Annotated in this window: 54 protein-coding genes, 1 tRNA gene and 1 other RNA gene (1 of these 56 running past the window's edge); 14 read left to right on the top strand and 42 right to left on the bottom strand. The window is 43.1% G+C overall.

Annotated elements, in window-relative coordinates; translation table 11 throughout:
• The 3 genes from essA to P5Y91_RS06860 form a co-directional block, all read right to left on the bottom strand.
• Positions 1-248, bottom strand: partial view of a type VII secretion protein EssA gene (essA, locus tag P5Y91_RS06870; RefSeq protein WP_024054630.1) — the 5' portion only. The gene continues 208 nt to the left of window position 1, outside the view; only the first 248 of its 456 coding nucleotides appear in the window; its start codon is at positions 246-248; its stop codon lies off the left edge, out of view.
• Entirely contained in the window at positions 245-3,268 is a 3,024-nt protein-coding gene (gene esaA, locus P5Y91_RS06865) for a type VII secretion protein EsaA (RefSeq protein WP_277839184.1), read from the bottom strand. Before esaA ends, essA begins: the two co-directional genes overlap by 4 nt.
• Before the next feature lie 131 nt (positions 3,269-3,399).
• Positions 3,400-3,687 (bottom strand): WXG100 family type VII secretion target, encoded by a 288-nt coding sequence (locus P5Y91_RS06860; protein WP_031576577.1) that lies wholly within the window; start codon positions 3,685-3,687, stop codon positions 3,400-3,402.
• Between the two features lie 477 nt (positions 3,688-4,164).
• On the opposite strand from P5Y91_RS06860, the gene P5Y91_RS06855 reads away from it, so the two are divergent.
• Entirely contained in the window at positions 4,165-4,716 is a 552-nt protein-coding gene (locus P5Y91_RS06855) for a hypothetical protein (RefSeq protein ID WP_277839183.1), read from the top strand.
• Between the two features lie 54 nt (positions 4,717-4,770).
• On the opposite strand, the gene P5Y91_RS06850 is transcribed toward P5Y91_RS06855, so the two are convergent.
• The 19 genes from P5Y91_RS06850 to P5Y91_RS06760 form a co-directional block, all read right to left on the bottom strand.
• On the bottom strand, positions 4,771-6,621 hold the full coding sequence (locus tag P5Y91_RS06850) for a proline--tRNA ligase (RefSeq protein ID WP_003009975.1): 1,851 nt from the start codon (positions 6,619-6,621) through the stop codon (positions 4,771-4,773).
• Positions 6,622-6,636: 15 nt separating this feature from the next.
• Complete coding sequence (gene rseP, locus P5Y91_RS06845; RefSeq protein WP_070590414.1) at positions 6,637-7,896, bottom strand: RIP metalloprotease RseP; 1,260 nt, start codon at positions 7,894-7,896, stop codon at positions 6,637-6,639.
• Between the two features lie 36 nt (positions 7,897-7,932).
• A complete protein-coding gene (locus P5Y91_RS06840; RefSeq protein ID WP_214259367.1) occupies positions 7,933-8,736 on the bottom strand; it encodes a phosphatidate cytidylyltransferase in 804 nt (267 codons plus the stop codon).
• 9 nt (positions 8,737-8,745) lie between these two features.
• Positions 8,746-9,495 carry an undecaprenyl pyrophosphate synthase gene (uppS, locus tag P5Y91_RS06835; protein ID WP_003009971.1) on the bottom strand — a complete coding sequence of 250 codons (750 nt, stop codon included), beginning with the start codon at positions 9,493-9,495 and terminating at the stop codon, positions 8,746-8,748.
• A 154-nt stretch (positions 9,496-9,649) separates the two neighbouring features.
• On the bottom strand, positions 9,650-9,976 hold the full coding sequence (gene yajC, locus P5Y91_RS06830; protein WP_277839182.1) for a preprotein translocase subunit YajC: 327 nt from the start codon (positions 9,974-9,976) through the stop codon (positions 9,650-9,652).
• A 156-nt stretch (positions 9,977-10,132) separates the two neighbouring features.
• Entirely contained in the window at positions 10,133-10,378 is a 246-nt protein-coding gene (locus P5Y91_RS06825) for a hypothetical protein (RefSeq protein WP_003009969.1), read from the bottom strand.
• A gap of 225 nt (positions 10,379-10,603) precedes the next feature.
• Positions 10,604-12,733 (bottom strand): AAA family ATPase, encoded by a 2,130-nt coding sequence (locus tag P5Y91_RS06820; RefSeq protein ID WP_277839181.1) that lies wholly within the window; start codon positions 12,731-12,733, stop codon positions 10,604-10,606.
• A gap of 358 nt (positions 12,734-13,091) precedes the next feature.
• A complete protein-coding gene (locus tag P5Y91_RS06815; protein ID WP_254733036.1) occupies positions 13,092-13,391 on the bottom strand; it encodes a hypothetical protein in 300 nt (99 codons plus the stop codon).
• A gap of 18 nt (positions 13,392-13,409) precedes the next feature.
• On the bottom strand, positions 13,410-13,790 hold the full coding sequence (locus P5Y91_RS06810) for a type III secretion protein (RefSeq protein WP_118397299.1): 381 nt from the start codon (positions 13,788-13,790) through the stop codon (positions 13,410-13,412).
• Positions 13,769-15,376 carry a lipase family protein gene (locus P5Y91_RS06805; protein WP_118397296.1) on the bottom strand — a complete coding sequence of 536 codons (1,608 nt, stop codon included), beginning with the start codon at positions 15,374-15,376 and terminating at the stop codon, positions 13,769-13,771. Before P5Y91_RS06805 ends, P5Y91_RS06810 begins: the two co-directional genes overlap by 22 nt.
• Positions 15,376-15,759 (bottom strand): DUF1310 family protein, encoded by a 384-nt coding sequence (locus P5Y91_RS06800; RefSeq protein WP_118095936.1) that lies wholly within the window; start codon positions 15,757-15,759, stop codon positions 15,376-15,378. Before P5Y91_RS06800 ends, P5Y91_RS06805 begins: the two co-directional genes overlap by 1 nt.
• Before the next feature lie 186 nt (positions 15,760-15,945).
• Complete coding sequence (locus P5Y91_RS06795) at positions 15,946-16,344, bottom strand: DUF1310 family protein (RefSeq protein ID WP_049491020.1); 399 nt, start codon at positions 16,342-16,344, stop codon at positions 15,946-15,948.
• 107 nt (positions 16,345-16,451) lie between these two features.
• Complete coding sequence (locus P5Y91_RS06790; protein WP_003016067.1) at positions 16,452-17,216, bottom strand: amino acid ABC transporter ATP-binding protein; 765 nt, start codon at positions 17,214-17,216, stop codon at positions 16,452-16,454.
• A gap of 19 nt (positions 17,217-17,235) precedes the next feature.
• Complete coding sequence (locus P5Y91_RS06785; protein ID WP_049491021.1) at positions 17,236-17,922, bottom strand: amino acid ABC transporter permease; 687 nt, start codon at positions 17,920-17,922, stop codon at positions 17,236-17,238.
• Positions 17,923-17,925: 3 nt separating this feature from the next.
• Complete coding sequence (locus tag P5Y91_RS06780) at positions 17,926-18,618, bottom strand: amino acid ABC transporter permease (protein WP_049491022.1); 693 nt, start codon at positions 18,616-18,618, stop codon at positions 17,926-17,928.
• A gap of 66 nt (positions 18,619-18,684) precedes the next feature.
• Positions 18,685-19,563, bottom strand: a complete 879-nt coding sequence (locus P5Y91_RS06775) for a transporter substrate-binding domain-containing protein (protein ID WP_118397293.1) — start codon at positions 19,561-19,563, stop codon at positions 18,685-18,687.
• A 27-nt stretch (positions 19,564-19,590) separates the two neighbouring features.
• Positions 19,591-20,592, bottom strand: coding sequence for a uroporphyrinogen decarboxylase family protein (locus tag P5Y91_RS06770; RefSeq protein WP_003016091.1), 1,002 nt, complete (start codon positions 20,590-20,592; stop codon positions 19,591-19,593).
• Between the two features lie 98 nt (positions 20,593-20,690).
• Entirely contained in the window at positions 20,691-20,891 is a 201-nt protein-coding gene (locus P5Y91_RS06765) for a hypothetical protein (RefSeq protein WP_021154358.1), read from the bottom strand.
• 17 nt (positions 20,892-20,908) lie between these two features.
• Positions 20,909-21,919, bottom strand: a complete 1,011-nt coding sequence (locus P5Y91_RS06760) for a uroporphyrinogen decarboxylase family protein (RefSeq protein WP_374955848.1) — start codon at positions 21,917-21,919, stop codon at positions 20,909-20,911.
• Positions 21,920-22,346: 427 nt separating this feature from the next.
• Here P5Y91_RS06760 and P5Y91_RS06755 point away from each other — a divergent pair, with 427 nt between their 5' ends.
• Positions 22,347-23,204 (top strand): 5'-nucleotidase, lipoprotein e(P4) family, encoded by an 858-nt coding sequence (locus P5Y91_RS06755; protein WP_070448942.1) that lies wholly within the window; start codon positions 22,347-22,349, stop codon positions 23,202-23,204.
• Positions 23,205-23,262: 58 nt separating this feature from the next.
• On the opposite strand, the gene glmS is transcribed toward P5Y91_RS06755, so the two are convergent.
• The 9 genes from glmS to P5Y91_RS06710 form a co-directional block, all read right to left on the bottom strand.
• Complete coding sequence (gene glmS, locus P5Y91_RS06750; RefSeq protein ID WP_277839180.1) at positions 23,263-25,071, bottom strand: glutamine--fructose-6-phosphate transaminase (isomerizing); 1,809 nt, start codon at positions 25,069-25,071, stop codon at positions 23,263-23,265.
• A 232-nt stretch (positions 25,072-25,303) separates the two neighbouring features.
• Positions 25,304-26,689 carry a glycoside hydrolase family 1 protein gene (locus tag P5Y91_RS06745; protein WP_003009948.1) on the bottom strand — a complete coding sequence of 462 codons (1,386 nt, stop codon included), beginning with the start codon at positions 26,687-26,689 and terminating at the stop codon, positions 25,304-25,306.
• Positions 26,690-26,823: 134 nt separating this feature from the next.
• The gene (locus P5Y91_RS06740) at positions 26,824-27,519 is read right to left on the bottom strand and encodes a gamma-glutamyl-gamma-aminobutyrate hydrolase family protein (protein ID WP_021154354.1); all 696 of its coding nucleotides are present in this window, start codon (positions 27,517-27,519) and stop codon (positions 26,824-26,826) included.
• Between the two features lie 178 nt (positions 27,520-27,697).
• On the bottom strand, positions 27,698-29,218 hold the full coding sequence (locus P5Y91_RS06735) for an ABC transporter permease/substrate-binding protein (RefSeq protein WP_118397284.1): 1,521 nt from the start codon (positions 29,216-29,218) through the stop codon (positions 27,698-27,700).
• Positions 29,211-29,939 (bottom strand): ABC transporter ATP-binding protein, encoded by a 729-nt coding sequence (locus P5Y91_RS06730; protein ID WP_118397282.1) that lies wholly within the window; start codon positions 29,937-29,939, stop codon positions 29,211-29,213. The genes P5Y91_RS06735 and P5Y91_RS06730 overlap by 8 nt, the downstream gene beginning before the upstream one ends.
• Positions 29,932-30,786, bottom strand: a complete 855-nt coding sequence (locus P5Y91_RS06725; RefSeq protein ID WP_118397279.1) for an SDR family oxidoreductase — start codon at positions 30,784-30,786, stop codon at positions 29,932-29,934. Before P5Y91_RS06725 ends, P5Y91_RS06730 begins: the two co-directional genes overlap by 8 nt.
• A gap of 18 nt (positions 30,787-30,804) precedes the next feature.
• Positions 30,805-31,254: a MarR family winged helix-turn-helix transcriptional regulator gene (locus tag P5Y91_RS06720; protein WP_118397276.1), complete on the bottom strand. Its 450-nt coding sequence runs from the start codon at positions 31,252-31,254 to the stop codon at positions 30,805-30,807.
• 311 nt (positions 31,255-31,565) lie between these two features.
• Positions 31,566-34,067, bottom strand: coding sequence for a leucine--tRNA ligase (gene leuS / locus P5Y91_RS06715; RefSeq protein WP_118397273.1), 2,502 nt, complete (start codon positions 34,065-34,067; stop codon positions 31,566-31,568).
• A gap of 123 nt (positions 34,068-34,190) precedes the next feature.
• Entirely contained in the window at positions 34,191-36,167 is a 1,977-nt protein-coding gene (locus P5Y91_RS06710; RefSeq protein WP_118397270.1) for a peptide ABC transporter substrate-binding protein, read from the bottom strand.
• 164 nt (positions 36,168-36,331) lie between these two features.
• Here P5Y91_RS06710 and P5Y91_RS06705 point away from each other — a divergent pair, with 164 nt between their 5' ends.
• Positions 36,332-37,654 carry a DUF1958 domain-containing protein gene (locus tag P5Y91_RS06705; protein ID WP_277839179.1) on the top strand — a complete coding sequence of 441 codons (1,323 nt, stop codon included), beginning with the start codon at positions 36,332-36,334 and terminating at the stop codon, positions 37,652-37,654.
• Between the two features lie 58 nt (positions 37,655-37,712).
• Here the strand turns inward: P5Y91_RS06705 and P5Y91_RS06700 are convergent, their stop codons facing one another.
• Both P5Y91_RS06700 and P5Y91_RS06695 read right to left on the bottom strand, forming a co-directional pair.
• Complete coding sequence (locus P5Y91_RS06700; protein WP_277839178.1) at positions 37,713-38,804, bottom strand: glycerol dehydrogenase; 1,092 nt, start codon at positions 38,802-38,804, stop codon at positions 37,713-37,715.
• Between the two features lie 399 nt (positions 38,805-39,203).
• Positions 39,204-41,099, bottom strand: coding sequence for a M13 family metallopeptidase (locus P5Y91_RS06695; protein ID WP_277839177.1), 1,896 nt, complete (start codon positions 41,097-41,099; stop codon positions 39,204-39,206).
• 148 nt (positions 41,100-41,247) lie between these two features.
• Here P5Y91_RS06695 and P5Y91_RS06690 point away from each other — a divergent pair, with 148 nt between their 5' ends.
• From P5Y91_RS06690 to tpx, 4 genes are all read left to right on the top strand, one after another.
• The gene (locus P5Y91_RS06690) at positions 41,248-41,970 is read left to right on the top strand and encodes a metal ABC transporter ATP-binding protein (protein WP_277839176.1); all 723 of its coding nucleotides are present in this window, start codon (positions 41,248-41,250) and stop codon (positions 41,968-41,970) included.
• Positions 41,967-42,809, top strand: a complete 843-nt coding sequence (locus P5Y91_RS06685; RefSeq protein WP_003009914.1) for a metal ABC transporter permease — start codon at positions 41,967-41,969, stop codon at positions 42,807-42,809. Before P5Y91_RS06690 ends, P5Y91_RS06685 begins: the two co-directional genes overlap by 4 nt.
• Positions 42,810-42,820: 11 nt before the next feature.
• Entirely contained in the window at positions 42,821-43,750 is a 930-nt protein-coding gene (gene fimA / locus P5Y91_RS06680) for a metal ABC transporter substrate-binding lipoprotein/fibrin-binding adhesin FimA (RefSeq protein WP_195487387.1), read from the top strand.
• 87 nt (positions 43,751-43,837) lie between these two features.
• Positions 43,838-44,332, top strand: a complete 495-nt coding sequence (gene tpx, locus P5Y91_RS06675; protein WP_040802778.1) for a thiol peroxidase — start codon at positions 43,838-43,840, stop codon at positions 44,330-44,332.
• 281 nt (positions 44,333-44,613) lie between these two features.
• Here tpx and P5Y91_RS06670 read toward each other — a convergent pair whose 3' ends face one another.
• Positions 44,614-45,639, bottom strand: a complete 1,026-nt coding sequence (locus tag P5Y91_RS06670; RefSeq protein ID WP_277839175.1) for a DUF3114 domain-containing protein — start codon at positions 45,637-45,639, stop codon at positions 44,614-44,616.
• Positions 45,640-45,763: 124 nt separating this feature from the next.
• On the opposite strand from P5Y91_RS06670, the gene P5Y91_RS06665 reads away from it, so the two are divergent.
• Positions 45,764-46,417, top strand: coding sequence for a metal-dependent transcriptional regulator (locus P5Y91_RS06665; RefSeq protein ID WP_277839174.1), 654 nt, complete (start codon positions 45,764-45,766; stop codon positions 46,415-46,417).
• Positions 46,418-46,438: 21 nt separating this feature from the next.
• Here P5Y91_RS06665 and dtd read toward each other — a convergent pair whose 3' ends face one another.
• From dtd to P5Y91_RS06625, 8 genes are all read right to left on the bottom strand, one after another.
• The gene (dtd, locus tag P5Y91_RS06660; protein ID WP_150905184.1) at positions 46,439-46,882 is read right to left on the bottom strand and encodes a D-aminoacyl-tRNA deacylase; all 444 of its coding nucleotides are present in this window, start codon (positions 46,880-46,882) and stop codon (positions 46,439-46,441) included.
• A 145-nt stretch (positions 46,883-47,027) separates the two neighbouring features.
• Positions 47,028-49,247, bottom strand: coding sequence for a RelA/SpoT family protein (locus P5Y91_RS06655; protein WP_277839173.1), 2,220 nt, complete (start codon positions 49,245-49,247; stop codon positions 47,028-47,030).
• Positions 49,248-49,409: 162 nt separating this feature from the next.
• Positions 49,410-50,153 carry a 16S rRNA (uracil(1498)-N(3))-methyltransferase gene (locus P5Y91_RS06650; RefSeq protein ID WP_277839172.1) on the bottom strand — a complete coding sequence of 248 codons (744 nt, stop codon included), beginning with the start codon at positions 50,151-50,153 and terminating at the stop codon, positions 49,410-49,412.
• Position 50,154: 1 nt separating this feature from the next.
• Positions 50,155-51,105 (bottom strand): 50S ribosomal protein L11 methyltransferase, encoded by a 951-nt coding sequence (gene prmA / locus P5Y91_RS06645; RefSeq protein ID WP_277839202.1) that lies wholly within the window; start codon positions 51,103-51,105, stop codon positions 50,155-50,157.
• A gap of 137 nt (positions 51,106-51,242) precedes the next feature.
• Positions 51,243-51,716, bottom strand: a complete 474-nt coding sequence (locus tag P5Y91_RS06640) for a GNAT family N-acetyltransferase (RefSeq protein ID WP_277839171.1) — start codon at positions 51,714-51,716, stop codon at positions 51,243-51,245.
• The gene (locus tag P5Y91_RS06635; protein WP_031574864.1) at positions 51,713-52,147 is read right to left on the bottom strand and encodes an NUDIX hydrolase; all 435 of its coding nucleotides are present in this window, start codon (positions 52,145-52,147) and stop codon (positions 51,713-51,715) included. The genes P5Y91_RS06640 and P5Y91_RS06635 overlap by 4 nt, the downstream gene beginning before the upstream one ends.
• Positions 52,148-52,196: 49 nt before the next feature.
• A complete protein-coding gene (locus P5Y91_RS06630; protein ID WP_031574862.1) occupies positions 52,197-52,739 on the bottom strand; it encodes a hypothetical protein in 543 nt (180 codons plus the stop codon).
• Positions 52,740-52,792: 53 nt separating this feature from the next.
• Entirely contained in the window at positions 52,793-53,263 is a 471-nt protein-coding gene (locus P5Y91_RS06625) for a DUF3013 family protein (protein WP_003009881.1), read from the bottom strand.
• Between the two features lie 114 nt (positions 53,264-53,377).
• Here P5Y91_RS06625 and P5Y91_RS06620 point away from each other — a divergent pair, with 114 nt between their 5' ends.
• The 6 genes from P5Y91_RS06620 to P5Y91_RS06595 form a co-directional block, all read left to right on the top strand.
• A complete protein-coding gene (locus P5Y91_RS06620; protein WP_037608262.1) occupies positions 53,378-54,649 on the top strand; it encodes a replication-associated recombination protein A in 1,272 nt (423 codons plus the stop codon).
• Positions 54,650-54,715: 66 nt separating this feature from the next.
• Positions 54,716-54,908, top strand: a non-coding RNA gene (gene ssrS / locus P5Y91_RS06615) — 6S RNA.
• A gap of 5 nt (positions 54,909-54,913) precedes the next feature.
• Positions 54,914-54,986: transfer RNA gene (locus P5Y91_RS06610), tRNA-Lys, on the top strand.
• A gap of 96 nt (positions 54,987-55,082) precedes the next feature.
• Positions 55,083-55,496, top strand: coding sequence for a helix-turn-helix domain-containing protein (locus P5Y91_RS06605; protein ID WP_081103087.1), 414 nt, complete (start codon positions 55,083-55,085; stop codon positions 55,494-55,496).
• Between the two features lie 322 nt (positions 55,497-55,818).
• Positions 55,819-56,829, top strand: a complete 1,011-nt coding sequence (locus tag P5Y91_RS06600) for a YeiH family protein (protein ID WP_031576934.1) — start codon at positions 55,819-55,821, stop codon at positions 56,827-56,829.
• Positions 56,830-57,347: 518 nt separating this feature from the next.
• Positions 57,348-57,671, top strand: a 324-nt coding sequence (locus tag P5Y91_RS06595) for a helix-turn-helix domain-containing protein (protein WP_277839201.1), incomplete at its 3' end; no start/stop codon positions are given.

The raw sequence follows: 57,671 nt of genomic DNA, 5'->3' as shown, positions 1-57,671 counted from the left end.
GAAAACAACTGGCCGTCTGAATCGGTCAATTGTTTCTCTTGCTTGCGTTTTTCATCTGCTAATTTTTTCTGATCCTTCTCATTGAAAAGAGACTCAGTCGCATCCAATTGGCCCCCAAGTGTCTTTTCCTGCTCTGTCTCAAGACGTGAGTTGTTGACCTGCAGACGATTATCAATAAAATCATCTGCAGAAACAACAACCGCTGGCAAGAGACTTAAGACAAAGAGAAGATACATCATTTTTTTCATAAGCTTGATTCAATTTCCTTTGTTTGAGTAAACTTCTTAGGAATGAAGATATTGGCAACCGCCAAAAGTCCGAAGAAGACCAACAATCCGAAGAAGACGCCGATACCGGCTGTTTGTCCATCAAAGTAACCCGCAAACTGTCCTTCTAAAATAGAAAGGAGGTTGACATTTTTCACCAGTGCTGGAAGGCCTGACAAGGTCGCGGTCGTTCCGATCGCGCTTGATAGGTAGACATAGCTGATCAACATGAAGAAGGCCAGTCCCATTCCAATCACACGGAAGTGTTTCAAGAGAAGGTATTGTAGTTGTACCAAGACAAAGCTTGCTAGAACCGCTAAGAATACCCATGAAGGTACATATTCACGACCAACAGAGAGTTGAATACTTGAAATCATTCCGATCACCAGTCCAAGGATGAGAGAAAGTCCCATAAGGACACCGACAGACAAGAGATCTGATTCTTGCAAACGATCCAATTTGAAACGATCCTTAACCTTGCGAATGATTGGTTGCGTCGCAAAGAGATAAGCTGTAAAGAGACTCAAGACTTCCAACATAAAGATCCAGATAAATGGACGGTAGACGTTGATAGTCGCTTTCACAGAAGAAGATTTCTCTGCAACTGGATTTGACAAGAAGTCGAGCAAGACTTCATTCGGCACTCCGTTTTCATAGGCATTGTTGAAGACCTTACGGAAGGCTTCGACAAAGTTCCCATTTTCAGACAATTCCTTGTCGAATTCACCCATCAAGCTCTCTGCATTGCTAGACAATTTCTCTGTATTGCCTTGGGCTTTTTCCAATTCTTTGTTCAATTGGCTAAAGATTTCATTGGTAGAGTTAGCAGCTTCTACATTGCTACGAGATGAGCTCTTAACGCCTTCTGTCGAGCTCAATAATGACGTGTATTCAGAACCAAGAGCTGACAAATCTGCATCGGTCTTGGTTTGAGCCTGTGTCACTGTTTCTTGTGCAGATGAGATAGCTTCTAGGCGTTTTTGAAGGTCTGCATACTGCTTCAATTGATCGTTGATATTTTGGGTTAGATCCTTGTTGGTGTTTTCGATTGCTTGAAGATTTGCCTGCAATTGTGGTCCCAAGTCTTGCAACTGTTTAAGTGTACCATCTAACTGGGCTTTCACACTCTTCGTTGCATCCCCAGATTCATCCGTTTCAATACTCTTACGGTAATCCTTCATGTTACTTGAAACGGCAGCCTTCACGACATCGACCAAAGCATCTGTCAAATCCATATCTTCGATCGGATCATAGAGCGAATGACGATCTCCCTTGTCATCTTTTGGATAGTAGGCATCGATCAATGCTCCCGCACGTTGATAATCCAGGGCGATTTCACTAGCTTTCGATGCATAGTTAGCAACCGCTGTTTTCAAATCTTCTGCAGATACGGTCACACTGGTTGAAGAAACCCCATTCACAAGAACTTCAACATCAATCGCGCTTGGCATAGTTCCCCCATCTTCAGCGAGGTGAATTTGGATTTGTTTGCCATCTTTCAGTTCGACTTCCTGCTCGCCGCTACCTGCATAAGTCTGTCCATCATAGGTCCAAGTATCAACCTTGACCCCTGCAGGGACATGAATACTAACTTTCTGTTTCCCAGATTTAGCATTGAGAACATTCGCAACTGCCGTTAATTTAGCATCCACTTCAGCAGCCAATCGTTTCAAGTCATCGGCATTCCCTTTTGCCTGCCCCTTCGTACCAGCAAAAGCACTATCAAAATCAATCGCTACGTTGAGATTTCCATACTTATTCAGATTAAGACTAGCAGGATCTAAAGACGGAAGTTTTTCAATTGCTTGACGAATGTCATCATCTGCTTTATTACGAGCCTTACTGATGGTTTCGATATTTTTCTTTCCAAGCAAGGTACGAAGTGTGACTTTGTCTCCTTCTTTTAGACCATAGTAGTCAAATATCTTCACTTTTACAGAAGACTCGATGTTCTTTTCATGCTCATCCAGTTTATCGCGTTCTGCCTTGATCCCTTTTTCAAGGTCTGCCACACGATCATTCACATCTTTTGTCAAGCCTGCATAGGTCTTGGTACCTGAAGCATCTCCTTCGGTTTCAGCTGGTTGACTCAATTGTTTAGTAATCGCTTCTTGGTTTTGTTGTAGATTCTTATACAACTCTTGGGTCTTTTCACTGACAACAGACTGGTTCATAGACATCAGCTGGTTCATGAACTCTTCATGGCTGATCTTATCCTCAGAGCGTTGCTTGATCAATGTGTCGAAGTTTTGACCGTACTGATCCTGAGATTGGGTCAATTGATCAAAAGCCTGTGTATAAGACTCAAGGACTGTCTTCAAGGCATTATTCGACTCGACAGAAGACGTAGACAAGCTATAGAGACTTGGAAAGATATTCTTGGAATCCAAGGCCGAATCCAGCAAGTTGCTTCGGTATGAACCAATGTTGGTCGATTGGATTTTGTTACTTGTTTCCACGTTCTTCTGAGCTGTATAAAGGTTGCTCAAAATGCTAACCATATACATATCAACCAACTGGCTATTCAAGTCTGAAACAATATCTTTAGCGACTTTATTGGCCTCGTTTTCAACCTGAGAATTTCCAGCCGCATTGACCTTATACGTCACCGTTGTCTTCTCTGCATTAACCGCGTTCACTTCCAAGACCTTCTCTGAGAAGTCACTTGGAATGACAATCATCAATTGGTACTTGCCATCTGCAAGCCCTGACTCAGCGGCTCCACGAGGGAGTACAGACCAGTTTTGTGAATTATCCCGTTCGATATTCTTTACATAGCTAGCCCCAAGGTTGTATTCTTTATCATTCAGTTTGACCGCCTTGTCTTCATTGACAACCGCAATGTTGAGCTTGGTGTTTTCTGTCGTTTGCACGGTCTTGGCTTCGTTTTGCTTTTGGTCCTTTTGAACCGTCGTATAAAGACCCACTACAGATCCCATCAAAAGGAGCACAACCGCACTCTGACCGATGTATTTTAACCATTTTTTATTTTTAACTTCCATACCTTTTCCTTTTTCTAATTCATAGATACAAAATAGGGGTTAGGAATTAAGAATCTAACCCCTATTTTCTATATATCAAAAGACAAAAGGGTGATCTACCTACAAGAAGTAAGATCACCTCCAAGACTATCTTAGTGGATTTGTGCAGCGATATCTTGGTCAGTTTGTTCAACGATATCAGCAACTTTGATCAATTGAGCGTTGATGTCTTCCAACAATTGAGCGAATTGTTTGATTTTTGGAGATAATTCGTTGAATTGTGCTTCAAAGCTATCAAATGCAGATCCATCCCAGTTTGCATCGATGACTTGTTGTTCATGAGTCAAAGTGTTAAGGATTTGATCGATTTCTTGAGAACCTTGTGCATAGCGTTGTGCTGATTGACGTAGTTCTTCTGGAGTTAATTTAATTTGAGCCATATGTTTCTCCTTTTGGGCTGATACCCTTATATTTTTTTCATAAACAATACATTTTAGTACGAATTAGTAAAATGCCAGATAACTGTATATTTTACCTTTTGCTCCCTTCTTGTATTATTTACTTAAAAATATCTTAATGAAATATTGCCAGAATGTCAAGTTTAGAGGGCTAACTGATAAAACATTGTAACTTTGTTACAATCGTGTAATACTTTGTCATAAACCTGTAATATATTTTCTGAATTCCTTGCCCCAGTAGTCTCCAACTAGTATTATTTCCGGAAAGAAAAGAAGACACTCTGTCCTTTTATATTAACTCAACACATAGATAAAAATTGTTGATTTTAGGTGTTTTTAAAAGCAAATTTCGAAGATTTTTGTATATTTTTTCATTTTTAAAACTTTTATGGTATAATGAAACCTGTTCAAAACTTGTTTCATACAAGATCGAACACCATTAACCTATAAGGAGTATATATGAAAAAATTTCTACTTGCCTCTGTCTGTCTACTAGCTCTTACCGCTTGTAGCCAAGGCCAACAAGGCAAAGGAACTACTGCCGCTTCTTCCAAACAAGAGGCCACTCAAAACAAAAAGGAGCAAGTCCAAACCAAGACCTTTGTTAGTGACCTCGGTGATCATCATCAAAACAAAATTCAAATCGGCTACAAAAAAGATGAAATTGTCTCTTTTACTTTTCTTAGTTTTGAACCCATTTCCTCAGATTTGCAAGACATGGATCTTTCCGAGTTAAAGGAAATCTACCAAGAAGAATTAGAACATAGCGATATCTATAAAAGCTTAAATGGCAAGCCTGGTCTTAACTTCCGCATTCAAATTTCGAAAGATAAACAATCCTATGCCAAGGTCTTACAAGCTGACTTCTCAAAAATCAAGAAAAATGAGTTTGCTTCCATCTACGGGGATCAAGGGGAGGAAGAAACAGCTGAGTTCAAGAAATACCTCAATGGCAAACCTCAAGATCTCTTTACCTATTTCAAAGATCAAGGCCTCAAAGAAGAAAAATAAAAAGAGCTTCCTGAGTTTCATCACCACACTGGTGAGAGCTCAGAAAGCTTTTTCTTATTTGTTCAAGATTGAAAGGGTTTCAAGGAGATTGTCTGCATGAACTTCGATGGTATCTCCTGTCGCTTTGATTTTCACTTCAACGATGCCTTCAGCTGCTTTCTTACCAACTGTTACGCGGATTGGAAGCCCAATCAAATCACTATCGCTGAATTTGACACCAGCGCGTTCATTTCGGTCATCCACTAAGACTTCGTAGCCTTTATTCACCAAGGCTTCTTCGATCCGATCGGTCAAAGCAAGACTCGCTTCATCCTTGACATTGACTGGAATCAAATGCACATCAAATGGCGCCAATTCTTTAGGGAAGTTAATTCCCCAAGCGTAACGGTATTCCCCTTTTGGAGTCTTATTGACAAAGAGGCGTGCATGTTGCTCCATAACGGCTGAAAGAAGACGGCTGACACCGATTCCGTAGCAACCCATGATGATTGGAACCGCACGACCGTTTTCGTCCAAGACATCTGCTCCCATGCTAGCGGAGTAGCGTGTGCCGAGTTTGAAAATGTGACCGATTTCGATCCCACGTGCAAAGTTCAAGACCCCTTTCCCATCTGGTGAGATCTCGCCTTCACGAACTTCACGGATATCGACGTATTCTGCAGTAAAGTCACGTCCTGGGTTGACACCAGTCAAGTGGTAGCCTGTTTCATTGGCACCGACTACTGCATTGCGGCTGTCTTGGACCTTGCGGTCTGCGATAATCTTAACATTTTCAGGAAGATCTACTGGACCGAGAGAGCCAAAATCAGCTCCCAATAATTCTTTCACTTCCACTTCGGTTGCAGGTTCAAAGAAATCTGCGCCGAGATGGTTTTTCAACTTCACTTCATTGAGCTGATCATTACCTACAAGAAGGGCAACAACAGGCTCACCATCTGCAATGTAAACCAAAGTCTTGATAGTAGCTTCTTCTGGAACATTCAAGAATGCAGCTACTTCATCAATCGATTTGACACCTGGTGTTTCCACGCGCTTCACTTCTTCTTCCGCTACGACACGGTTACTTGGCTTGTATTCGTTAGTAGCCATTTCCAAATTCGCAGCATAGGTGGATTCACTTGAATAGGCAATGGTATCTTCACCAGAGACCATCCATTTGAGCAATTCTGCTTTGATTTCTTCTTGGACTTCTGCTGGAATTTCATCAAAGGAAGCAACCGATTTATCTAAAACAACCCAACGATCCAAGTCTGTACGAGCAGGTGTAACAGCCATAAACTCTTGGCTATCTTTTCCGCCCATGGCACCACCATCACCGATGATGGCTTTGTAGTCGATGCCACTGCGGGTGAAGATCCGCTCATAAGCTGCCTTGTATTCATCATAAGTGACATCCAAGCTATCGTAGTTAGCATGGAAGCTATAACCGTCTTTCATGATGAACTCACGGGTCCGCAGAAGACCGTTCCGTGGGCGTTTTTCATCGCGGTATTTTGGTTGAATTTGGTAGAGATTCAACGGCAATTGTTTGTAAGATTTTACTGAGTCGCGCACAATAGCGGTAAAGGTTTCTTCGTGAGTTGGACCTAAGATAAAGTCAGAGCCTTCACGGTTTTTCAACTTATAGAGGTCTTCCCCGTAAGTTTCGTAACGACCAGATTCACGCCAGAGATCCGCACTCAAAAGGGCTGGAGCAAGCATTTCAACTGCTCCAATTTTTTCGAATTCTTGGCGCATGATGCCTTTTGCTTTTTCAATTACTCGATTTGCTAAGGGCAGATAAGAATAGACACCAGCTGATACTTGGCGAACATAACCTGCACGCAACATCAAAGCATGGCTAATGACTTGGGCATCGCTTGGCATTTCGCGAAGCGTTGGAATCAACATTTTACTTTGTTTCATGGACAATATCCTTTTCTATTTCAAAAATAATTTCATAATATCATTCCAGGTGACAGCAATCATCAAAATAACCATTACAGCTACACCTGCAAGCGTCATATAGGTTTCTACTTCTTGTTTCAGTGGCTTTCTCCGGACGACCTCGATCAAATTGATCAAGATTTTCCCACCATCCAAAGCGGGAATCGGGATTAGATTGAAGATCCCAATATTAATAGAGAGCATGGCCATAAGAGACAAGACTGCTGGAATTCCTAATTGAGCAGCTTGTGAGCTGGCATTGTAGATGGCAACCGGACCACCCAGTTTATTGAGACTAAAGTGGAAAATGATATCTTTCAAAGCTCCCAAAATCCGTGTCGCTGTATTCCAGGTATCTGTAAAACCAGACAAGAGTTTATCTACAAATCCTGTCTTGAGGCCATTTGTCACACCCAAATAGTAACGATTCCCTGACTTGGTTGGCTTCACTTTGACTTCTTTTTCTTGGCCGTCTGTTTTGACTTTCAGGGTCAATTCAGGAGCCGTCTTGCTGTCTTTGGTTGCCTTCTCGACAGCATCTGTCAGCTCATCCCAGTTGCTAACGGTATCGTTGTTGACTTGAAGGATCTGAACAGTGCTTTTGACACCGACCTTAGCCAGCGCCCCATCGGGTGCCACCTGAACATTGTTGCTGTAGTAGTCAATCGCACCACCACGCATAAAGGCTAGAAGTGAGTAGACGACAATACTGAGGATAAAGTTGTTCATAGGACCCGCAAAGTTGGTGATCAACCGTCCCCAAATGCTGGCATTCTGATACTGAACATCTCTCGGCGCAATCCGCACTTCTGTCCCATCTTCCTCAACAATGGTCGCATCATGATCGACATCATAAGTCTTGGTCTCATCGAGAACCAAGCCCGTGATTTCTAATTTATCTTCAAAGTCAAACTGGGTAACATTCATGGGAAGGGCTGTCTGATCCAGATTCTTTCCTGAAAGATTGATCCGGACGACCTTACCAGCCTCATTTAGCGTCAAGCTGACAGGCGTTCCAGTTTTAATCTCAGTTGTGTCCTCACCCCAGCCAGCCATACGAACATAACCACCTAAAGGTAAAATGCGAATGGTATAAGCTGTTCCATCTTGACCAATATGGGCAAAGATCTTTGGCCCCATCCCGATCGAGAATTCTCGCACTAGGATGCCCGATTTTTTTGCAAAATAGAAATGACCAAACTCGTGAACGAGAACGATCACTCCAAAAATAACAATAAAGGCAATAAATTGCATCGTTCTATACGTGGTTTCCTTTCTATCTCTTCTGTCTTAGAACAAGCCCAAGAAATGCATCAAGGGAAAGACAAAAATCAAACTATCAAAGCGGTCTAGAACACCACCATGTCCCGGAATAAATTTCCCAGAATCTTTCACACCGAAATGGCGTTTAATCGCGCTCTCTACCAGATCTCCAAACTGACCTGCAATACTAAAGAGGATGGTAAAGAAGATCATCGCAAGAAAACCATGTCCACCTGCCACAGAGCGATCCACGATCATATAGATCACAGTTACCGCAACTGCAGACAAGATTCCCCCAAGACTGCCTTCAATCGTTTTATTAGGAGAAATCGCAGGCATGAGCTTGCGTTTCCCAAACCGACTTCCTACCAGATAAGCACCTGAATCCGTAGCCCAGACAATAAAGAGGGCCAATAAGACCTTATCAATACCAGCGATTCGCGCATCTACTAAGGAATGGAAACCAAGTCCAACATAAAAGCTGGAGGCAATGGGATAGACCACATCTTCATAATTGTAATTCTGAGCAAGAACAGTTGTCCCCATGAGAATCAAGACAACCAGACCATAGGCAATCATATTGGCATCTGCTGGAAGGTAAGGGAGATAGTCCTCGATCGGCAAAGTCAGGACAAAGGCCGCTAACATGGCTAGTGCTCCTTCAAAGGTCGCTGTCTCAAGCCCCTTCATCTTGAGCAATTCATGAACCCCAAGCATGGCGATCAAGCCAATCACAATCTGGAAGAACACCCCTCCAACCATTACTGTTGGAATGAAAAAGAGCAGGGCAATTCCTCCAAAAATCACACGTTTTTGTAAATCTTTCGTCATCATCTTCTCCTAAACACCACCAAATCTCCGATGGCGATGGCTATATTCTACTATGGCACTTCGTAGTGCTTCCTCTCCAAAATCTGGCCACATCACATCTGTGAAATACAACTCACTATAAGCAGCCTGCCAAGGAAGGAAATTACTCAAACGGATCTCTCCGCTGGTACGAATAATCAAATCCGGATCCCTTAGGACGCGTGGCAAACTCTCGGTATAGAGAGAATCTGCGATCATCTCTTCTGTGATATCTTCTGGACTGAACTTCGCATCCAAGACTTCTTGGGCGATCTGCTTCACGGCCTGGGTGATCTCAGCACGTCCACCATAATTGAGCGCGAAATTCAGGATCAAGCCTGTATTGAGATGGGTCATCGCTTCTGCTCTTTCCAAAGCCTCCAGCGTTTCTTTTGGTAATTTCTTGGTATCACCGATCATTTGAATCTTGACATTGTTGCGATGCAATTCGGGGACAAAACGATCATAAAACTCGACCGGCAAGTGCATGATGAACTTGACTTCATCTTCAGGGCGTGTCCAGTTTTCCGTAGAAAAGGCATAGACAGTCAGGACCTGAACCCCCATATTTTTTGCTGCAATCGTCACTTCTTGGAGAGCTTCCATCCCTGCCTTATGACCGAAGACGCGCGGTTGCATCCGCTTTTTCGCCCAGCGACCATTGCCATCCATAATGATCCCAATGTGTTTCGGGACTTCTAAAGGTATCTCGATTTTTTCTTTTTTCTTAAAACGAAACATGTTTTTCTACCTATTTCAATATTTATCGCTTCATTATACCATAAATCCCCATAAAATAGGGATTCTGGCCTCTTTTTTGAACCAGCAGGGCTTTCCTTCATCACATCGTCCTATTTGCCCACCAAAAAAGAGGCCTTTGCCTCTTCTTTGATGATTATTCTTCGATGGCTGAATCGGCATCTGAGTTAGCACCTTCTGTAGCAGTGGCTGAGATTCCTTCTGATACAGGAAGAACTGTTTTGATCGCTCCCAATTCAAAGGTCAGGTAGACACCATCAACATCCAAGACAACGGTCTTGCGGTCTGTGTCGACTTCATCGATGGTTCCGTACAAGCCACCAATCGTGATGACTTCATTTCCTTTTTGAAGTTTATTCAAACTTTCCATCCGTTTTTGATACTGTTTCTTTTGGCTACGGCTCATAAAGTACATCAAACCGACCATAAGAACGAGCATAATTAGCAAACTTCCGCCTTGCATATGTTTCTCCTTTAATTTTCATATATGCTATACTATATCAAATTTCGCCCGTCTTTTCAAGTTTTCCCATCCTCTTCAAGCAAAATCAGAGTCCAGTCTCATAGAGGAGGCAAGTTTTGATGAAAAAGAAAAAAACCACGAAAAGTGGGCTACTGACTAGTCAATCGTAATGCCATACTTTTCATGATTCTCATCATACCAATCAATCAAGGCCAAAGCCGTTTGATAGGTAATATTTTTGATTTTACTCGTTCCCTTCGTCAAAGTCGCCAAGCTCATTTTGCTGATGTTTGTTTCAGTTGCGACACGATAGCTCGTCAAGCGACCGTCAACCATCAGTTGAACAACGGCTTCCACTTTTCTGTATTCGGGAGTTGAGTAGATATCAATTGTATTGCTCATCTTACTTCCATTCCTCAAATTTTATTCTTGTATAGATTATATACTTATTTTCTTTATTTATTAATAATTTTGCTCAAATTGGATTAATTTCACTAATTATTGATGTTTTTTTAGCTCAAATAGGAGGATTTTGGCCTTATACGGCGAATAATTTCCCCCAGGTGGGAAGAAAAAATAAAGACTGCTATATGATAGCAGTCTCTATTTTTCACAAACTAATTCGCCTTAATCTGCTTGTTTATCAGCGTTTTCTTCCTTCTTTGTGTCTTTTTCTCTAATCACAAGGACACCATCTTCCATGTCTGCTTCGAGATGTTTGGCATCCAAGTTATCCAAGTGGAAGTCTGTGACTTTGTCACGGATTTGTTGTTCAACTACCCGACGGAGTGGACGAACACCCATGACTTCATCATAACCTTCTTCAGTCATATATTCTTTGGCTGCATCGCTCACTGCCAAGTCGATTTCTTTCTTAGAAAGGGTCTTATTGACATCTACCAACATCAAATCAACAATCTTAGAAAGATCTTCCTTGCTCAAGTGTGAGAATTCAATGACAGCGTTGAAACGGTTCAAGAATTCTGGACGGAAGTAATGTTTCAAACGATCCATGAGTTCTGGTTTATCCGCATCTTCTGTCAAGTTAGCTTCGTAACCAAATCCAGCGTTTGAAGTGGCGATAATCACAGTGTTCTTGAAGTTGACCGTGTTTCCTTGACCATCTGTCAAACGACCATCATCCAAAACTTGAAGGAGAAGGGTGATGACTTGAGGATCCGCCTTTTCAATTTCGTCAAGAAGGACGATAGAGTAAGGGTTACGGCGAACACGTTCTGTCAAGGTATTGCTGTTATCATCGTAACCAACATAACCAGCTGTTGTACCAATCAATTTAGAAACGGCTGTGCGGTCGCTGTATTCTGACATATCCAAACGGATGATAGCATCTTTGGTTCCGAACATATCAAGAGCCAATTGTTTAGCCAACTCAGTTTTACCAACACCAGTAGGACCTACAAAGAGGAAGCTACCGATTGGACGGTTCCCTTCGTCAAATCCTGCACGGTTCCGACGGATAGCACGTGCCACTGCTTCAACGGCTTTATCTTGACCGATAACCTTAGTTTGCAAACGGTGACCCATATCTTTCAAACGTTCAATATCAGTTGCACCCATTTGAGACACTGGAATACCCGTCATCCGTTCTACTGATTCAGCCACATCGTTGATTGTTGCTGTTACTTTATGGTCTTCCGTATGGTTTTCAATTTTCTTTTCAAGTTCTTCGATTCGAACTTTTGCTTTCAAAGCTGCTTCGTAATCTTCTTTAGCCGCAGCTTCTTCTTGTTTGGTTTTTTCTTCTTCAATTTCATGTTCCACAGCATGGACATCTGTTACTGGATGTTGGGCTGCCAAGTGAGCAGCTGTCACATCGACCAAGTCAATGGCCTTATCAGGCAAGCTACGTTGTGGAATGTATTGGATCGAATAATCAACCGCTGCTTTCAAAACTTCATCTGGCAAGATGACATTGTGGTGTTTTTCATAAAGATCACGGATCCCTTGGAGGATCTTGAAAGTATCTTCAGCTGATGGAGCATTGACTTTCACTTCGTTGAAACGACGAGCAAGAGCCGCATTCTTCAAGATAGTGTTACGGTATTCATCTTGAGTCGTTGCCCCAATGACTGTCAATTCCCCACGTGAAAGAGCAGGTTTGATGATATCCGCAAGACCTTTAGATCCTTGACCATCACCTGTGCTACCTGCACCAAGAATTTGATGGATTTCATCAAAGAAGAGAATGACATTTCCCATAGCCTTGACTTCTTGGATCAGATTTTGAATATTTTCTTCAAAGCTACCACGGTATTGCGTACCAGCTTCTAGACCAGAAATATCAATCGAGATGATTTCTTTATTCTTGATAGCAGCTGGAACATCCCCGTTCACAATAGCTTGTGCCAAACCTTCTACAACTGCTGTTTTACCAACACCGGCATCACCTACAAGGACAGGGTTGTTCTTGGTACGACGAGACAAGATTTCAGCAGTTTCTTGAATTTCTTTATTACGTCCGATGACCGGATCCAATTTTCCTTCACGAGCTTCTTCGGTCAAGTTGCGACCAAGTTTTGCAAGGATCCCATCTTGTTTCATTCCTTTACCTTGATGGTGTTGCACTTGCTCGCTTCCTTCATTTGGAAGTTGACCAGTTTGGCGGTAAATAGCGAATTCTTCAGGTGTCACTTCACGACCGTTGATCATGTAGCGACGGCTTTCAGAACGAAAACCACCCATGTTTCCCATTAGTTGATTGAAAAGATCATCCATATTGTTAAAGTTGTTATTCATATTGTATACCTCTAATTTACATAATTTTAATTCATTCTTGAAAATTAGCAGACCAATTGGCTGCTGTTTGATTGTTTACATAATTTTAATTCATTTATTTAATAATAGCCCTACAGGCTAACAGTTTCTATTTTTCCTTTTATCAATTAGTTGTCTTAATTCTGGAAATAGCATATCACCATCTCCTTTCCACTATTGATATTGTAAACCAGTAGGTTTTCCCAACCTCTTTTTGTTTACATAAATTATTATAACGCAAACGAATTTCTTTGTCAACGCTTTTTTACATAATTTTTAAAAATTTTTTAAAAAAATCTGGATGTCACTCCAGATTCCACATTTAAATAGAAGTCCTTGGCTAGATAGATTTAAATTTCCCAGCTTTTTCTTGAATAGCCGTCTGTACGTTTTTAGCAAATTGACCCACCATGGACTGATCCAGTTGTTTTCCAACTACCTGGACGTCTTCTTCGGCTACTGTTGTAATCGCAGTCAATTCCTCATTGTAACGTTTCGCAACTCCTGCCTTGCAGGCCAATAAAACGGGCGCATAGACAACCCGTATTAATTCTTTTTCAAGTTTCTTGCGACTTTCGATGATCCTCATCTTATCTTTCATATCTAAATCAAAAAAATCTTTAACTGGACTATCACCCATACTTCCTCCTCTTCTATACTATGAAACTTTATCTTGTGCAAACTCCTCTTCCAGTTGGCGTCTATCTTTCCGGTAGGATTGCCATAAATTCTCTTCCTCGATTTCGATCTGTTTTAAGGCTACTTGTGCAGCTTCTCTAGCTTCGAGATCATACTCTTCGATACAGCGATGGAGGGACTCCCATCCACAACTGACATCAACTTCCTGCTCTTGTAAGAAGGAAGCTGCCATCGCAAACTCTTCTTCCAGCATCTGGGTGAAGAGCTGCTGTTTTCTTTCCACTAAGCAACGCTTTTCATCTAACTCCAAGCGCGCTTTTTGGAACTCTCTTTCCAAGTGATCTAGTTTCTTTTCCTTTTTTGAAAGAGTAGATGAAATTAATAAGCTAGTTGTTCCCACTGGTTCATTTCTCCTGCTATTTCTTGATCTTTTGTTTTTAAGAGTTCAATTCCTGCATTCACTTGCTCGTTTAAAGCATGGAATTCATTCGATAAGGACTGATATGCAGCCAAACGATTGTCAAACTTTTCTCTTACTTCAGTGACAATTGTTTGCTTTGTTGCACCAGCCTGTGCATAGGCCTCTTCTACTTCCGCAAGATTGAGAATGAAGCCTTTCGGAACGGTATGTAATACTTTCTCCAAAGCTTCTAAATCTGTATCCAGTTGTGCCTTAGATTTCTGAGCTTGCTCCAGCCCTTCATCCACTACTCGAATCAGCTCATCAGAAGCCAAGCGCGCCTGCAAAGCATCCAGATAGATCCGTTCACTTGAACTCAGTCCACCACCTGTTTTTTGTAATTTATCCTTTAGGCGATAGTAAACCTTCATCCTCTCTTCAATGATTTCCTTGCGAGTGATGGCTTCCGTTCCCTTTTCAAGAACCAAATTCCCATCCTTATCATAGATATAACCATGCATCATATGCTGTCGGCCTATATCTTTCAGATTCTTCGTTTTGAGGTGCTTAACAATCCCACTGGATTCCTTGCTTCCAGAATCCTGATAACCCAAGCTAACCAAATCTTTATGGTCAATGTGATTGTAGATTTTGTACTTCAGCGAATCTATACGCGCTTTTTGCTCGGGTGTTAAGATGGAATAGGCATTAGGACCATTGTATAGATGGACAGTCCCAATATGAGAAGCTTCCTCTTCCGTCAAACAGGCAAGCGCATACTGAATATTCATAGACCCCAGAGAGTGACCGTATAGATCGATCTTGGCATTGGGGTATTTTCGGATCACCTCTTTCAAATGAGCTGCAGCATCTTTAAATTGCGGAGGCGGGAAAGTACCTCTATCTTTGTTGTACTCTTTTAAAATGGTAGCCCCAATAAATACTGGAAACTTTGCTTGACTATCAATTAGAATATCCGTTCCCATACCATATAGATTTGCTTTCGCCTCACGATAAGCATTTGTTATTGGATTACTTCTAATACTCTTGACAAAGCTTTTTACATTATTTCCAACATTTTTATCGAGTAAACTAAACGGATAACTAATAAGTTCCGAAATATTATAATCGGCAGTTTCATCCCTTTTTTTCAAATTCTCCTTAATCTTATCTCTGGTGAATCTTTTCGCATAATCTGTCGCATAATTCGCCGCTCCATTGGGACCAAGAATGTTAGAAGCAGCAGGCAAATCTGTCTTTACCCAATCCGTAAATGTATCATGGAGTAATTTTTGTGTACTTGTTTCAGTTTCAGATCCCTTCATCAAGACTGTCACGTCATGGATTTGGGCACGCGCATCGTCTGAAGCAGTATAGGGGACTGCTTTTTGTTTTTCGCCTTGACCATTGTTAGTAAGAACGAAAACCTGCTCCTCATTATCATTTACATTATCATATATGTGAGCGACATTGCCAATGTATTCTCCAGTTTTCAACCGTACATCTTGATTATAGCTTTCTATCTCATACTCTTTATACGCAATTTCTTTCTTTATTTCATCTGAAAATGATTTATCAAAAGCCATTATTTACCTCTTAATTCATCTGATAATTCTCCTGAGATGACATAACCATTTTGTTCAAATTTGCCATCTGATTCCTCTGTTAAAGTTGTTGTGATTGTTAGGTTATTATCATCATTGATTATAACTTTTATTATTAATCCTCCCATTGGATTATACTTCAATGAATTTTCATTTATCTTGTAACTTTTTATAACTCCTTTATCTGTAAATGCGTTTGGATCTTCTTGCCTTAATAAATTTTCAATCACATCTTTTGCTTTCTTACTCTCTGCGATTTGAATCATTTCTTGTTTCTTGGCAGATTGTCCATTAAAAAAGCTACATCCTCCTAAGCTCAGGCTAAATACTACCATTATCAACACAATTAATTTACTTTTTTTCATTTCTTCCCATTTCTTTCTCTAGTTTTCTTAAAATTTATTATACAAAATTCCATCAACGTCTGAAATGTTACTTTTGTTAAAAAATGTTGCTAAATCGTTACAAGCACTAGCTATTGATGTAACATACCAACTTTGATTCAGAAATGTTTCTATTTTCCTATATTAGGGGTATTTACCTGAATGAGTTTATTTCCCAGTCTTTTCTGCTTTACTTAACAGATCACTTAATTTTGCTGAAATACCATAACTACCTGCTTCGAACTGTCCTGAATCTTCCATTTGAACAGTCGTATCGATCGTTAACTTTTTATCGCCATTGATAACGAGAGATACATTCATGCCTCCCATTGGATTGTATTCCAATTCACCTTTTATCAGGGTATAGGAGTGAATGACTCCTTCTGAAGAGAAAGCTTTAGGATCGATACTGATTAACAAGTGTTTTATCGCTCGCTCCATTTTCGTGCTTTCTGCAATCTGAATCATTTCCCTTCTCTCAGCAGCTTTATCCGTAAAAAGACTGCAACCTCCTAGAAACAAAGTCAGTAAGAATAGTAGTACAAATCGTTGTTTTTTATCAGTCATATTTCCCTCTCACTTATATTATTCGTAATGATTTTTAAAAAATGACCCAATTCTTAAAAATTTTTTCCAGAACCTAAAAAACACACCCTTACTGGGTGTGTCTCCTGTTAAATCATATATTCGACGCTATAAGTGGCATCGGATAAAATCCGTGAAAGGAATTGTTTGGTTCGTTCTTCTTTTGGACTGTTGAAGAATTCATGTGGTTCGTTTTCTTCGATGATGTGTCCGCCATCCATAAAGATGACATGATTAGCCACATCACGCGCAAAGCCCATTTCATGCGTCACCACAACCATGGTCACTCCTTCTTGGGCCAACTGCTTCATGACATCTAAGACGTCACCGACCAACTCTGGGTCTAACGCCGAAGTCGGCTCGTCTAGCAAGATCACGTCTGGTTTCACTGCGATGGCACGCGCAATCCCGATCCGTTGCTGCTGGCCACCTGACAATTGAGAAGGATAGTAATCCTTGTAAGCGAGGAGACCAACTTTTTCAAGGGCTGATTCTGCCCGTTGGATAGCTTCTTCTTTTGGAATCTTCCGAGCCACAACCAGACCTTCTAAGATATTTTCAAGCGCTGTTTTGTTGGCAAAGAGATTGTAATGCTGGAAGACAAAGGCTGTCTTTTGCCGGATTTCTAGAATCTCTTTTTTGCTGAGTTTTGAGAGGTCATATTCTTTTCCACCTAAGGTTAGGTGGCCTGTATCTGCCTTTTCCAAGTGGTTGAGGCAGCGAAGGAAGGTTGTTTTTCCTGATCCAGACGGCCCCAAAATAACGACGACATCCCCTTGGTTGACCTTGAGATTAACATCTACCAGGACCTGGTGGTCCTTAAATTTTTTCGATACGTGTTCTACTTCTAACATCTTCTTATTTCTCCTTCTTCTATGCGAGTGTCAGGCGTTTTTCTAAGCGATTGAATCCCCACTGAATCACCCCACAAATGACAATATAAAGAATAAAAATCACTAGATAGGATTCAAAATATTGATAGCCATAAGAGGCTTCGACCTTGGCAATGGCGGTGATATCCTTGATCGTCATGACAAAGACAAGGGAGGTTCCTTTGACCAAGTTGATAACCAAGTTACACAAATTGGGCAGGGCTGAACGCAAGGCTTGTGGAAAAACAATGCGGATATAGGCTTGGCGATTGGTCAAACCAATGGCTTGCGCTGCTTCTAGCTGGCCCTTATCCACCGTCAGAATGGCTGACCGGAGAATTTCAGCAAGACTCCCTGTTGTCATCAAGCTAAAGATGATAAAGGCATAGTAAATGGGATTGATCTCAAAGACATTAAAGTGACTACCAATACTCTTAAAAAAGCTATTTAAGAGGCTGGGAAAGAGACTATAAAAGAAGAGAATCAAGAGAATCGGAGGTGTCGCGCGGATAAAGGCTAAGTAAATCACTGAGAAACTGCGAACACCTTTGACCTTATAAATCTGACCGAGTGCCAAAAAGAGGGCTGGAAGAAAACTCAAGAGAATCGATACGACCATGATCAGAAGGGTCACTGGAACACCACCCAAGGTGGCTAGAAATGCTTTACTAATAAAATTGAAATCCATAAGCTACCTTTCTGTTACACTGAGTCGTTTCTCAAGGAGTTGAGCGGAGAAGGAGATCACAAGGGCAATTCCCCAGTAGATCACTGCTACAGCTGTATACGTTTCGAGGGAATAATTCCCAAGATTGCGGCTGATCAAGTTGTTGCCTGCTCCCATGATATCGATAAAGCCAATGGTATAAGCCAAAGCGGCATCGCGCATAAGGTTCAAGATGGCAGTCGTCATATTTGGAAGAGCTACGCGAAAGGCTTGGGGAAGGACAATCCGCCAAATGGTTTGAGCTGGCGTCAAGCCGATACTCAAGCCTGCTTCCATCTGTCCTTTTGGAATGGCCAAATAGGCTGCCTTGAAGACCTCAGAGATCATAGCGGCAAAGAGAAGAAACATGGCAACAAGGACAAAGACAAACTTGGACCAGTGGTCAATGTCAATGCCCAACCACCAGTTCAAAAATTGGGGGAGTCCATAAAAGACCAAAAAGAGCAAGACAATCGGAGGGGTACAACGCAAAGTAAAGACATAACCTTTTGCAAGACCTGCTCCTACCTTATCTTCTGATACTTGTGCCCAGGTCAAAACCAAGCCAAATGCAGAACCGAAAACCGTCGTTAAAACCATCAAAGCTAGGGTCGCTGGTAGAGCTTGGACCAAGGTTGGAAGAAATGACCAAACCTTGGAAATGTCGTATGAGACCATGTTTCTTTTCCTTTCTGTATCCGTATAGAAATAAGGAAGCTGGGGCTATGCGCACCCAGTTCCATCTTATTTCTCTTTATCTACATAACTGAAGACATCTTCACCGAAATATTTTTTCGACAATTTAGCAAGTGTGCCATCTTTTTCCAATTCTTTGATAGCCTTGCTGTATGCTTCCGCAAATTTTTCGTTTTTCTTATCCTTATGGATCAATGGGTAAGTTGGAATTCCTTTGTAGGCAAACCAGCTAAGTTTGTCCGCATATTGGTGGTAAGAACCATCTTTATCTGTGACAGCTTTTTCAAAGGAAAGTTTGATGTCAAAGAAGGCATCGTAACGTCCTTCAAGAACCCAAGCATAAGCATCTGCGACTTTGAAAGATTCCGCAGCTGTTAATTCGATTTGTTGGTCCTTATGCTTTTCATTGTATTCTTTAATAACATTCCACTGCGCATTTTGTGGTGAAATTGGAACCAATTTTCCTTTTTCTTTAGCGAAGTCATCGATGTTCTTGTATTTATCCGCATCTTCTTTCCGTACGGTAAATCCGATGATACTTGCCCCAATTGGTTCTTTTGGAATGATGAATTTCTTGGCACGTTCTTCGGTATACCAAGCTCCTTTGGTTCCGATATCGTATTTACCAGATTCTAGACCGATCAAGAGATCGTCATCACTTGTTCCAGTGTACTCAAACTTGTAGTCTGGTAGTTTTTCGTCAATGGCTTTGAGAACGGCTACTTCATAGCCATCTGATTCTCCTTTTTCATCAACGAAATCATACGGTACATAGTTTTGAGTGTGGGCTACTTTCAAGGTTGTTACCTTGTTCGATCCTGTTGAATCTTTGCTGTCGTTTGCATGGTTCAAGCTCCGTCCAAGAATGGTTGCACCTGCAATGGCAAGAACTGCCACCCCACCGATAATCCATGTTTTTTTACTCATACTCTGTTCTCCCTCTTTCTATTTTCCTTATTCTGCTGCAGCTTCACGAACCCATTCGATTCGTTCTTCATCAATGTCACTTGGAATCGTACAATCGGCACCGATGACCAAGCCTGTCGTTCCTGTTTCTGCGATGATGCGTTTGGTTTCTGCTTGGATCGCAGCCTTATCTCCTGTGTAAAGAAGACCATTTTTGCCATTTTCAAAACCACCAAGAACCGTGCGTCCACCGAAGATTTCGCGTCCTTCTGCTAGGCTGATTCCTTCTGGTCCAACTGCCCAGTTAATGACTTGGGCTGGATAGTCTGTGAAGAGATGGATATCATTGCGAGCTCCTTCGTAGCCACAGATATGAAGAATATTTACGCCACCGGCTTCATTGGCTGCCTCTAAGACATGGAGTTCACTCGGTGCAATAATGTTTTTATAAACTTCTTGTGTAACCCGCGCATCTTGGATACTTTGAACACTGAGGTAGATCCCGTCTGCTCCTGCTTCTTTGATGATTCGTTGGCTCAAACTTGCAATATCTTGGCCAATTGTATCCAATACTTTTTTAAGAGTTGCTGCATCTTGATCGATAAAGTTGGCGATCAAGTCATCTCCTCCTGAAACTTCTCCGACCAACCATTTGAAGTAGGTCACCGGAGCAAAGATATTGTAGATAGCCACAATGTCTTCTTCAAAACCGGCACGGATTTTTTTAACGAGCTCTACTTGCTCTGTGATCCATGGATGATCTGCTCCGAGTGGTTCAATCCCTGCTAAGTCAGAGATATTTTCAAGGCCTTTGTGAATGGCTGGATTTGGATAAGCAAAGTAACCATCACTCATGAGTTTGACAAAGTCTGGTTTGACCTTGTGAAGGAAGTTTTTATGGCCATTCAGGTTTTTTTCAATAATTTCCGGATTAGAAAATCCTTTCAACCATTCTTCTTCTGTTGTAAAATGATGCCAAAATCCAACTGGCACACGATCAACTGCTTCTCCTTTAAAAGCTTTTAAGACTAATTCTCTTTTTGCTGACATGTCCTTACCTCGTTCTATCTTTTCTTGTTTGTTATCTTATCACTTCAATGATACTTTGACTAATATATATTTTTTATCAAGCTCTTCATCTTTTTTTATCACTGATCTTCAAGGAGTAGAATTCCTGCTAGGTCAGATGGGCGGATGAGGGAGAAACTATGAGCTGGAATCTTCTCCAGTCTTGCCATATCTGGATCTTTTTTTGCTTTCCCCTGACTGCTTGCTAGAGCTACTTTACTGAGCCCTAGAAGCAAAAACAAAACGGTTACCAGGATACACCATACATTGATCTTTTTCATCTCCCTCTCCTTTCTTCTTACAATACTGCCGCCTGACGCACCCAGTCTAAGCGTTCCAATTGGAAATCATCTGGCACGGTACAGTCTGCTCCAAGGATCAAACCACGACTTCCGGCTTCTGCCACCAAGCGACGAGTTTCTTGCTCAATAGCTTCTCGTTCCCCTTGGTAGAGCAAACCTTTCTTGCCATTGACAAAGCCACCCAAAACGGCACGATCACCGAAAAGTTTACGACCTGCAGCTAGGCTAAGGCCTTCATGATGGGTCGCCCAGTTAATGACTTGAGCTGGATAATCCTTGAAGAGCTCCACTTCATTGCTGGCCCCTTCAAAACCACAGATATGAAGGATATTGATGCCTCCAGCTTCATTGGCTGCTTCTAGGACAGCGATGCTACTAGGCTCAATGAACTTGCGGTATTCTTCTTGGGTTACACGCTCATCTTGGACCTGCTGGGTTGAGAAGTAAATCCCTTCAACACCTGCTTCTTGGATCAAGCGGCGACTTAAAGTAGCGATATCTCCTGCAATCACGTCAAGGACATGAGCTAAAGTTTCTGGATCTTCCTTGATAAAGTCTGCAATCACTTGGTCTCCACGGGATTGATCCGTACGGAACCAGCGTTTCAAATAAGAAATGGGCGAGAAGATATTGTAGAAAGAAGCAATTTCTTCATGGAAATGGGAACGAATCTCCTTGACCACTTCGATTTGTTTTTCAATCCAAGGATGATGCTCCCCAATCGGTTGAATATCCTTCAATTCTCGGATCGATCTGATCTCTCTCGAATAAAGTGCACTCGGATAGCGGAAGAAGCCATCGCTCATGATCTTGACAAAATCAGGTGAAATTTCTTCTACATAGTGTTGGTGGCCCTTAATACTTTTTGCTACTACAGCCGGATTATCTAGACCCAATTCTTTTTCTTCTTGGGTCACATAATGGAGCCAAAATCCTACAGGAATTCGCTCTACTGTTTCGCCTCGAATGGCACGAAGAACCAATTCTTTTTTACTCATACTGTACATCCTCCTCAATATTTCTCCAACAGAAAGGCTAACTGCTTCCCTTCTTGAATTTGTAACCATGATATCACCTCGAAAAGTAGCTGACTAATATATTTTCCCTATCAAGGCCTTAAAATTTCTTTATTGAGAAAGTCATCAAAAAAACGCAAGCCCTTGAAAATAGGGACTTGCGAGTATCTTTTTCTATTCTTTCATTTTAGAAGAAAAAGGCTGCTTTGATCTTTTCTTGATCCGGTTATAATATAAAACTATACCCCTTCTTTTAAGATGAAAAATGGCATCTTTTGAGGTGAAAAAGCCCTTCATATCAACATTTCTTTCTTCCTATTCATTCCACAATTTCCTGAATCCCCTTCTCCTCTTTCTTGTCAGGCAAGATTGAAAGGAGTATAATTTTTATAGAATAATTTTAAGGAGTGTACGGTTTATGAAAACAACAAAAACCACCTTTACCATCGTTTCTGCTCTTGCTTCTGTCATTTTACTGACGAGTTGTGGAAGCAACACCAACAAAACGCAAGAGACAAAAGCAAGTAGCACTAAAAATCAGGTGACGATGACCTATGATCAACAGCGCTCACAAGAAAATACCATGTCTGTCCTTTGGTACCAAAAGGCAGCAGAAACCAAGGCTTTGTATTTACAAGGCTACAATGTCGCTACTGACCGTTTGAAAGAGATCCTCCAAACTCCTTCTGATAAGCCTTATTCCATCGTCTTGGATTTGGACGAAACTGTTTTAGACAACAGCCCTTACCAAGTTCAAAACGTCAAAGATGGTACGGCCTTCAATCCTAAAGATTGGGATGTTTGGGTGAAAAAAGCAGCCGCAAAAGCGGTGCCAGGTGCCAAAGATTTTCTTCAATATGCGGATCAAAACGGGGTTCAAATCTACTACATTTCTGACCGTACAACCTCTCAAGTAGATGATACCATCAAGAACCTTGAAAAAGAAGGCATTCCTGTTCAAGGACGTGACCACCTCATGTTCTTAGAAGATGGCGTCAAATCAAAAGAAGGCCGTCGCCAAGCTGTACAAGAAAAGACCAATCTTGTCTTGCTCTTCGGGGACAACCTGGTTGACTTTGCAGATTTTTCCAAGACCTCTGAAGCTGATCGCGACAAGAAATTGGACGAATTGCAAAAAGAATTTGGTGAAAAATTCATCATCTTCCCAAATCCAATGTATGGATCATGGGAATCTGCTGTTTACCAAGGTAAAAAACTAGATGCCAAGGGACAAACAGAAGAACGCCTCAAAGCCTTGCAAGGTTTTGACAAATAAAGCAAACATCCTCGCTAGGAAAAACCTAACGAGGATGTTTTTTTCTATATAGATAATTTTATTCAACGGTTACAGACTTAGCAAGGTTTCGTGGTTTATCAACATCGAGCCCACGATGAAGGGCTGCAAAGTAGGCAATCAATTGGGTTGGCACCACCATTGAGATTGGAGAGAGGTAAGGGTGAACCGCTGTCAAGACCAAATCATCTGTCTCTTTAGCGACATTTTCTTCTGCAATGGTTAAAACATGAGCCCCACGTGCTGCCACTTCTTGGATGTTTCCACGTGTGTGGCTGGCTAGGACTGGATCTGACAAGAGGGCGATGACCGGTGTACCCTCTTCGATCAGAGCGATGGTCCCGTGTTTCAACTCACCCGCTGCAAAGCCTTCACATTGGATGTAAGAAATTTCTTTTAGTTTCAAACTGGCTTCCATGGCAACATAGTAATCTTGACCACGTCCGATATAGAAAGCATTGCGGGTTGTTTCCAACAAGCCACGAACTTTTTCATCGATGACTTCTTTTTCTGAAAGGGTTGATTCGATCGATTGGGCAACGATAGACAATTCGTGCACCAAATCAAAGGCTTTGGCCTTCTCATTGCCATTGGCTTCCCCAACAGCTTTAGCCAGAAAGGCAAGGGCTGCGATTTGAGCCGTATAAGCCTTAGTAGAAGCTACCGCAATTTCAGGACCAGCATGGAGCAACATAGTCATGTCTGCTTCACGTGAAAGAGTTGAACCTGGGACATTGGTCACTGTCAAGCTTGGAATGCCCATTTCATTAGCTTTGACCAATACTTGGCGGCTATCGGCTGTTTCACCAGATTGGCTGATAAAGATGAAGAGTGGTTTCTTGCTGAGAAGTGGCATACCATAGCCCCACTCAGATGAAATACCGAGTTCTACTGGAGTATCTGTCAACTCTTCCAACATTTTTTTAGACGCAAATCCAGCATGGTAAGAGGTACCAGCCGCAAGGATATAGATTCGATCTGCTTCTTGAACAGCCTTGATAATAGCTGGATCTACCACTACTTGTCCAGATTCATCTGTATAGGCTTGGATCAACTTACGCATGACAGTTGGTTGCTCATCGATTTCCTTGAGCATGTAGTATGGGTAAGTCCCTTTTCCAATATCAGAAAGGTCGAGTTCAGCCGTGTAGCTATCCCGTTCTTTGACGTTGCCATCATAGTCTTGCACTTCAACGCTGTCAGCCTTGACAATGACCAACTCTTGGTCATGGATTTCCATATATTGGTTAGTTTCACGAATCATGGCCATGGCATCAGAACAGACCATATTGTAGCCATCACCAAGACCGATCAGGAGTGGTGATTTATTTTTTGCCACATAGATGGTGCTTGGATCTTCCGCATCCATGAAAGCAAAAGCATAGGCCCCACGGATGATGTGGAGGGCTTTTTTGAAGGCTTCGAGCGTAGACAAGCCATCTTCTTCAGCAAATTTTCCGATCAAGTGGGCAGCGATTTCTGTATCTGTTTGCCCCTTGAAATGGTGACCTGCTAGGTATTCTTCCTTGATTTCAAGATAGTTTTCAATGACCCCGTTGTGGACCAAAACAAAGCGACCTGTTTCAGAGCGGTGTGGGTGAGCATTGTCCTCAGTTGGTTTTCCATGAGTGGCCCAACGGGTATGTCCAATCCCAGCTGTCCCTTCGACACCTTCTGCCTTAGATGACAATTCTGCAATACGGCCAACTGCCTTTACCAATTGGCTCTTGCCTTCACTAGCCAGAAAAACACCCGCAGAGTCATAGCCTCGGTATTCGAGTTTTTCAAGTCCTTGAATCAAAATATCAGTAGCATTTGTATTTCCTACAACACCAACGATTCCGCACATAGTTTTTACGATATAGCCTTGCTATACTTTCCCCTTTACTTAGTCAAACGACCCATGGTCGATTTCTCAGTTACTTTAAAATTGGTCTAGTCTAATTTGACCAAAAAGCAACCAGCGGAGTCATTATACAATGCTTCTTCCAGTTTGTCAACTAGGAAATTCAAGAAAATTGGTCTAGTTAAGGGAGGGTTAAGAAAAACCTATCAACATCTTGGTTGATAGGTTGCTTTTTCTACTCTTCAAATCCATTCCGCTGACTCAACTTACGGAACCAATGACCAGATTTTTTGAGGGTTCGTTTTTGACTTTCGAGCTCCAACTCAACTAAACCATAGCGGTTCTTGTAGCCATTGAGCCATGACCAGCAGTCAATAAAGGTCCAGATCAGATAGCCTTTACAGTTGGCACCATCTTGAATAGCCCGGTGGAGCTCGCGAAGATGGTCTTTGACAAAGTCAATCCGGTAATCGTCTTGGATCACTCCATCCTTGCGAAATTTTTCCTCTCCTTCAACTCCCATCCCGTTTTCGGTCAGGATCCACTCGATATTGCCATAGTTTTCCTTGATATTTTGGGCAATGTCATACAAGCCTTGCTCATAGATTTCCCAACCTCGGTGGGGATTGATCTTGCGACCTGGCATGACATAGGGTTCATAAAATTGTTCAAAGAGTAGGGGAGATGCTGGATTTGGAGCATAACGAGGAGCCGCCACACGGAGTGGTTGGTAATAGTTAACCCCTAGGTAATCCACCGTATTTTCCTCGATCAAGCGCAATTCAAAGGGATCATAATCCGGTAAGAGATCGCGCTCCCGTAGGATCTCCACTAATTCTTCAGGATAATGACCAAGAACAGATGGATCTAAAAAAGATTTGGCTTGAAAGAGCTCGGCAATACGCGCAGCTTTCACATCTTCTGGATGCTGGCTCCGAGGATAGGCTGGTGTCAAATTGAGCACAATCCCGATACGGTAATTAGGATCCACCTCATGACAGGCCTTAACTGCTAGAGAGCTTGCTAGCTGGGTGTGGTAGGCTACTTTAACAGCTGCTGCTGCGTCTACCTTATGAGGAAAATGGGCATCATAAAAATAACCAAATTCTACAGGGACAATAGGTTCATTAAAGGTGATCCACTGATCGACCAGATCTCCATAGGTCTTGAAACAAAAACGCGCATATTCCTGGTAAGCATAGGCGGTTTCTTTATTTTCCCAACCATCCCCTTGCTCTTGAAGAGCCATCGGTAAATCAAAATGATAGAGGTTGACCAAGAGGTGAATCCCTTTTTCTTTAATCTTTTCAAAGACACGGCGGTAGAAATCAACACCTGCTTGATTGATCTCCCCTCGTCCTTCTGGGAAAATACGTGACCACTGGATAGAGGTTCGAAAGGCCGTGTGGCCGGTTTCTAACAAGAGGTCCAGATCTTCTTCCCAGTGTTCATAAAAAGTCGATGTTTTCTCTGGTCCTTGCCCTTGATAAAAGCGGTTGGGCTCGACCCTATACCAGTAATCCCAGAGATTGTCTCCCTTTCCATCCTGGGCTAGACGTCCTTCTGTTTGAGGCCCCGAGGTCGAACTCCCCCATAAAAAATCCTTTGGAAATTGATACATGTCCTAATCCTCCTCATTCTACTAGCTCTATTGTAGCGAATCCTCCCCCAAAACCTAGGCACAATTTACAGTCTTTCTTACGCAGATTAAAGAAAAAGCCCCTTAGGAAAAATTCCTAAGGGAGCTGGTCCTCTTTATAATTGAGTCACGACATATTCAAAGAGCTTGCGATCTGCTGGGCTCTTGTCAAAACGTAGTTCTGGATGCCACTGAACTCCGAGGAAACGGCTCTCATCTGTGGATTGAACGGCTTCTATGATGTCATCTTTAGGATCCCGCGCGATTACTTCTAAGCCATCTGCCAAGTCTTTAATACTTTGATGATGGAAAGAATTGATGCGACTGGTCTTACCATAGATCTCTTGCAGGACCGTCTGATCCTTGGTCACCAACTCTTGACTGGTGTACTGACCTGGATTGTCCTGCCAGTGGTGTTCAATATCTTGATACAGAGTTCCCCCTAGAGCGACATTATAGAGCTGGGTCCCACGGCAGACGGTAAAGATAGCTTTTTTAGCCGCACGCGCTTCTTCAATCAAGGCCAACTCAAAGAGATCGCGTTTCAAGAGGTAGTCATCACTGTCGATGGTGATTTCTTCTCCGTAAAACTTGGGCAAGACATTTTGTCCACCGGTGATGATGAGCTTATCAATCATCGATATGTAGTCTTTGGCCAAGGCCGCATCTCCAATCGGCAAGATCAAGGGAATCCCTCCTGCCTCTTTGACCGCTTCGACAAAACCAGTCGCCGCATAGCTCATGTTCGCGTCTGGATCATCTGGGAAGGGTCTTTCATTTCCTGTAATTCCAATCACTGGTCTTATTTTCATGCTTATTTCCATATTCTTTCATTCATCTTCAAGGCTTATTGTAACACAATTTCAAGCCAGACTCAATGGAGTTTTTTTGAAGAGAAGGTCTCCCCTTCTAACCCAAAAGCTTGCTGAAAAGATATGAAATTGCTTTCTATTAAAAAATTCTCAAGTGCAAAGACTTGAGAATGGTTTGTTAATTTTTCATCAACCCTTCTTTTACCAAAAAGTCATGCGCTACTTTAGCAGCAGGCTTGCCTTCTACTCCGACTTGGTAGTTCATCTGGCTCATCTGGCTTTCAGTGATTTTACCAGCTAGCTTATTAAGCACACCTTCCAATTCGGGATGTTTCTTAAGAAGAGCTTCTTTCATGAGGGGCGCCCCTTGATAAGGTGGGAAGAGTTGTTTGTCATCTTCGAGGACCACCAGGTCATAGCGAGCAAGTTCAGCATCTGTTGAGTAGGCATCCGTTATTTGAATATCCCCAGACTGGATCGCCTGGTAGCGAAGGGCTGGCTCCATGGTGGAGACTTGTAAGTGGAGACCATAGACCTTCTGCAAGCCCTTGTTTCCGTCTTCGCGATCGTTAAACTCAAGCGTAAAGCCTGCCTTGAGTTGTCCTTCCACCTTTTTCAAATCTGAAATGGTCTTGAGTCCATATTCTTGGGCAATTTTCTTAGGCACTGCTACAGCATAGGTATTTTGATAAGCCATAGGTTTGAGCAAGGCCAGGTCGTCTTGTCGCTTGATCCCATCTCGAGCAGCTTTGTAGACTGCTTCTGGATCATGACTGACTTGTGGTGCTGGCTTGAGGAGACTTTCGGTCACCGTACCTGTAAACTCTGGATAGATAGCGATATCCCCTTTTTTCAGGGCTTCATAGAGGAAGGTGGTCTTGCCAAAATTCGGTTTGACAGTCACTGTCATATCCGTATTTTTCTCGATCAAGATCTTATACATATTGGCTAGAATTTCAGGTTCTGGTCCTAACTTTCCAGCGATGACCAGGTTTTCTTTTTTCGGTTTGGGAAGAAGACTTGGCGTATAAGAAGCTCCTAATCCAATAACCATCACAGCAAAGGCTGCAAAGATGGTCCGTAATTTGGCCTTTTCCATCCATTTGAGAAGAAGGTTAAAGGCGATGGCCAAGAAGGCAGAAGATAGGGCACCGATCAAAATCAGACTGGCATTATTGCGGTCAATCCCCAGAAGGATAAAGGAACCAAGTCCCCCTGCTCCAATCAAGGCAGCTAGAGTAGCTGTGCCGATAATCATCACGGCTGCTGTCCGAATCCCAGACATGATAACAGGCATGGCCAAGGGAATCTCGAACTTCTTGAGTCGCTCCCACTTGGTCATCCCAAAGGCAATTCCTGCTTCTTCGAGGCTTGGATCTATCCCTTGCAAACCGGTGATGGTATTTTGAAGGATGGGGAAAATGGCATAGATGACGAGAGCTGTTAAGGCCGGAAGCGTCCCGATTCCCATGATGGGAATGAAGAGGCCCAAAAGAGCCATGGAAGGAATGGTCTGGAAGATCCCAGCTAACTGTAAGACCCAGTTGCTGGCTCTCTTGCGTGTACTTAAATAAATAGCTAATGGAACAGCCAGAAAAATCGCAAGAAGCAAGGTCAGTAATGACAGTTGCAAATGTTGCCCCAGTGCAGTGACCCAGTCGCCAAAGCGTTCTTGAAAGGTTGCAAGTAGTTTAGACATGGTGAGCACCTCCAAATAGATCTGCGACAAAGTCGTTGGCTGGCTGGGCAAGAATGGTCTCAGAATCCGCTACTTGTACAATCTCTCCTTCTTGCAGTACTGCAATCCGGTCGCCTAATTTTAAAGCCTCGTCCGTATCATGGGTCACAAAAATAGTGGTCATACCGAATTCTTTGTGCAATTCTTTGGTAAGAGTCTGCAACTGCTTGCGAGAAATGGCATCCAAGGCCGAAAAAGGCTCGTCCATCAATAGAATTTTTGGTTCCCCAATGATAGCTCGCACAATGCCAATCCGCTGTTGCTCTCCACCCGATAATTCACTAGGCATGCGATTTGCATACTCTGCCGCAGGAAGCCCCACCTTATCCAAGAGTTCTTCTGTCTTAGAAGCGATTTGCTCCTTGCTCCAGCCCTTCATCTCAGGAATAAGAGCTATATTTTCCGAAACCGTCAAGTTTGGAAATAGGGCAATGGCTTGAAGGACATAGCCGGTACTGAGACGTAACTCCCGTTCATCATAGTCCTTGATACGTTTTCCATCCATATAGATATTGCCATCAGTCGGCTCCAAGAGACGATTGACCATCTTGAGCATGGTGGTCTTTCCAGATCCTGAAGGACCCACTAGCACCATAAATTCTCCATTTTCAATGCGGAGATTGACATCTTTCAAAATGTCCTTTTCCGTGTAGCGCAAGGCTACATGTTTGTATTCAATCATGTTCTTCCTCAATAAGTTTTCTGTCTCTAAGAATATCCAATAAGCTACTTGCCGGATGGTCTAGGACTTTTTCGACATCTGTTGAAACTCCGGCTTGCTCCCCAGCTTTAATCGCTGTATAGGTACTGACCCAAGCATCGTACTCCCAGTTTTGTGCTGGCCATTTTTTCCGAGACTCATAAGCTTCTTCTACTGATTCATCCACATACGCGATGGTCTTACCGGTCTCTTTTGAGAGAAGCGCTACGATTTCTTCCATGGAAAGATCCTCTGGCCCTGTCAGATTCAAGGTTTGATTTTCCCATTCCTTAGGGTTTAAAAGAATTTCTGCTGCAACCCTAGATGTGTCCTTACGAGCAACAGCTGACACCTGCCCACTGCCAGCCGGACCGCGAATCTCTCCATTTTCAAGCGCAATATCAATCAAGAAATCCAAATAAAAATTATCTCTCAAAAAAGTGTAGGTGAACCCTAACTCCTTGATATAGGCTTCCGTCTGGGCATGATCTCGAGACAAGGTGAAAGTTGCCTTCTCATCTGCCCCATAAAAGGAGGTATAAACAATATGCTGCACCCCCACTAGCTTTGCGGCATCTAAAAACTCCTTGTGCTCCTTGACACGCTCTGGATTTTCCCGAGCAGAGACCATCAATAAGACATCGATACCCTTTAAGGCCTCAACCACCTCTGGAGTATTGGCATACACCATCTTACGAATTTCCGCTGACGCGTAGACTGTTGCCCGCTCTGGACTTCTTGCCAGATGGATAGAAGCAATTCCTTGCTGATCGACAAGATCAGCCACATAAGCACCTATTTCCCCTGTTACACCTGTTATTCCAATCATAACTGTTACTTCCTCTCCCTACATATCATTTTCTTTAGCTTTTAGATTGTCAATAATACGCTCTTGATAGGCTTCAAATTCTCGGATTTCTTGATCTGAAAAACCTTGGTAAAAAATCTCTCCCAGTTCTTTGCTGACACGGTCACCGATTTCTTTTTGCGCCCAACCAAGGTCTGTCAAAGAGATATATTTTTTCCTTTTATCCTGCGTGCAAGGTTGAATCGTGACCAAGCCTTGTTCTTCCAATTTCTTAACCATACTGGTCAATGTATTATTGGCTAGACCCGTCGCAAGAGCGATATCGGTCGCAGTAGCGCACCCCAACTCTTGCTTCCACAAAATCGTTAAAATTTTTCCCTGTTCACTTCGGTATTGGGCATCTGGTTCCTTGCTCAAGAGTTTTTGAAAAAGTCGCCCGTTCAATAAGCGTATCTGTAAAGCTTGGTATCCCCCTTGCATCTTGTCCATTTTGTCTCCTTTTTATTTCTATATCGAAATATCAAAGTCATTGTACCACTGCCTGTTACATCTGTCAACTATTTCGATATAGAAATAACATTTTCCTTGGAAGAAGAGAAACATTTAAACTCCTTGTAAAACAACACTGAGTTTTACATATGTTCACTGTAATGCAGAATGAAATTTGTTAAAAAGCTTCGGTAGGTTTCTTCCTACCGAAGCTTTTTTGATATCACGCATCCAACCAACAACTATTTTCAAACCGACTCTTTGCCTTTTCACAAAAATCCTCCAGAGCTGAACTCTGAAGGATTTATTTTTTATTTCACAACGATATTAACGAGTTTATTAGGGACACTAATCACTTTCACGATTTCTTTGCCATCAATCTCTGCCTTGACTTTTTCGTCAGAGAGAGCGACTTCTTGCAATTCTTCGCGTGACAGGTCTTTCGCGACCATGAGTTTAGCACGGACTTTTCCTTTGATTTGAACAACGATTTCGATTTCGTCTTCAACCAATTTGCTTTCGTCCCATGTTGGCCAAGCTACATAAGAGATAGATTCGCCTGTTGCTGCCACTGTTTGCCAGAGTTCTTCTGCCAAGTGAGGTGCAAATGGAGCGATCAATTGTATAAAACCTTTGGCATAATCCACATAGAGTTTGTCTTCCTTATTCGCCGCATTGACAAAGACCATGAGCTGAGCAATGTCTGTGTTGAATTTCATAGACTCGATTTGCTCAGTGACAGCCTTAACAGTTTCGTTGTAAACCTTGTCAAGAGCGCCATTGTTTTCCGCAACGATTTCTTTGGTTGTAATCAAACGATAAACACGGTCTAGGAATTTACGGCTTCCTTCCAAACCTTCTTCTGACCAAGCGATGGAAGCATCGAGTGGTCCCATAAACATTTCATAGACACGAAGGGTATCCGCACCGTATTGTTCCACCACATCGTCTGGGTTGACCACGTTCTTGAGGGATTTCGACATCTTAGCTGGTGCTTGCTCCAACTCTTCTCCTGTTTCCACATGGAAGAAGGAACCGTCACGTTTTTCAACCTTATCAGTCGCTACAAGAGCACCACGGTGGTCACGGTAGCTTGTTCCCAAGATCATTCCTTGGTTAAAGAGTTTTTGGAATGGCTCTTTAGTTGGAACAACACCAAGGTCATAGAGGAATTTATGCCAGAAACGAGCGTAAAGCAAGTGGAGCACGGCGTGTTCTGCACCACCTACGTAGATATCTATTGGCAACCATTGTTTGAGGAGATCCTCGTCAGCCAATTTCTCAGTGTTGTGTGGATCGATATAGCGGAGGTAGTACCAGCTTGAACCGGCCCATTGTGGCATGGTATTGGTTTCACGACGACCCTTGACGCCATCCTCACGAGTCACTTCCAGCCAGTCTGTCAAGTTGGCCAATGGGCTTTCCCCAGTACCTGAAGGGCGGATATCCTTGGTGACTGGCAAGACAAGTGGGAGTTCACTTTCTGGAACAGCTGTCGAAGTCCCATCTTCCCAATGAATGATTGGGATTGGTTCACCCCAGTAACGTTGACGGCTAAAGAGCCAGTCGCGGAGACGATAGGTAACCTTTTCTTGACCAAAGCCTTTTTCTTCTAGCCAAGACACGATTTTAGCAATCGCTTCTTCTTTGTTGAGTCCATCTAGGAAGTCAGAGTTGACGTGAAGGCCGTCTTCTGTATAGGCAGCTTCTTCAACGTTGCCACCTTCCAAGACTTCTACGATTGGAAGTCCAAATTGTTTTGCAAATTCCCAGTCACGTTGGTCGTGGGCAGGTACGGCCATAACAGCACCTGTTCCGTAGCTAGCAAGAACATAGTCGGCAATCCAGATTGGAATTTCTTTACCATTGACAGGGTTGATAGCATAAGCACCAGTCCAAACCCCTGTTTTTTCCTTGGCAAGGTCTGTACGAGCCAAGTCTGATTTAAGGCTAGCTTGGTGTTTGTAGTCCGCTACAGCCTCAGCTTGTTCAGGTGTCGTGATGGCATCTACTAGTTCATGTTCAGGAGCCAAAACAGTGAAGGTCGCACCGAAAAGGGTATCCGGACGAGTTGTAAAGACGGTGAATTCCTTGTCAGTCCCTTTTACTTTGAAAGTAACGTTAGCACCAGTTGATTTACCAATCCAGTTGCGTTGCATGTCCTTGATAGACTCTGGCCAGTCAAGGTCATCCAAGTCGTTGAGCAAACGTTCCGCATAGGCAGTGATTTTAAGCATCCATTGGCGCATTGGTTTGCGGACAACTGGATAGCCACCACGCTCAGAGGTTCCATCTGGAAGAACTTCTTCGTTAGCGATAGCTGTTCCTAGTTCCTCAACCCAGTTTACTGGTACTTCAGCTTCATAAGCCAAACCTTTTTCGTAAAGCTTAGTGAAGATCCATTGCGTCCACTTGTAGTAGTTTGGATCTGTCGTATTGACTTCACGGTCCCAGTCGTAAGAGAAGCCAAGCGCATTGATTTGGCGTTTGAAGTTAGCGATGTTTTCTGCTGTGAATTCCGCTGGGTCATTCCCTGTATCCATAGCGTATTGCTCAGCAGGCAAACCAAAAGCATCCCATCCCATTGGGTGAAGGACATTGTAACCTTGCGCACGTTTGAAACGGCTAAGGATATCTGTTGCTGTGTAGCCTTCTGGGTGTCCTACGTGAAGACCCGCTCCAGATGGGTAAGGGAACATGTCAAGCGCATAAAACTTAGGTTTTGAAGCATCTGTTCCTGTCTTAAAGGTGTGGTGGTCAGCCCAGTATTTTTGCCACTTAGGCTCGATTTCTTTATGATTGTAAAAACTCATAGCGTCTCTCCAATTTTCGTGATGCTCCTATTATACCATTTTTAGGCGATTTTTAAAGGTTCAGACAAAGAAAAAGACAGGTCCCATACGGGACCTGTCTCTCCTGTTTTCTTCAAGAAAAGTCTATTTCACATGCTTTTCAAGTTCTTCTTGCGCTTTTTTATTGGATTTTTCTTTTTCTTTCTTCCATTGATCACGCGCTTTGTCATAGTCTTTAGCCGATACGACCTTGTCTTGAACTTCTAAATATTTATAGTTGAAGGATTGACCCTTGTGGCCTGTCCAAGCAAAGGCTGCAGAGTATGGTACAGTCTTACGAACGACTGGAGAAGCTCCATCTGAATGGATCGGAATCAAGAGGGCACTATCGGTCAACCAAGCTTGAGCGGCAGCATATTTTTCGTAACGCTTGTTCACATCTTTGGTTTCATTATGCGCATCTTCGATCAATTGATCATATTCATCAAAACCAGCTGCTTTTGCGGCTGCATTATCCGTACCAGCATCGAATCCAAAGTAAGAATTGGCGTTTTCGCCGGATTTACCACTAGTGATGTCGATGTAAGAAGATGGGTCCGTATAGTCTGGACTCCAACCCAAGTTATTGTTCAAATCCCAGTCTTGTTGCGAAGCACTTTCAGCAAAGTAGGTAACCCGTTGCAGATCATCTTCAGAAATCATATTCAAATCGATGACAATATTTTCTGCTCCTAGTGTAGATTCAACTGACTGTTTAAAGGATTGAGCTTGTTTGATCCCTTCTGTATAAGTTGAAGAAGTTGGAAGGTCCAAATGAATTGGGAATTCAACTCCTTGAGCTTGCAAATCTGCCTTGGCTTTGGCAAACTCTTCTTTGGCCTTGGTTGGATTGTAGAGGGTGTCTTTTCCATCTGCGACAGAGACCCCTTTCCATTCATCCCCATAAGCTTCCAAGTCTTTTTCTACTGCATCACCAAATTGTTTGCCATCGATTTGGACAAAGTTTGGTGGCGTAAAGGTATTACGGATCACCTTATTGGCACCCGCTTCCCCGTTAGTTTGCGCTACATAAGCCTTGCGGTTGAAGGCAAACATAATGGCTTGACGGAAGTCCTTATTTAAGATTGCTTTCTTAGTTGAAGTCTTTTGAGCATCCGTGGTCTTCTTTGTGATTTCATAGGCCTGACGGTCAATGTTGAAGGAAAGGTTGTAGGTAGAGGAACCTTGGTCAGTATAGACAATGTCGTCCTTATGCTTCTTCTCTACACTCTTATAGTTGGAACCATTTGGGAAGACACGGGCAACTGTATAGTCGCCGTTATCAAACCCACGAATCAAGGATTCTGAGTCTTGTCCATCATAATAGGTCAGCTTCACTTTACTGATCTTAACATTATCCGCATCCCAGTATGTTGGGTTCTTTTCCAATATCGCAGAAGATTTAGAAGTGATGGACTTGATCAAATAAGGACCGCAGTAGAGGATACTAGATGGAGAAGTCCCTTGACCATAGTCATCTCCTTTAGATTTCAGGAATTCTTCGTTAACCGGCATCAAGATCCCCATCGTAGTCTTAGAATTCCAGAAACTTTCCGGTTGGCTCAAGGTATATTGAACGGTGTAATCGTCAATAGCTTTCACACCAACAGTTGAGAAATCAGATGTCTTCCCTGAAACATAATCATCCAAGCCTTTGACAGATTTTTGGACCAAGTAAATCGCTTGTGATTTCTTGTCTGCCGCGTGTTTGAGGCCTGTGACAAAGTCTTGGGCTTTGACTTCTCCATATTCTTCCCCTTCAGAAGTCATCCATTTGACCCCTTTACGGAGTTTATAAGTATAGGTCAAGCCATCCTTGGAAACAGTCCAGTCTTTAGCAAGCGATGGGATCAAGTTCCCGTACTTGTCCACTTCCAACAAGCCATCTATCGCATTTCCTGTAAACTCGGAAGTCGATTTTTTATTAGAAATCGAATAGTCGAGAGTATCCGGATCCTGGGTATAGACATAGCTAAAAGTCTGATCGCCGGAACTTCCAGATTTCCCTCCTGAGCAGGCTGCCAGTACACCAGCTGATAAAAGCAGAGCGCTGGTAGCTAAGAGTACCTTCCCTTTGTTCATATAAATCACCTCATTGTAAAAAATGTTATACTCAATTTAAATTATAGCACTTTCTAGGGAAATGTAAACGCTTTTACTGCGAAATTATTCTATTTTTCCTTTATTTTTTCAATTTCTACTTTTTCTAAAATTTTTTAAGTTGAATCCCTGGCCTGTATGATATAATGGAATCTATGAATTATGTGAGACATTTACACAAACGACTAAAACGCAGCCTCTTGTCCCTCCTTGTAGGAGTCTTGACATTAGGCCCTATTTCCACTGCTTTTGCGGATGACATCTACCAGCAAGAAGATGTCATGAAAATCGCAGCTGATGCTGGACTGGTATTGGACGATTTTTACAAGCCTAAGGCTGACATCGTCATCGACGCCAATACTGGAGCCATTTTGTACGGAGACAATATCGACACGGTCCGGGACTCCGGAAGCATGGCCAAACTCATGAGTGCCTATGTGGTCTTTCGGGCCCTCAAAGAAGGCAAGATCAAATATGATACCGTGGTTACAGCAACAGAGGCAGACCAAGCCATCTCGGAAAACAATCTGTTAAGTAACTCACCTATTGTAGCTGGTGTTGACTACAAAGTATCTGAATTGATCAAGATGCTCTTTGTTCCATCTTCCAGTGCGGCCGTGATTATGCTGGCCAACGCCGTTACTGACAATGATCCCGATAAGTTTTTGGACTTAATGAATCAGTACGCACAAGAAATGGGGATGAGCCATACCAAATGGCACAATCCAAATGGAGCGATGATCTCGGTGCTTCAGGGCTACTACAACCCTCAGCGCTACGATGTCAATGCGAATAACGAAATCACAGCGCGGGACATGTCTATTCTGGCTTATCACATCGTAAACGACCTGCCAGAAATGTTGGAATACACCAAGCAAGCTCACACTACGATCATGGAAGGAACCCCCTACGAGCAAAGCTACGATAACTACAATACTTCGCTCGAAGGTGGAAAATTCGCCCTTAAAGGAACAGATGGACTCAAAACTGGATCTAGCCCGACTGCTGACTACAACTACACCGCGACTACCAAGCGGGGGAAACAGCGGATTATCGAAGTCATTTTGGGGGTTGGGAACTATGATGTCGAGATCGCCGAAAGTTACCGCAATCAAATCGGGAATACCTTGGCTGAGAAAATGTTCGCAGACTACCAGTATAAAAAAATCCTTTCTGCAGGCGATCATACCATCGACGGGAAGACAATTCACTTGAAGCAAGACTTCTATGCGACCGTTAAGAAGGGGACGAAGCCAGCCCTTAAACTGGAAGACAACCGCCTAGTCGTTCAGAACGGCTTGCAACAGGTATCTCCAAGCATTAAACCGGGAGTGGCTGTCAGTGAGTCTAAAACAACGACCTCTAGCAGTAAAAGCAAGGGACTCGATGTCATGTGGCTCTTCTGCTTCCTGCCTGCCGGAATTTTATACCTGATCTTTAAACAAACCGATCCAAAAAGAAGAAAATAGAAAAAGAACTCCCAATACCATAAGGTATGGGAGTTCTTGGTTTGTTGACAAAGTCATCTTAGGCCAAACCTTGAACATAGGCATCTACTGCTACGATGGCTTGGGCAATATCAGAAGCCTTCACCTCAAATGGCATTTGATGGATGGTTTCTCCTTCGATGGTGGCTTGTTGACCAACTTTGAGAAGATCTTCATAACTTGCAGTTTCAAGATGCATTTCTTTCAGAGTTGTTGGCATACCGATTTGTTGATAGAAACGAATGTATTTATTCAATTCTTCCTTCGGACGGTTTTCCAAGAACAATTGAACTAACGTTCCGTAGGCTACTTTTTCACCATGAGTCAAATGGTGGATGTCTCCAGTAAGGGCTGTAAAGCCATTATGGATGGCATGGGCAGCTGCTAACCCACCACTTTCAAACCCAATCCCGCTAAGAAGGGTATTGGCTTCAATGATGTTTTCAAGAGCAGGGGTTACAACTTTGGCTTCACAAGCAGCCATGGCTTGGAGACCATCAGCAAATAAGGTTTCTTCACAACGTTGTGCAATGGCGACACCCGCTAAGGTTTGTCGTTGACCCAACATGGTTTTTCCATTCGCTTGCATCACTGCACGCGCTTCTACCCAAGTTGCTAGGCCATCTGCGATACCAGAAGCGAGCAAGCGTTTTGGTGCTTGAGAGATCACTTTGCTATCCACCAAGACCAATTCTGGGTTCTTAGAATAGAAGATATAGCGCTCAAAGGCACCCTCATCCGTATAGATAACCGACAAGGCGGAAACGGGAGCATCTGTAGAGGCGATGGTCGGAGCAATCACAACTGGTGATTTTAGAAGATCAGCAATAGCTTTTGCACTATCGATGGTTTTTCCTCCACCAAGTCCAATGACCAAATTACAGCCATTTTCTTCTGCCAGACTAACCACACGATTGATTTCGTTGTCAGAAGCTTCTCCATTAAAGAAGACTGGCAAAACCGTAAGCCCATTTTGACCAAGGTATTCTTCAAAACGTTTCCCTACGATATCATAAACCACTGAATCACATAGTAAAACAGGGTGAGTCCCTAATTCTGAAATAGATTGCGCATTTTCAAACAAGGCATTTTCCCCTTGAATGTAACGTGACGGACTTGCAAAATTTCTCATAGTCTGCTCCTTTAAAATTTATTTAGTTCACACCCATAGTAGCATTTATTTCTATGAAATTCAAAGAATTATACAAGGCTCCAATCAATTAAATTTATCTGTTCACGCGGTCATTGGAAGCGTTTCATTTTTATTTGATGAATCTTATTATCAAAAATCCCCAAAGCTAGTTTCAGTAGATTGAAACTTGGCTTTGGGGATTTTTATTTTTTTACAAGCATTGAGAAAATCAATCACTTAACTGAAGTCGAGACTACTTCCTTTGATCAACAAAACTAGTATCGCGAAATTGAACTCGCCCTAAAAGCGTCGAGAAAAAGAGAGATTGACTGGTGGGCCTGGCCCACATGGTCAATCTCCTATTTTCTTCTCGCTTTTTTACGGGCTTAGTATCTTAAACTACCAAATGATCACACGATCTTCTGGTGCGCGCCACATGCCGTCGCCTTCTTTGACATCAAAGGTTTCAAAGAATTCGTCAAAGTTTGGTAATTGGACATTGGTGCGGAGTTTTCCTGGTGCGTGGACATCGACACTTGCGAGGAGTTGCATGTACTCTGTCCGAGCTTTCATGCGCCAGATGCGAGCAAAGTTGGTGAAGAATTCTTCTGCTGAGAAATCTTCCTCTTTCTTAGCGGCTTCAAGGGCTGCAGCGATACCACCGAGGTCTGCTACGTTTTCAGAAACGGTCAATTTCCCGTTGATCTTGGCACCGTAAGAGTCTTGACCTTCGAACTGATCGATGACTTTTTGCGTGCGAGCGGTAAAGGCTTCGTAATCTTCTGGTTTCCACCAGTCTTTCAAGCTACCGTGCTCGTCAAAGGATGCTCCATTGGTGTCAAATGCGTGGGAGATTTCATGGGCAATGACTGCACCGATTCCGCCGTAGTTGGCTGATGATGATTGGTGAAGGTCATAGAAAGGTGCTTGTAAAATCGCTGCTGGGAAGACGATTTGGTTCTGTTGCGGATCATAGTAGGCATTGACCATATTAGCTGGCATGTGCCATTCGCTCCGATCAACTGGTTGGTTCCACTTGCTCCAAGTATGGGCAATGGAAATTTCATAGAGAGCTTGAGCATTTTCAACCAATGTTTTGCTCTCATCGATGATCTTTTTGGCGTATGTTTCTGGTAATTTTTCAGGGTAGCCGATATGTGGTGTGATGACATTGAGTTTGACAATGGCTTTTTCGCGAGTTTCAGGAGCGAGCCAGTCTGCTTTTTCTAAGCGCTCCTTGTAGACGTCAATCATGGTCGCTACTTTATGCTCTACATCTGCTTTTGCTTCTGGTGAAAATTTTTCTCCCGCATACCAGAGTCCAAGCGCTTGGCTATATGGTACTTCTGCTAATGACAAGGCCGCCTTTTCTTTTGGACGAGGTTCTGGAACACCTGCAATCGTACGACTATATTCACCAGCCAAGACACGGATTTCTTCGGTCAAGAATAAAGTCCAATCTACGGCTGCACCGAGTTTCAATCTTGCATGAATAGTTTCCCAGTTGGCTGCTGAATAGAATGTTGGTGCGAATTCCTTCCAGAAACGCTCTTCTGGAACGATGATTTTATCCGGAGTTTGTCCGATCACTTCTGTAAAGAAAGTATCGAGTGGCAATTCTGGAACCAAGGCCTTGAAATCTGCCCACTCATAAGGATGGTAGAGTTTGTTGTACTCGGATCTTTCTTCATTTGACAAGATATATTTGGCCAATTCTGCATCCGACGCAATGACCTTATCCAGGATATCTTTGATTTCTGCCTCTGAGAATTCAAATTTAGGTAAAAGTTTTTCCATCATTTGGCGCCAGATAGCCAGTAGTTCTGGGCCTTTTTCGTTGCCTTCTTCATAGTAGGTCGTATCTGGCAAGATATGAGCCGGCGCTTCTCCCCACAAGACATTCATTTGGGCATTCATATAGTCTGGTGACACGCTAAATGGCATGATATTTGGTTTGCCAGCTAGTTCATAGGCTCCCAGCTTGCTGGTATAGTCTTCAAAAGAAGACAAGGCCTTGATTTCATTGATCAAGGGCATGGCTGGTGCTACACCAGCTGCTTCCCGTGCATCAAAATCTGCCACCATTTTATGGTATTTGACAAAGTTTTGCAGAATGCTGTCTTCAGGCAGCTCTTCTCCCCGTTGCCATTTCCCAGTGATATCCAACATCAAGTTTTCGATGTCTCGATCTAAGTCCATAAAACCACCAGTTGACGGTTTGTCATCAGGAATCACAGCTGTCTCAGCCCATTCCCCATTGACGTAATCATAAAAATCATCTTGTAAACGTACCATGATCTTCTCGCTTTCATTCTTTTCTATTAACCTTATCAAAAATAGGAACTTTTTTCAATGATTACAAGTAAGTTAATCTAAATTATTTTAAAAATTAACTTGACTTAATTTTTTTATTTATGTATATTAATGGTAAAGGAGCAAAATCATGATTCAAATTGAACATCTAAGTGTTGCTTACCAGCAAACACTGGCCTTGGAGGATCTTTCCCTCACCATCCAGGGTCCAACCATCCTAGGCATTCTTGGACCCAACGGAGCTGGAAAATCAACCCTGATCAAGGCCATGCTAGGACTTCTCCCTCATTCGGGAAAGGTCCTGCTCGATCAAAAAGATCTCGGCCAAGCTCTTCAACGAGTGGCCTACGTCGAACAGAAATCCGCTATTGATTTCCACTTCCCCATCACGGTGCGGGAGTGTGTCTCACTGGGCCTCTACCCCCATCTTCCGATCTTCAAGCGAAAAAGTAAAGAAGATCTCCAAAAAGTGGAAAATGCCTTGAAACTTGTCAATCTTCTTGATCTAGCAGATCGCCAGATCGGCCAGCTTTCGGGAGGGCAATTCCAACGGGTGCTAATCGCCCGCTGCTTGGTCCAAGAAGCAGATGTCATCTTTTTGGATGAGCCCTTCGCAGGGATTGACTCCGTCAGCGAAGACATTATCATGCAGACCCTTCAGACCTTGAAACAAGAAGGCAAGACCATTCTGATCGTCCATCACGATCTCAGCAAGGTCCCAGCTTATTTCGACCAGGTCCTCCTCCTTCACCGCAAGCTGATCGCTTTTGGAAAAACAGAGGAAACCTTTACCAAGGAGAATCTGCATGCAGCCTATGGGCATGAACTCTTTATAGGAGGTGGAGTCGGATGATTACAGAATTTATCGATGGATTACAGCAATTCCACTTCTTACAGAATGCCCTGATCACAGCCATTGCCATTGGTATTGTCGCTGGAGCTGTCGGATGCTTCATTATTTTGCGAGGCATGTCTCTCATGGGAGATGCTATCTCGCACGCAGTCCTTCCAGGGGTGGCCCTGTCCTTTATCCTTGGCATCAATTTCTTTATTGGCGCCATTGTCTTTGGGCTTCTAGCTTCCATCCTTATCACCTATATCAAGAGTAACTCCATCATCAAGAGCGACACAGCGATAGGGATTACCTTTTCTTCTTTCCTTGCCTTAGGAGTCATCCTGATTGGAGTCGCCAAAAGTTCCACCGACCTCTTCCACATCCTCTTTGGGAATATCTTGGCCGTGCAAGACCAGGATATGTGGATGACCATCGGTGTTGGGGTGGCGGTCTTGCTGGTAATTGTCCTGCTCTTTCGTCCCTTGCTGCTCACTTCTTTTGATCCCGTTCTGGCTCAATCCATGGGCGTTCGGGTCAAGATCTATCACTACCTCCTCATGGTGCTCTTGACTTTGGTTTCTGTCACTGCTATGCAAAGTGTCGGGACCATTCTGATCGTCGCCATGCTCATCACACCTGCTGCGACAGCCTATCTCTATGCCAATAGCCTCTGGTCCATGATGCTCTTGTCCTCTAGCCTAGGCGCTCTTGCATCCGTTCTGGGACTCTTTATTGGCTATAGTTTGAACATCGCCGTTGGGTCTTGTATTGTCCTCACTTCTGCCGTCTTCTTTCTCATCAGCTTTTTTATCGCTCCTAAGCAGAGAAAGAACAAGCACGCTCTTTCATCTCATTAAAGGAGAAACACATGAAAAAAATCGCTTCTGTCCTCGCCCTCTTTGTGGCGCTCTTATTCGGTCTTCTAGCCTGTAGCAAGGGTTCTTCTTCTGGAGCTTCTGGTAAATTGAAAGTGGTCACCACCAATTCGATCCTTGCAGATATGACCAAAAATATTGCTGGGGATAAGATCGAACTGCACAGTATCGTTCCCGTCGGCAAAGATCCCCACGAATACGAACCACTACCAGAAGATGTCAAAAAAACTTCGCAAGCAGACCTGATCTTCTACAACGGGATCAATCTCGAAACCGGTGGCAATGCTTGGTTTACCAAGTTGGTCAAAAATGCCAATAAAGTTGAAAACAAGGACTATTTCGCAGTTAGCGAGGGAGTCGATGTCATCTATCTAGAAGGCCAAAACCAAGCTGGAAAAGAAGACCCACACGCTTGGCTCAATCTCGAAAACGGGATCCTCTACGCTAAAAACATTGCCAAACAATTGATCGCCAAAGATCCGAAAAACAAGGACTTCTACGAAAAGAATCTAGCTGCTTATACTGAAAAACTCAGTAAGCTCGACCAAAAAGCCAAACAAGCATTCAATAACATCCCAGCAGACAAGAAGATGATCGTAACCAGCGAAGGTTGCTTCAAGTACTTCTCAAAAGCCTATGGCGTCCCATCTGCCTATATCTGGGAAATCAACACTGAAGAAGAAGGGACTCCCGAACAAATCAAAACACTGGTAGAGAAATTGCGTCAAACTAAGGTACCGTCCCTCTTTGTCGAATCCAGTGTCGATGAACGCCCTATGAAAACTGTGTCTAAGGATACCAATATCCCTATCTTTTCAAAAATCTTTACTGACTCGATCGCTAAAGAAGGCGAAGAAGGCGACAGCTACTACAGCATGATGAAATGGAATTTGGAGAAAATCGCAGAAGGTTTGAACAAATAAGATTCCAAACTGATTAGATTCTCAAACAAATCAGTGGCTCTTCCCCCTTCATTGATGTACAATGAAAAGAAAAAAGGAGTCTTTGCTATGACAACATTTTTAGGAAACCCTGTTACCTTTACCGGATCTCAACTTCAAGTTGGCGATACTGCTCATGACTTTTCACTGACCACTCCTAACTTGGAGAAAAAATCTTTGGCTGATTTTGCTGGGAAGAAAAAAGTTCTTAGTGTGATCCCATCTATTGACACAGGTATCTGTTCTACTCAAACACGTCACTTCAACCAGGCCCTCTCTGACATGGAGGACACTGTGGTCTTGACGGTTTCCGTCGACCTTCCTTTCGCCCAAGGTAAATGGTGTGCTGCTGAAGGGATAGAAAATGCCATCATGCTCTCAGACTACTTCGACCATTCCTTCGGGAAGGCTTATGGCCTCTTGATCAATGAATGGCACTTGCTCGCACGCGCTGTCTTGGTCCTAGATGCGGACAACAAGGTCACATACGTTGAATACCTCGACAACATCAACAGCGAACCAAATTACGACGCTGCAATCGAAGCCGTCAAAGCACTTGATTAAAGTAAAAAGAGGTCTACGACCTCTTTTTTATATCTACAAAATCTGTTCAGAGACTTTCCTTAAGTGAGTACGGACGTCAGCGAACTTCTAGGAAGTTCCATGACTTAGTTTTGAACCTAACGTTTCAAAACTCCCGAGTACTTGAAACAACAATGTTTCAAGTACTTTTCTCACGGCGGAAAGGCTCATCACCTGATAGATCAGCTCTAAGAACTTAACTGTTTTAACTTCTTTTAAGAATCTCTTAGGCTATTTTATGTAAAATAACAGTTCTTTCGTTGCTATAAAATCCGATGGAGCCCATTCTGGAGGAGGACCCGCCAGCGTAAGCGAGGGATGCCTCTGAGGAAACTTCGCACGCGCTGTGCTACTTGTTGCTTATAGCTTTTGCCTCCTTGTGCAAAGACTCCTTTTCGACTCCAATAACCTTGCTCTCCGCGGTCATTCTTCGGAGCTAGATAGCGAACACCTTGGCGATAAAGGACCTGCTTGCGAAAGGCTGGGTCCCAAGCTTTGACGGGGTCAATATCTAAGTCCTTATGGGTCCGGCCCCTAGCCAACCCGTAGTTAAAACTGGCACCATTGACAATGCCATTTTCAGAAACTTCTACTGGATCGACTTCATTGAGGAAATGCCCAGCTTGGTCGAGAATATACTCCGTATGAAAATTTAACAAGACTTTGAAATTGACTTGTTGGGGAGCTCCCGATGGATAATGAAGGTGACCTTCTGGCCCTAGGGAGACCTTGTTGTGAAGGCGGGCAGCCGCATAAGCATCCACCGTGACCGCTCTAGCCTCCTGTAGGTAAGCTTGTAAAGCCTCCTCGTCAGTCTGTCCAGCTCTCGCATTATGCGTCCGAATCCATTGTGCCTGGTAACTTGAAAGTAGGTAACGCAACTGGTGAACCTGGCGTTTCAAGAGCTGATCTCCCGACTGATCTGCTAAAGGATCCCTTTCAAAGGCGACCTGCACGACACGTGAAAAAGCCGTCCAAAAGTCGGATCCTGGCGGACAATCTGGAGCCATCCTACTCAGAAGAAAGGCTGTTTCTTCACAAGTTCCAGACAGGTCACTCGGCATAAGGAGAATTTTCATAACGCCCCTCAGCAAGTCTTGGGCAGCAGTTTCCGTTAGATCCTTGATCTCTTGAAACCACATGTTTTGAAACAGAGGACTGGCAAAGAAAAAGACAGACTGGTATTGTTCTTGGTAGGCTTGCGGATCTTTGTATCCCTGCAAGTGCTTCTCTAGATAGGCTAAACTATTCTCTCTCCAGCCTAGTCTCGCTAATTCCCGTCTGTTCATGATGCCATCCTTTCTATGCTTCTATACTACCATCTTTTGGAGCTTGAGACAATTCTCATTACTCCACTAGCGTTTTTGAGGATTTTTTTGATATACTAGAAGTGAGCGAAGAAAAGAGGAAAGCATGACACCAAACAAAGAAGATTACCTCAAGTGCATTTATGAAATTGGCACAGAAGTAGAAAAAATCAGTAATAAAGAAATCGCTAGTCGCATGCAGGTCTCTCCACCCGCTGTGACCGAGATGATTAAGCGCATGATCTCTGAGGGCCTCTTGGTGAAAGATAAGACCCATGGCTATCTACTAACAGATCTGGGCTCGCAATTGGTCTCTGATCTCTACCGCAAGCACCGCTTGATCGAAGTATTTCTGCTGAAAAATCTTGGCTACACAACTGAAGAAGTCCATGAAGAGGCAGAAGTTCTCGAGCATACCGTTTCTGAACATTTCATCGACCGGCTGGATCACATGCTTGGAAATCCTAAGACCTGCCCTCATGGTGGGACAATTCCAAAGAAAGGTGAAAGGCTTGTCGAAGCCTACCAAGACCGTCTCAGTGAAACGACCCAACCTGGTCTGTATATTCTGCAAAGGGTCTATGACACCTATGAATTGTTAAAATTCTTAGACCAGATCCATCTCCAGATTGGCGATACCATCGCGTTTCAACGGTATGATGACTACACAGGCCTCTATCACTTCGTTATACATGAACAAGAAATTTCTATCAACCAAGTGATCGCCCAACAACTCTATATCGAAAAACATGCAGTCTAACCCGACTGCATGTTTTCTTACTTATGGATTTTTTGTATCTAGCAAAATCGTCACCGGACCATCATTGATCAATTCAATCGCCATATCGGCTCCAAAGATCCCTCGTTTGACTGGGACTTCTTTTTCTAATTGATCATTAAAGGCATCATATAACTGACTGGCCATATCTGGCTTGGCAGCCCCTATAAAAGCAGGACGGTTGCCTTTTTTTGTCTCCGCAAAGAGGGTAAATTGAGAGATCGACAAGATTTCTCCTTGGATATCTTTGACCGAAAGATTCATCTTATCTTCCTCATCTGAGAAAATACGCATCTGCGATACCTTGCGGACCGCATAATCTAAATCCTTCTGGTCATCCTCAGGTCCTACTCCCACTAAGAGTAGCAAGCCTTGCTGGATCGCATTGTAGACTTGACCATCAATGGAAACCGAGGCACTCTTGACCCGTTGAATCACTAATTTCATTTTACCATCCTATTTTATAAATCTATCGAGCATTCACTGCTACCCTTGAAAGAACATCAACCACAGACAAGGCAGTGAGACGCAGGCATAACTATAGTTAGACCAGTCGAAATTAACGCAGTATGAAGTCGATTTTCGCAGAAGACTAGCCGTTAGTACGCTTAACAGAGTACACCTCCGGCACACTCTTAATCTTATCCACAACCGTTGTCAACATCGATAGGTTCGGAATCCCAAAGGAAATGTGGATATTGGCAAATTTCATGTCTTTGGTTGGTTGGGCATTGACAGTTGAGATCATCTTAGCTGTATTGGAGAGGACTTGGAGTACATCGTTCAGAAGTCCCGCACGGTTGAGTCCGTATATATCGATGTGGGCGATATAGTCTTTGGTCGTGTTGTTATCTTCCCATTCTACATCAATCAAGCGTTGCTCGTAGTTGTCTTGAGCGCGAAGATTCATACAGTCTCTGCGGTGAATGGCAACACCGCGCCCTTTGGTGATGTAGCCGACAATTTCATCGCCTGGAACTGGGTTACAGCACTTAGCAATCCGAATCAAGAGGCCAGAAGCGCCTTGGATAACCACGCCACCTTCATGACGGACCTTCAAGGTATCTTTTTTATTTTCAACCTTGACCTCGCCACCTTTGACCAGCTCTTCAGCTTCCGCACGCGCCTTAGCTTTTTCCTCTTCGCGACGCTCTTCTTCCGTCAAACGGTTAAAGATAGAAATAGCTCCCACTTCTCCAAAACCGATGGCTGCAAACAAGGCCTCTTCGGTCTTGTAACTGGTCTTTTGCAAGACCTTGTCCATGTGCTTTTTGTCCATGAACTTATTGGCTACCAAGTCATGCTCGTGGAATTGGGCCATCAAGAGGTCACGGCCACGGTTAATCGACAATTCCTTGTCTTGATTTTTAAAGAATTGACGGATTTTGTTACGCGCCTTGCTAGTTTTAACAAGGGTCAGCCAGTCACGGCTCGGACCAAAGGAATTGGCATTGGTGATAATCTCCACCTGATCTCCTGTCCGAAGTTTGGTATTGAGGGGCACCATCCGGCCGTTGACCTTGGCACCAATCGCTTTTTCCCCAACCTTGGTATGGATTTCATAGGCAAAATCGATTGGTCCAGAATCTTTCGGAAGCGAGCGCACGGTTCCGTCTGGTGTGAAGACATAAATTTCTTCTGCTAAAATGTCTTCTTTTACATTTTCTACGAATTCCTTGGCATCGCCTGACTGGTCTTGGAGTTCCATCATCTCCTTAATCCAGTTCATCCCAATGGCAGATTCCTTGCTGTTAACCTGACCCTTGATCCCCTTCTTATAGGCCCAGTGAGCAGCAACCCCGTACTCAGCAACCTCGTGCATTTCCTTGGTTCGGATCTGGAACTCAATCGGTCCTTTAGGGCCGTAGACAGTCGTATGGATGGACTGGTAACCATTGGCCTTCCGGTTGGCAATATAGTCCTTAAAACGCCCCGGCATTGGCTTCCAGAGCTCATGGATGTAGCCCAGCATAGCATAGACATCGCTTGGAGTATCCAGGATACAGCGGATGGCAATCAAGTCATAGATTTCATCGAAGCGTTTCTTTTTATCCTGCATCTTGCGATAGATCGAGTAGATGTGCTTTGGGCGACCATAAATTTTTCCATGCAGATGGCGTTCCCCAGCATAGGTCTCAATCTTGTGGACAACCTCTTCCACCAACTCTTCTCGCTCGCGACGTTTTTCCTTCATCATATGGGAAATCTTGTAGAATTCGACTTCATTCAGATAACGGAAGGACAAATCCTCAAGTTCCCATTTGACGCTGGAAATCCCGAGACGGTGAGCTAGTGGTGCATAGATCTCCATGGTCTCACGCGAAATGCGCTCTTGCTTATCCTTGCGCAAATGCTTGAGGGTACGCATATTATGCAAGCGGTCAGCCAATTTGACCAAAATGACACGGATATCTTGAGACATGGCCATGAGCATCTTGCGATGGTTTTCCGCCAACTGCTCTTCATGGGACTTGTACTTGACCTTCCCGAGCTTGGTCACCCCATCGACAATCACGCGCACATCATGACCAAATTCGCGCTCTAAATCATCTAAAGTCGCATCCGTATCTTCTACGACATCATGCAAAAAGCCACAGGCGACCGTCACAGCATCCAGTTTCAGCTTGGCAAGGATTCCTGCTACTTGAATTGGGTGGATGATATAAGGCTCGCCAGACTGACGGAATTGCCCATTATGGCAATCAACAGCATAGACCAAAGCCTTTTGCACAAAAGCAACATCTTCAGGTGATAAATATTTTTTTGTAAGGGCAACGACTTGGTCCCCTGTTAAATTCTCTTCTTTCGGCATGTATTTTCTCCAGTTTCTTGGATACTATTTTAACACTTTTAGAAGCAGATGGGAACCAATGAAGCTACTTTAATATACGGATACTTCTCGAAGATCATTCTGGGATCCACCTTGCTTTCATCATTCTTGTAAAAAAACTAACGAAGCGATTTCTTCACTTCGTTAGTTCATTAATTCTGTAACAACACTCACGGCGCTGAGAGCATAGAGTGGGGCTGTTTCTGCTCGTAGGATGCGAGGCCCAAGTCCTGCAAGGACTGCTCCTTTAGCTGTAAAACTTTCAATTTCTGCAGGGGATAGACCACCCTCTGGTCCAAAGATCAAGAGCAGTTTACTTCCAGCTTCCAATCCTGTCAGCGACTGAAGTAAAGCTGCCACCTCACCTTCTTTAGCTGACTCTTCATAGGCCACCACGATCCGGTCAAACTGGTCGAACTGAGCCAGAAAGTCTGCCTTTTTCTCAAAAAGGGTAATGCTTGGGACCAAATTCCGCTTGCTTTGCTCGGCTGCTCCAAGGGCAATTTTTTCTAGTTTTTCGACCTTTTTACCCAACTTCTTGCCATCCCACTTGGCGACTGACCAGCCTGCAGGGAAGGCCCAAATCTGGCTGGCACCCAGTTCCGTTACTTTCTGAGTGATGAACTCCAGCTTGTCTCCCTTGGGAAAGCCTGATGCAATGGTCACTTGGACTGGCAGTTCCACATTGTCAACTAATTCCTCGATTAGCTCCAACTGACGGGATTCTACATTGACCACGCGCGCCAAGCGCTTGATCCCATCATCAAAAACTAAAGTCACCTCATCATCTTCTTTTAAGCGCATGACCTGAAACATGTGCTTGCTGTTTTCCTTGTCCTCTATGGTCACAGGTGAGCTAGCCAAGCCTTTTACAAAATACTGCTGCATGCTAGCCTCCAATCACACCGGAGACATCCTTGGTCTTCTTGAAGACGCAGGCATTCCATTCCCCTTGGATCATGTGGGTTTCAAGGAAAAATCCAGCCGACTCAGCCGACTCACGCACCATGTCCCACTTGTCCTTGATAATACCACTCATGATCAGGTAACCTTCATCCTTGACCAAACGATAAGCATCCTCTGTCAGATGGATCAGGATATCCGCCAAGATATTGGCCACGATGACATCTGCCTCAATCTCCACGCCTTTAAGCAAATCGCCTGGGGCTACATGAATGTTTTCCATACCCGGATTGAGCTCAATATTTTCCTGAGCGACGCGAACCGCTACGTCATCCAAGTCATAGGCAAAGATTTCCTTAGCGCCAAGAAGCGAGCTAGCAATAGAAAGGACACCGGAACCAGTCCCTACATCTAATACCGTTTCCCCACCACGGAGAACCTGCTCCAAGGCAAAGAGGCTCATCTTGGTTGTTGGGTGGGTTCCTGTTCCAAAGGCCATACCTGGATCCAGCTTGATAATCTTTTCTCCAGCAGTGGCCTCATAGTCTGTCCATGACGGCACGATGGTCAAGTCATGGGTAATGCGAGCTGGTTCATAGTATTTCTTCCAGTTGTCTGCCCAGTCTTCCTCAGCCAAGGCAGTCGTGCCAATCTTAACCTCTCCCAGATCCATAATGTCTGTCAATTCTGCTAAGCGAGCCTGCAAGTCCGCTTCAACCGCTGCTACATCAACCGTTTCCGGGTAGTAGGCCGTCACCACGATTTCTTCTTGCTGCTCGACCTCAGGAAAAATCTCACCGAAACGGTCGACATTCCCCACATAGTCCATGCTGTCTTCAATCGCTACCCCTTGGGCGCCTAATTCAATCAAGAGGTTGGAGACCAGCTCCTCTCCCTCACGCTTGACTGTAACTTTTAACTCTTGCCATGTTTCCATCATTAAGATACCAAGCCCGTAAAACACAAAGCCAAAATAGGAAACTCTCTGAAGACGTTTGTGTCTAAGAGAAGTTTATCTTTTTGGCACCGTGTTTAGGGCGGGTTCAGTTTAGAAATGTAACTGAACCATCCTTTCTATTTGTCAATCAATTTTTTCATGTAGACCATATCCATGCCTTCTTTTTCAGGCTCGATATGGGTTTGATGGTAGCCATTCTTCTCGTAGAAGGCGACCATGCCTGCATCTTGTAACACCGTACACAAATCCCATTGTCTAACGGTTGAAAATTCCTCTTCTAGTAAGCGCAATCCTTCAGATCCATACCCTTTTCCCTGATACGGAGGCAGAATCGCTGCGGTCCCCAACCAAGCTTCCGTTAACTCTTCATTGGTATGAATTCGTAAAAAACCAATCTTATCTTCGTTTTCTTTGACAAAGTAGTAATAGCTATTGGGACGCTCCAATAATTTCCATTTGATTCGCTCGCGATCCTCCAGATAGGGATCATATTCATCTTGGTATTTGTCATAGACTGCCTTAAAACTGGCTCTTTGAATGGCAATAATGGTTTCTAAATCCTCTGCTCCCGCTCGAACAAGTGTTATCATAAACCTTCCTCCAAATAATCCCTCAATCTCCCCTGTAGCTGAGGCACTGCCTGTTTAGACTTCAAAAATTCCTCAATAGGCATCAGTTTATAGGCCTGTCCTTCATTCCCAAAGGTAATATTGTCAAATTGTTCTTGTCTTAGCTGACCAACCATAAAGACCGATTGCTTGTCTTTAAAGATTACGCTAGGATAAATCTTGCTCCAAAGCAGACAGTCTTCATCTAAATGAATTCCCAATTCCTCATAAACTTCACGCGCTGCGCACTCGAAAGGGCTTTCGTTTCCTTCACGACCACCACCTGGCAACTCCCACATGTTGGGACAAGGGATATCGTCCTTGTCATCACGTAAGATAGTCAAGACCTTATCCCCACAAATCAAGGCAATCTTGCAACCTTGGAAATCCATTCTGCTATCCAATAATTCCATGATATTTACTCTTTTCTATGATAACAATTACTCTCTAGGAAAATACGAGCTAGCTTTCTTCGATTACTTTTTGGCACTCTGCATCCCAGTATGCTTGCCATCTGCCATGTTTTTTAGCAAAATAAACCGTAAACTCATCATTTACATAATCTGCAACATAGCGAAGATTAGGCGGGTTTTCCTCAAAACTTAATATCCAAGGATGGAAGTAAAAGGTTTTCTCCCACCTCTTCTGAGTATAGCCTAGATCCTTAGCATACTGAGGGATGGGTTGTTGCAACTCGCTTTCCAAATGGGACTGAATGGCATTGTCAAAACTATTCAAACGAGCTAATAGTTGCTTAAACTGATCTTCCTCCTCAATTTTGAAATCACCTATGAACTCAAATTCTGCAAAGTCTATAGAAAATTCAAATAATGTGATTTTACCATCCTCAACATAGTGCCCATCTTCATCAACACAACAACGAGTTCCTGACTTCAATACTCGCTCAAAATCTAAATTCGCAAAGCGATTGCGGGGCAGAATGCAAACTGATTGCTCAGATTTATCTGACCTTCTCCTGAAAAACTGTTTGACTTTTTCTAGCATAGTTTTCCCCTTCTCCTTGAATCCAGTATTCAAAAAAACACTTAGAATCTTTTCTAATATCTCGGATAGGGATAAAAGGTGCTTTCTTCTAGGCCAACTTTGCCTTCTTCAAAAACTTCTTGGTTCCAGACGATCTCAAAGCTCTCTGCTTCTTCGTCTGCCAAGAAATCCATGAGCTCATCCAAGGCCAGCTCGGCTGTATCTCGAAGGAAAGTCGCAAAATAGGCTAGAAACTCACGAGACAAGCCTTTTTTAGGCTCATAAGGAATCGCTGTTAAATAGGCATCTTCCTCCACATGAGACTTGGCTGGATTGTAGAAGAGCACGGCTTCTTCAAAGAAGATATCCTCATCAGATTCTTCGCCTGCTTCATCAACCAGGGCAACCCCTCCCGTATTCTGTGCTTCCAAGAGAAAAGCCACTTCTACCGCATGGTTTTTCTTATCCCAATTGATCTCAAAATCAAAAGGAAAAACCTTGTCCATCTCCTCTTCTAAAACATCCAAAAATCCGTATTTAGACATAGCGTCCTCTTTCTAATTTCCCACTCTTAGAGCGGAATATGATACAATAGTTACTACAATCTTACCATAAAAACCGCCTCTTTGAAAGGAGACAAAGCTAGAAAGGAGAAGGAAATGCCCGACAATCTCGCACTCCGTATGCGACCACGAACGATCGATCAAGTCATCGGTCAACAGCACCTGGTTGGAGAAGGCAAAATCATTCGTCGCATGGTCGAGGCCAATCGTCTGTCCTCTATGATTCTCTATGGACCTCCGGGGATCGGAAAGACCAGTATTGCTTCTGCGATCGCAGGAACGACTAAGTATGCCTTTCGGACCTTTAATGCAACAGTTGACAGTAAAAAACGCCTACAAGAAATCGCAGAGGAGGCCAAATTTTCTGGTGGCTTGGTCCTGCTCTTGGACGAGATCCATCGCCTCGATAAAACCAAGCAAGATTTTCTCCTGCCTTTGCTCGAAAGTGGTCTTGTCATCATGATCGGTGCAACGACTGAAAATCCCTTTTTCTCTGTCACACCCGCTATTCGTAGCCGCGTACAAATCTTTGAGCTGGAACCGTTGACGACGGAGGAGGTCAAGCAAGCTCTAAAAACGGCGCTGGATGATCCCGACCGTGGCTTTGATTTTCCAGTCGTGCTCGATGAGGACGCTTTGGATTTCATCGCTACCTCAACCAATGGAGATCTTCGCTCTGCCTTTAATTCTCTCGATCTGGCGGTGCTGTCGACCTCTGAAAATGCAGAAGGAATTCGCCATATTACGCTAGAGATCATGGAAAACAGTCTCCAGCGCAGCTACATCACCATGGACAAAGATGGAGACGGCCACTACGACGTGCTCTCTGCTCTGCAAAAATCTATCCGTGGTTCGGATGTCGATGCTAGTCTCCACTATGCAGCTCGTTTGATCGAAGCCGGAGATCTACCCAGCCTAGCTCGTCGCTTGACTGTCATCGCTTATGAGGATATCGGTCTGGCCAATCCAGATGCGCAGATTCATACCGTGACAGCGTTACAAGCAGCTGAGCGCATCGGCTTTCCTGAGGCCCGCATTCTCATCGCCAACATCGTCATCGATCTAGCCCTTTCGCCGAAATCCAACTCAGCCTACGTTGCCATGGACAAGGCGCTGGCTGATCTTAGAAGTTCTGGCAACCTTCCTATTCCTCGCCACCTCCGCGATGGTCATTATGCTGGAAGCAAGGAACTGGGAAATGCGCAAAACTATAAATACCCTCACAACTACCCTGGCAACTGGGTCAATCAGGACTACTTGCCAGACAAGCTCAAACACGCTTCCTACTTTATTCCCAATGAAAATGGCAAGTACGAGCGTGCTCTCGGAGCCACCAAGGAGAAGATTGATCAATTTAAGAAAAAGTGACATCGGTTTCAAAAAATTGAGATTTTTCCTTGAAATATTTTCAAAATGTGGTATCATATACATATAGAAACGCTGTGGTGTACGACTTCACACTTAAGTGTTGACCGACTATTTTTTGTATTATTAGGGAAACAAAAGACTTCTGGCAGTATGCAGGCCGTTTCACGCGGAAGCAGCTAAGTCAGAGCGAGTTGCCCACCTGCTTAATTGCGCGGGTTCAATACAAATCGTGAAGTATCGGCACCAATACAGCTTTTTATATTTGCCTCCTTAGCTCAGTTGGTAGAGCAGTAGACTCTTAATCTATGGGTCACAGGTTCGAGCCCTGTAGGGGGCATCTACATACAACAGGAAAAAGCCTTGATTTACAAGGCTTTTTTGTTTGTCTATAACTGATTTGCCCCATCATTTGCCCCACATTTTTTTATGAGCAATCTTTCCAGACATCTCTGACTACGAAAAACAAAAAAGCTATCCTACCTTTGCAAATTTAGATAAGATAGCAGAATATTTTAATGCAACTCCAACTCAACTTTTTGGAACAAGTAAGGAGATTGAATTAGAAAAGAGTGTTCTTGAATCGAATGAATACTCTGATAAAGTAAGTGAGATCTTAAAGGCTGTCAAATACATCGAACATTTTCTAGAAACTGATGGACAGTACTTAGAGGATTTACTTTACCTAACAAGAGGCAACCAACTATACACAGAAGATGGAGATGAGTTGTATATTGATCCAACTTCTCAGAAAAGAACATTTCATAACCAATATGAACCTGGTTTTATTGTAGCAAGAGATAAATCCCCACTAGAACTCTTAATTGAAAATAAGGACCTATTAGATTAAAAAAGCGAGGATATGTACTGATCCCAAAAGTTAGACAGAAAAAAATCTAACTTTTGGGATCAGTACATTTTCAACTCTCTTATTTATTTTCTTATCTCACATAATTACTTCACATGTCCAGGCTCATCAAATTCATTTTTTTCAATAACATATGCCACATTTGCATCCTTATTGATCAAAGAACATATATCTATTATATTACAAAAAGCTCTCTGACCGCAAAATTCCGTTAATTTACTACCTTATTCCTACTTTCTATTTTCTATTTTACTTTTCTGATAAATAAGATTATAATAAGGGGTATTTATTTTCGGAGGTTTTTATGTCATTTCTATCAAAAAATTGGGCAGGACTGTTAGCCTGTCTGATCATTTCTATCATCTCTTGGGTTTTAGGAGGCTTTCTGCCTGTTGTGGGAGCACCTGTTTTCGCCATTTTTATCGGAATGATTCTCTACCCCTTTCTCACTCCCTATAAACAACTGGATGCTGGTTTGACTTATAGCTCCAAAAAATTGCTTCAGTATGCTGTTATCTTACTTGGTTTTGGACTCAATATCTCTCAAGTTTTCGCAGTTGGAAAATCTTCCCTTCCTGTCATCCTTTCGACTATTTCTATCGCTTTAATTATTGCTTTCTTTTTCCAACGATTTTTTAACATGGATACAAAGCTAGCTACCTTGATTGGGGTAGGCTCTTCTATCTGTGGCGGTTCTGCCATTGCAGCGACTGCTCCTGTTATTCACGCCAAGGAAAAAGAAGTAGCCCAAGCCATTTCTGTTATCTTTTTCTTCAATGTCTTGGCAGCTCTTATCTTTCCAACTCTAGGTTCTTGGCTCCATCTCTCCAACGAAGGTTTTGCTCTCTTTGCGGGTACTGCGGTCAACGATACTTCCTCAGTAACAGCCACAGCTAGCGCCTGGGATAGTCTGTATCATACCAATACTCTAGAATCTGCAACCATTGTCAAACTGACTCGTACCTTAGCTATTATCCCTATTACTCTCTTCCTCTCCTATTGGCAAAGCCGTCAACAAGACAACAACCAAGGAGTAAAGCTTAAAAAAATCTTCCCCGTTTTCATTCTCTACTTCATCCTAGCTTCTCTGCTAACTACCGTCCTTACTTCTTTTGGTGTTAGCAATAGCTTCTTTTCACCTCTCAAACAGCTCTCCAAATTCCTCATCATCATGGCTATGAGTGCTATTGGTCTCAAAACTAACCTCGTTGCTATGATCAAATCCAGTGGAAAATCCATTCTTCTTGGAGCCCTTTGCTGGATTGCTATCATCCTGACTAGTCTTGGCATGCAATTACTCATCGGTATTTTCTAAGAAAAAAGGGAGCCTAAAGGCTACCTCAGAACGTAGACAGACGTCATTTTTGGCGTTTGTCTTTTTGTATGTTCAAAGATATTTTGTCTTATCATCTACTATTCCATCCAAAAATCTGATTTAAAGCAAAATAAAAAGGGATATTCCCTATCCATTTCGATAATTTTTTCATTAATTTGTTTTTCCATTTTATCCTCCGATTAGTCTCGCACTGATATTTATTGATAACAACACTATATTTCTAGTATAGCATAATCATTAGATATTATAGGTTTTCAAACCAAATGAGAGTCATTCGTTTTTGCCCCATTTTTAAATCATGACATTGGAAATACCTAAAAGTACTTCCCTAAAATCACTTATATTTCAATATTTTTAATTACTCTCAATATGAAAATCCTTTCCAAATCCATGCAGGGGGCATCTAAATCAACAGGAAAAAGCCTTGATTTATAAGGCTTTTTTGCTTGTCTATAACTGATTTGCCCCATCATTTGCCCCACATTTTTTTATGAGCAATCTTTCCAGACATCTCTGATTACGAAAAACAAAAAAGCTATCCTACCTTTGCAAATTTAGATAAGATAGCAGAATATTTTAATGCAACTCCAACTCAACTATTTGGAACTAGTAAAGAGATTGAGTTAGAAAAGAGTGTTCTTGAATCTAATGAATACTCTGATAAAGTAAGTGAGATTTTAAAAGCTGTCAAATACATCGAAGATTTTCTAGAAACTGATGGACAGTACTTAGAGGATTTACTTTACTTAACAAGAGGCAACCAACTATACACAGAAGATGGAGATGAGTTGTATATTGATCCAACTTCTCAGAAAAGAACA

Source organism: Streptococcus taoyuanensis (genome assembly GCF_029589235.1).
Taxonomy (GTDB): Bacteria; Bacillota; Bacilli; order Lactobacillales; family Streptococcaceae; genus Streptococcus; species Streptococcus taoyuanensis.
The sequence above is the reverse complement of the archived record's forward strand: the minus strand, read 5'-3'. Positions and strand labels throughout refer to the sequence as shown.

Bases quoted from the DNA above. Each gene is read 5' to 3' on its own strand.
- esaA (WP_277839184.1), bottom strand. From the start codon at position 3,268: ATGGAAGTTAAAAATAAAAAATGGTTAAAATACATCGGTCAGAGTGCG.
- P5Y91_RS06860 (WP_031576577.1), bottom strand. From the start codon at position 3,687: ATGGCTCAAATTAAATTAACTCCAGAAGAACTACGTCAATCAGCACAA.
- P5Y91_RS06855 (WP_277839183.1), top strand. From the start codon at position 4,165: ATGAAAAAATTTCTACTTGCCTCTGTCTGTCTACTAGCTCTTACCGCT.
- P5Y91_RS06850 (WP_003009975.1), bottom strand. From the start codon at position 6,621: ATGAAACAAAGTAAAATGTTGATTCCAACGCTTCGCGAAATGCCAAGC.
- rseP (WP_070590414.1), bottom strand. From the start codon at position 7,896: ATGCAATTTATTGCCTTTATTGTTATTTTTGGAGTGATCGTTCTCGTT.
- P5Y91_RS06840 (WP_214259367.1), bottom strand. From the start codon at position 8,736: ATGACGAAAGATTTACAAAAACGTGTGATTTTTGGAGGAATTGCCCTG.
- uppS (WP_003009971.1), bottom strand. From the start codon at position 9,495: ATGTTTCGTTTTAAGAAAAAAGAAAAAATCGAGATACCTTTAGAAGTC.
- yajC (WP_277839182.1), bottom strand. From the start codon at position 9,976: ATGCAAGGCGGAAGTTTGCTAATTATGCTCGTTCTTATGGTCGGTTTG.
- P5Y91_RS06825 (WP_003009969.1), bottom strand. From the start codon at position 10,378: ATGAGCAATACAATTGATATCTACTCAACTCCCGAATACAGAAAAGTG.
- P5Y91_RS06820 (WP_277839181.1), bottom strand. From the start codon at position 12,733: ATGAATAACAACTTTAACAATATGGATGATCTTTTCAATCAACTAATG.
- P5Y91_RS06815 (WP_254733036.1), bottom strand. From the start codon at position 13,391: ATGGGTGATAGTCCAGTTAAAGATTTTTTTGATTTAGATATGAAAGAT.
- P5Y91_RS06805 (WP_118397296.1), bottom strand. From the start codon at position 15,376: ATGGCTTTTGATAAATCATTTTCAGATGAAATAAAGAAAGAAATTGCG.
- P5Y91_RS06800 (WP_118095936.1), bottom strand. From the start codon at position 15,759: ATGAAAAAAAGTAAATTAATTGTGTTGATAATGGTAGTATTTAGCCTG.
- P5Y91_RS06795 (WP_049491020.1), bottom strand. From the start codon at position 16,344: ATGACTGATAAAAAACAACGATTTGTACTACTATTCTTACTGACTTTG.
- P5Y91_RS06790 (WP_003016067.1), bottom strand. From the start codon at position 17,216: ATGTTAGAAGTAGAACACGTATCGAAAAAATTTAAGGACCACCAGGTC.
- P5Y91_RS06785 (WP_049491021.1), bottom strand. From the start codon at position 17,922: ATGGATTTCAATTTTATTAGTAAAGCATTTCTAGCCACCTTGGGTGGT.
- P5Y91_RS06780 (WP_049491022.1), bottom strand. From the start codon at position 18,618: ATGGTCTCATACGACATTTCCAAGGTTTGGTCATTTCTTCCAACCTTG.
- P5Y91_RS06775 (WP_118397293.1), bottom strand. From the start codon at position 19,563: ATGAGTAAAAAAACATGGATTATCGGTGGGGTGGCAGTTCTTGCCATT.
- P5Y91_RS06770 (WP_003016091.1), bottom strand. From the start codon at position 20,592: ATGTCAGCAAAAAGAGAATTAGTCTTAAAAGCTTTTAAAGGAGAAGCA.
- P5Y91_RS06765 (WP_021154358.1), bottom strand. From the start codon at position 20,891: ATGAAAAAGATCAATGTATGGTGTATCCTGGTAACCGTTTTGTTTTTG.
- P5Y91_RS06760 (WP_374955848.1), bottom strand. From the start codon at position 21,919: ATGTACAGTATGAGTAAAAAAGAATTGGTTCTTCGTGCCATTCGAGGC.
- P5Y91_RS06755 (WP_070448942.1), top strand. From the start codon at position 22,347: ATGAAAACAACAAAAACCACCTTTACCATCGTTTCTGCTCTTGCTTCT.
- glmS (WP_277839180.1), bottom strand. From the start codon at position 25,071: ATGTGCGGAATCGTTGGTGTTGTAGGAAATACAAATGCTACTGATATT.
- P5Y91_RS06745 (WP_003009948.1), bottom strand. From the start codon at position 26,689: ATGTATCAATTTCCAAAGGATTTTTTATGGGGGAGTTCGACCTCGGGG.
- P5Y91_RS06740 (WP_021154354.1), bottom strand. From the start codon at position 27,519: ATGAAAATAAGACCAGTGATTGGAATTACAGGAAATGAAAGACCCTTC.
- P5Y91_RS06735 (WP_118397284.1), bottom strand. From the start codon at position 29,218: ATGTCTAAACTACTTGCAACCTTTCAAGAACGCTTTGGCGACTGGGTC.
- P5Y91_RS06730 (WP_118397282.1), bottom strand. From the start codon at position 29,939: ATGATTGAATACAAACATGTAGCCTTGCGCTACACGGAAAAGGACATT.
- P5Y91_RS06725 (WP_118397279.1), bottom strand. From the start codon at position 30,786: ATGATTGGAATAACAGGTGTAACAGGGGAAATAGGTGCTTATGTGGCT.
- P5Y91_RS06720 (WP_118397276.1), bottom strand. From the start codon at position 31,254: ATGGACAAGATGCAAGGGGGATACCAAGCTTTACAGATACGCTTATTG.
- leuS (WP_118397273.1), bottom strand. From the start codon at position 34,067: ATGAGTTTTTACAATCATAAAGAAATCGAGCCTAAGTGGCAAAAATAC.
- P5Y91_RS06710 (WP_118397270.1), bottom strand. From the start codon at position 36,167: ATGAACAAAGGGAAGGTACTCTTAGCTACCAGCGCTCTGCTTTTATCA.
- P5Y91_RS06705 (WP_277839179.1), top strand. From the start codon at position 36,332: ATGGAATCTATGAATTATGTGAGACATTTACACAAACGACTAAAACGC.
- P5Y91_RS06700 (WP_277839178.1), bottom strand. From the start codon at position 38,804: ATGAGAAATTTTGCAAGTCCGTCACGTTACATTCAAGGGGAAAATGCC.
- P5Y91_RS06695 (WP_277839177.1), bottom strand. From the start codon at position 41,099: ATGGTACGTTTACAAGATGATTTTTATGATTACGTCAATGGGGAATGG.
- P5Y91_RS06690 (WP_277839176.1), top strand. From the start codon at position 41,248: ATGATTCAAATTGAACATCTAAGTGTTGCTTACCAGCAAACACTGGCC.
- P5Y91_RS06685 (WP_003009914.1), top strand. From the start codon at position 41,967: ATGATTACAGAATTTATCGATGGATTACAGCAATTCCACTTCTTACAG.
- fimA (WP_195487387.1), top strand. From the start codon at position 42,821: ATGAAAAAAATCGCTTCTGTCCTCGCCCTCTTTGTGGCGCTCTTATTC.
- tpx (WP_040802778.1), top strand. From the start codon at position 43,838: ATGACAACATTTTTAGGAAACCCTGTTACCTTTACCGGATCTCAACTT.
- P5Y91_RS06670 (WP_277839175.1), bottom strand. From the start codon at position 45,639: ATGAACAGACGGGAATTAGCGAGACTAGGCTGGAGAGAGAATAGTTTA.
- P5Y91_RS06665 (WP_277839174.1), top strand. From the start codon at position 45,764: ATGACACCAAACAAAGAAGATTACCTCAAGTGCATTTATGAAATTGGC.
- dtd (WP_150905184.1), bottom strand. From the start codon at position 46,882: ATGAAATTAGTGATTCAACGGGTCAAGAGTGCCTCGGTTTCCATTGAT.
- P5Y91_RS06655 (WP_277839173.1), bottom strand. From the start codon at position 49,247: ATGCCGAAAGAAGAGAATTTAACAGGGGACCAAGTCGTTGCCCTTACA.
- P5Y91_RS06650 (WP_277839172.1), bottom strand. From the start codon at position 50,153: ATGCAGCAGTATTTTGTAAAAGGCTTGGCTAGCTCACCTGTGACCATA.
- prmA (WP_277839202.1), bottom strand. From the start codon at position 51,105: ATGGAAACATGGCAAGAGTTAAAAGTTACAGTCAAGCGTGAGGGAGAG.
- P5Y91_RS06640 (WP_277839171.1), bottom strand. From the start codon at position 51,716: ATGATAACACTTGTTCGAGCGGGAGCAGAGGATTTAGAAACCATTATT.
- P5Y91_RS06635 (WP_031574864.1), bottom strand. From the start codon at position 52,147: ATGGAATTATTGGATAGCAGAATGGATTTCCAAGGTTGCAAGATTGCC.
- P5Y91_RS06630 (WP_031574862.1), bottom strand. From the start codon at position 52,739: ATGCTAGAAAAAGTCAAACAGTTTTTCAGGAGAAGGTCAGATAAATCT.
- P5Y91_RS06625 (WP_003009881.1), bottom strand. From the start codon at position 53,263: ATGTCTAAATACGGATTTTTGGATGTTTTAGAAGAGGAGATGGACAAG.
- P5Y91_RS06620 (WP_037608262.1), top strand. From the start codon at position 53,378: ATGCCCGACAATCTCGCACTCCGTATGCGACCACGAACGATCGATCAA.
- P5Y91_RS06600 (WP_031576934.1), top strand. From the start codon at position 55,819: ATGTCATTTCTATCAAAAAATTGGGCAGGACTGTTAGCCTGTCTGATC.